A 47387-nucleotide genomic window follows, 5' to 3' on the forward strand; every position below is an offset into this window, starting at 1 on the left:
GCAGGTTCGGGCTGGCCTGCTCGAGATGCTCCGCGTGCAGCCATTCCTCACTGACACACTTCGTGCCCCGGCCCGAACCGCCGACCTTCGCGAGCCGCGAGTGTCAGGTCCCGAGACCACGACCAGAGGCGCCGACGGGAGGAACTGTCTTTCCTGTACTTCTGTCTTTCCTGTACTTCTGTCTTTCCTGTACTTCTGTCTTTCCTGTACTTCTGTCTTTCCTGTACTTCTGTCTTTCCTGTACTTCTGGGGTCAGTCGTCGTCCTCTGCGCGGCGGGCGGCCTCGATGCGCGACGTCATCTTGCTGGCGCGGGACTCGATGGTGGTGGCCAGGCGGTCGCGGGCGGCGCGGAGGACGAAGAGGGAGAGGATGGAGGTGATGAGCAGGGCGACCAGGGCGATCGGCCAGACTGTCAGCCAGGTGCGCAGGGCGACCCAGAGGATGCCGAAGCTGACCACGAACAGGCCGGCCCGCAGGCCGGTGTAGATCGCGAACTCCTTCATCCGTCAGACCCCGGCGTACGAGTGCAGACCTGAGACGAGCAGGTTCACGCCGACGAAGTTGAAGATGAAGACGAACCAGCCGACGATCGCGATCGTCGCGGCCCGGCGGCCCCGCCAGCCGGCCGTCGCCCGCGCGTGCAGGTACGCCGCGTAGACGACCCACGTGACCAGTGACCAGACCTCCTTGGGGTCCCAGCCCCAGTAGCGGCCCCACGCGTACTCCGCCCAGATCGGCCCCGCCACTAGTACCCCGAACGTCCACAGGGGAAAGGCGAACGCCAGCACCTTGTACGCCGTACCGTCCATCGCCTCGGCGCTCGGCAGCCGCTTCAGCGATGCCGACATCGTCCCGCCGGCCAGCACTCGCCGCTCGGCGCGCGCCTTGACCAGGTACAGGATCGACACCAGCCCACCGATCGTGAACGCGCCACCGGAGATCGCCGCGGCGGCCACGTGGATCACCAGCCAGTAGGAGTGCAGTGCCGGCACCAGCGGTCCAGCCGGCGTGTAAAGCGCCAGTGTCGCCAGCCCGAGCACAGCGGCGACAACCAGCGTGACGCCAAGACCCAGCCACTGCAGCTTGTAGCGGTGCACGAAGAGCAGGTAGACGATCGCCACCGCCAGCGAAGCGGTGATTGAGAACTCGTACATGTTGCCCCACGGCACCCGCTCGGCCGCGAGGCCACGGGTCACCACACCGCCCAGGTGCAGCACGAAGCCCAGCCAGGTCAGCAACAACCCGATCCGGCTGGCCGCCTCGACCCGCCCCGACCGAGCCGCGGCCGCGGCCGTAGTACCGGTGGCTGGTGCAGCCGGTACTGCGAGGTCGCCGCCGCTGGAAGAAGCCACCAGTACGTCGGCCTTGGCCTCGGCGGTGACCACGACAGCGCGGCCCATCGCCCACTCGAGCGCGTGCGACATCATCGCGATCGCGTAGATGACGGTCGCCGTCGGAATGACCAGGTTGGAGATCTCCGCGTACGTCTCCGGGCTCATGGCTGCTCCTGCTTCGGTTTCTCTGGCTGCTCTGCTGGTTTCAGGGCGTCAGCGATGGCCTGGATCTCGTCCCCGAGGCCACGCTCGGGTCCCCGGTCCAGCCCGGCGACCTCGACCACGGTACGCCCGTCCTGAGTCCGGACCCGCACCCAGGTACGCCGTGGGTGGATGAACAGCGAACCCATCAGCCCGAGAATGGCGAGCGAGATCCCCACCAGCGCGAGGTTGAGCCCCGGTGTGTGGCTGACCTGCAGCTTCACCCAGCGGTCGTAGGAGTCGAAGGTGATGGAGCCGCGACCGTCCGGCAGCGTGTAACTCTGCGAGGGTCCGAGCTGGAACCGCAGCTTGTCGCCCTTGCCGTCGCCGAACTGGGTCAGCTTGGTCTTGTCCAGCTGGTAGACCGACTGCGGCTTACCGGTTTCGACCGCCGGACGGCCGTAGTACGCCGTCATCGCCAGCACCGGGTTGACGGCGTCGGGGAAGACCGAGATCGGGCCGCGCTCGTCGATCACCGCGGTGGGCAGGAAGAAGCCTTCGAAACCGAGCTGTTCGGGTCGCGCGTCGGGAGCCTTGATCACGCCGAACGACGAGAAGTTGCCGTCCTGCGGCAGGAACGGCACCGGCCCGGAGAACGCGACCTCGCCCTTGCCGTCGCGAACCGTCACGCGCGGCGCGTAGCCGTGGCCGAGCAGGTGCACGTTGGTGCCGTCGACCTTGAGCGGGTGGTTCACGCGCAGGTCGTACGACTTCTCCGGCGAGTCCGGCGTCTCCTGGTACGTGATCGGCGCGTTGAACTCGCGCGCCGCGCCGCGCTGGGGACCGTCGGTCTGGAACTTGACCGTGAAGCTCTTCACCGTCAGCGCGAACGGCGGCAGGTCGTCCGGCGTGAACACCCGGCCCGGGCTGAAGTCGTCGTACTGCGCCACCGAGTTCGAAAACCCGTTGCCCACGACAACCAACACGGTGCCGCGGTAGCCGAACAGCGCACCCCAGGCCGCGCCGACCAGCGCCAGGATCAAGGAGAAGTGGAAGAGCAGGTTGCCCGCCTCGCGCAGGTACCCGCGCTCGGCGGCCACCGCGCCGTCGTACAGCTCGACCCGGAACCGCCGCCGGCGCAGCTCGCGCGCGGCCAGGTCCAGCACGTCGCCGTCGGCGGCGGGCTCGAACGACTGGTACCCCGGCAGCCGGTTGAGATTGCGCGGCGGTTTCGGCGGCCGGGCCCGTAGCGCCTTCAGGTAGACCTGCAGCCGCGGCACCACGCAACCGATCAGCGAGATGAACAGCAGCAGGTAGATCGCCGAGAACCACGGGGACTTGTAGACGTCGAACAGCCCGAGCTTGTCGTAGAAAGGCCCGAGCTTGGGGTGAGCCTCGAAGAAGTCCGAGACCTTGACCGGATCGATCCCGGTCTGCGGGATCAGCGATCCCGGCACCGCGCCGAGCGCGAGCAGGAAGAGCAGCACCAGCGCCGTCTTCATCGAGGTCAGCTGCCGCCAGGTCCAGCGCAGCCAGCCGAGCAGACCGAGCTTCGGCAGCTCCGGCGGCGGGGTGGGCGCCTCGACGCGCTCCTTCACATCGGACACGTCACACCGCCGATCCGAAGTTGGCGACCCATTGCCTGAGATCGGCGGTCATCGAATCCCACACCCCTGTCAGCAGCAGTAGCCCCACGGCGATCATCAGTACGCCGCCGATCCGGATCACGAGCAACTGGTGCTTGCGCACCCAGGCGACCGCGCCGAGCATCCGGCGGAAGGCGAGCGCGGCGACGATGAACGGGATGCCCAGCCCGAGGCTGAACACCAGCGCCAGGGTCGCACCTCGCCCGCTGCTGCCCTCGGTCGCCGCCAGGTTCATCACAGTACCGAGCGTCGGCCCGATACACGGAGTCCAGCCGAACCCGAACAGTACGCCGAGCAACGGCGCCGCCGCGATCCCGACGGCCGGCACCCGGTGCACCCGGACGTCGCGTTGCAGGAAACCGAAGCCACCAAGGAAAACCAGGCCGAGTACTACGGTCACGCCGCCCAGCACCTTGGTGATCACCGACTGGTGCTCGATCAAAGCGTTGCCGGCGGCACCGAACAGCACGCCGGTCAGGATGAAGACGGCGGAGAAGCCGGCCACGAACAGGCTGGTCCCGGCCAGCATCCGGCCGCGCCGCGCGGACCCGAGCTCGGCGGCGGACAGGCCGGTCACATAAGACAGATAGCCCGGTAGCAGCGGAACCACGCAGGGTGAGAAGAACGAGATCGCACCGGCCAGCACCGCGATCGGCAGCGCTACCAGCATCGAGCCCGTCATCGACTGGGCGAACCACTCACCCACAGTGCTGAATTCCTTGGTCAACCCGCGGCAGCATCTTTCACCATTCCGAGCAAGGTCTGCTTAGTGACCTCACCGATCACCCGCGAAGCCACCCTGCCCTGCTTGTCGATCACGATCGTCGCCGGGATCGAGACCGCCGAGATCTTCTGGCCGCGGAACAGCAGCAACTGCCGGCCGTCCGGGTCGTAGATGCTCGGGAACGGCACCTCGAACGCCTCGACGAACTTCTTCGCCGGCGCCGGGTCGAGGTCGCGGGTGTTGAGGCCGATGAACTGCACGCCCGACCCGAGCTCCCTCGAGGCCGCGGCCAGATCCGGAGCCTCCTTGCGGCACGGCGGACACCACGATCCCCATACGTTCAGTACTACGACCTTGCCGGCCTGGTCCGCGAAGTTCCACTGCTTGCCGTCGAGCGTGGTGCCCTTGAAGTCGGGCGCCTTCACCCGGTCGGCCGGCGCGAAACTGGAGACCCGGCCGCTCCCGCTGACGAAACCCGTCTGGCCCTGACGGCTCTCGTTCGCGTCCTGGCCCGACGTACAGGCCGTCGCGGCGATCAGCACGGCGGCAGTGACGAACGCAGTACGGGCAGTGCGATGCATCAGGCGCCGCCCACGAACTTCTTGGGGTTCTTGATCGGCAGCAGATCCTTGGCCGGTTCCGCGTAACCGACCGAGACGATCGAGTCGCCGTGGAAGGTGAACGAGGTCAGGCTGGCCAGGCTGCACTGCCGCTTGCGCGGGTCGTGCATCATCCGGCGGCCCTCGATCGCCGACCGGACGATCCAGATCGGTAACTGGTGGGACACGATCAGCGCCTCGTGCCCGGCGGCCTTCTGCCGGGCGGTCTCGATCGCGTCCCGCATCCGCCGGACGAGCTGCTGGTACGGCTCACCCCAGGACGGTTTGAGCGGGTTGCGCAGCAGCCACCAGGCGCTCGGGTTGCGCAGCGCGCCGTCGCCCACGCCGAACTTCTTGCCCTCGAACAGGTTCGCCGCCTCGATCACCCGCTCGTCGATGTCCGGCGTCAGCCCGAGCGTCCGGGCGATCGGCTCCATCGTCTCCTGGGCCCGCTCCAGCGGCGAGCTGACCAGGTGCACGATGTCCCGGCCGGCCACGTGCTCGGCGACCCGGTCGGCCATCTTGCGGCCGAGCTCGGACAGATGGAAGTCGGGAATCCGGCCGTAGAGCACGCCGGTCGGGTTGTCCACCTCGCCGTGACGCATCAGGTGCACGACCGTCGTTTCGGTCACCGTCGTTCCCTTCAGTTCTCTACAGCCGCGGCGGCGCGGGCAGCCGACGCCAGTGCGGTCTCAAGCTGAGCCAGTGCGTCGTCGTCGATGGCGGCGCTGACGAACCAGGCCTCGAAGGCGCTCGGCGGCAGGTAGACGCCGGCGTCCAGCATGGCATGGAAGAAAGCGGCGAACCGTGGCAGCACCTGGGCTCCGGCCCCGGCGAAGTCGCGGATCGGCCCGCTTGCCTCCTCCGATTCCACGAAGAAGACGCTGAAGAGGTTCCCGGCGTTCTGGATGACGTAGGGCACACCCTCCTTGTCCAGCGCCGTCGCGACCAGCCGCCGGAGGGTGGCCGACGTCTCGTCGAGCCGGGCATAGACCTCGTCGGTCGCGAGCCGCAACGTGGTCAGGCCGGCCGCGGTGGCGACCGGGTTCCCCGACAGCGTGCCGGCCTGGTAGACCGAGCCCTCCGGCGCGAGGTGCGCCATCACGTCGGTCCGGCCGCCGAACGCCGCCGCCGGGAAGCCGCCACCCATCACCTTGCCGAACGTCATCAGGTCGGGCTGGACGCCGTCCACGCCGTACCAGCCGGAGCGGGTGATCCGGAAGCCGGTCATCACCTCGTCGGAGACGAACAGTGCCCCGTTTGCCTTGCAGATGCGGGCCAGGAACGCGTTGAAGTTGTCCTGCGGCGGGACGACGCCCATGTTGCCGGGCGAGGCCTCGGTGATCACGGCCGCGATCTGGTCGCCGTACTGGCTGAAGGCCGCGCTGACCGCGTCCTGGTCGTTGTAGGGAAGAACGATCGTGTCGGCCGTCGTCGCCTCGGTGACACCCGGCGTACCGGGGATGCCGAGGGTGATGACGCCCGAGCCCGCCTGGGCCAGCAGCGCGTCGACGTGACCGTGATAGCAGCCGGCGAACTTGATGATCTTGTCCCGGCCGGTGAACCCACGGGCCAGCCGCAGCGCCGACATCGTCGCCTCGGTACCGGACGAGACCAGCCGGACCTTGTCGACCGGTGTGCGGCCGACGATCTCCTCGGCCAGCAGCACCTCGTTCTCCGTCGGCGTCCCGTACGACGTACCGCGGCTGACCGCGGCCTGGACGGCCGCCGTCACCTCCGGGTGCGCGTGACCGAGCAGCATCGGTCCCCAGGAGCAGACCAGGTCGACATAGGTATTGCCGTCGACGTCGGTGATGTGACATCCGTCACCGGAGGCCATGAAGCGCGGAACGCCGCCGACGGCGCGGAAGGCGCGGACGGGAGAGTTCACCCCGCCCGGTGTGACGGCGGAGGCTCGGTCGAACAGGCTGGCGGAAAGCTTGGTGTGGTCGGGCACGGCGGCCATTCTCCCCGACAGACCAGCGCATCGGGTGGGCGGGGACCGCGCTCTCATCGGGTGGTTCTGGCGGTACACACCTTTTGGGGGCTTCACTTGTGCGTTGTTACGCGCCAGTATGGGTACCCAGTGACCGGTCGTGCACTGTCTGCGTCTGCCTCGTAACCCCCACACGGAACGGGCGTTAGACCATTAACGGACGGTGGCCGGGACAGTAATCAGAAGATTTGCCCGCAGTGTGGGGCGGGGCAGGTCGATGAGTCACGGAGGGGATCATCGATGGCGAAGGGCAAGCGTCGCGCCCTGGGCGGAAGCGGGTGGCGTCAGGTGGCGCCGCTGATACCGCTGGCGTTGTTCGCGAGCGCATTCACCGTCAGTGCCACCGACGATCCAGCCGTCGCGACAGCGGCGCTGGAGCAGGGCACGTCGAGGAACAATCCGGTCGTCGTGCCGAAGCAGCCGATCGGAGACCCGGCCAACGTCGCGGTGCCCGGTGTGGTCGGCAACGGCGTCGACCCCGGTGAGCAGCCGACTCAGGTGGTCTCCGGCCTGTCCCGCAACGGCATCCCCAGCGCGGCACTGAAGGCCTACTCGCGAGCCCAGCAAGTGATGGCGCAGGCCGATCCGTCGTGCCAGCTGCCGTGGACGCTGGTGGCCGCGATCGGACGCGTCGAGTCGAACCACGGCCGCTTCGGTGGCAACTCGCTGATGACCAACGGCGTCGTCACGCCAGGCATTCTCGGCCCCCGGCTGGACGGCGCGAGCACGGCCCGGATCACCGACTCCGACGGCGGCAAGCTCGACGGTGACGCCGCCTACGACCGGGCCGTCGGGCCGATGCAGTTCATCCCGCAGACCTGGCAACTGATGGGCGTCGACGGCGACGGTGACGGCGTGAAGAACCCGCAGGACATCGACGACGCGGCGATGTCGACCGCCGTCTACCTGTGCTCGGGCTCCGGCAACCTGTCCAAGGCCTCGGACCTGAACGCCGCCGTCCTGCGCTACAACCACTCCCAGCAGTACGTCGATCTGGTGATCAGCATCGCGAAGGCCTACGCCGGTGGCAGCTGGATCGCCGTCGACAACGGGACCGAGAGCGACGACCAGGGAGTCGACCGGGCCGGCGACCAGATCGGCGACCCCGAGATCGACGCCCCGGCGGACGAGAACCTGCCGCAGGCGGTCGACCAACAGCAGTACCCGAGCGCGACGAAGCCGACGCCGACGATGGTCCAGGAGGGCGACGGCAAGCCGACGACGACCCCGACCCAGCGACCGCCGGCAAAGCCGTCCGACCCACCAGGCACGACCAAGCCGCCGACGAGCAAGCCCAGTACGCCGCCGAGCAGTAAGCCGCCGACATCCAAACCCCCGGCGCCGCCCGTGCTGGCGAAGCTGCAGACCGCGGCCGGCCTGATCGTCGGCACGGTCGGCAGCACGGTGACGGAGCTGAAGACCGCCACCACCTACTGCCAGGCGGAAATGGCGAAGGTGACGATCACCCGCCCGACCCAGGATCAGCTGCAGAAGTGCGTGACCGCGTACCAGACCGGCGGCACCAGAGCCGTCGATCAGGTGATCCGCAATCTGCTGTCCCTGCTGGGTCTGCTCGGAGTTCTCGGGGGAGGCGTGCTCGGGAGCTGAGCACCCACCGACCGGCGCGCCTGCCCCCACCCCTCCCTAGGCGCGCCCCCGGCGACGCCACGGAGCCCTCCCCCCGGCCTTCGTGGCGTCGCCCTTTTCTGGTCAGGCGCTTAGTTGCAAACCCTTCACTTTGCCACCCAGGCCTTCTCGATCGTCTGGCTGACGCTGTTGCCGAGCAGGTCCCGCGCGGTGACCCGGAGCGTGACCTCGCCCTTGGTGCTCGGGAGTTGGACCGTGCCGCGGTCGAGTCCATGCGGTACGACGGTCAGCCGGCGCCAGGTCTTGCCTGCGTCGTACGAGACCTCGGCCGTCGTGCGGAACCAGCCGATGCCGGCGCGTACGCCGGGCTGGTAGCCGGCCTTCAGGTTGAGCGTGTTGCCTGTCCGCTGGTAGTCGACCTGGACCAAGGGCAGTACTGCACGCGACTTCGTTGGGCCGGAGAGGAAGTGCCAGGTGGTGTGGGATGCGGTCGAGGTCTTGGCCCAGCTGTCCTCGGCCCGGCGTACGTCGAGGCTGAGGTCGTACCAGGCTGTTTTCGCCGGGACCGGGAACTGCGCGACCGACCAGTCTTTGCGACCTAGCTCCTTGCCGTTGCTGCTGAGCTTGAGGAGGGTGCTGTCGCCCCAGCTGTCCACCCAGCCGTAGACGCTGCGGTCGCCGTTCACGTACTGCGGAATCGCCACCCGCAAGGCGTTCTCGAAGCGAGCGGCCGGGAGCCCGTCGGCCTCGCTGCCTTCGGCGACCGGGATCGCCGGGCGGGCGATCGACGACCACCACTCGCGCGTGACCTTCTCGTTCGGCCGGTAGCTCCTTGCCAGGCTGTACTCGAAGCCGGACTCGTTCCACTCCCCCGCCGACGTCTTCTCGTCCCAGGTGATGCCCGGAACGTCACTGGCCAGGTAGTCGGTCCTGGTGACCGGTCCGGTGACCAGGCGCGTGGACGACAGTGCGGTGGCGAGGCCGGGGAGGTGGGCCATCCGCTGATCCCGGTGCAGGTGCCAGGCGTCGTTCCGCTGGTAGTTGGTGGTTACCGCGGCCGGCCGCAGCTTCGCGAAGTCGTAGGTGAGCGGACCGTTGACCACCTCGGGACCTACGGCCAGGTCGTAGCGATAGGTGCTGTCGAGCAGACCGTTCAGTTGTAGAACAACTTCGCGTTGTTTCAGCAGATCGATCAACTTGCGACCTTCCGGCTGACGCAGCAGATAGACCGGTACGCCGGCCTCGGCCGCGTCCCGCCAGATGCCGGGCTGCTCGTTGTACAGGAAGACCGCCTTGGCGCCCGCGTCCTTGGCCGCCTGGACCTGCCCGCTCGTCTGGTCGTAGTCGCGCCAGCGAATCAGCGCCACCTTGCCCTTCGCCCCGGCCAGCTCGGCCGGACTGCCGTCGCCCGCGTTGACGAGCGGAAGTTTCTCGTTGCCCACATAGACGGTCTCAAAGGCCCCGTCCTCGGGTGTCGGCAGCCGGAAGCCTCCTGAACCGGTGACATCGACGGTCAGCTTGGGCTGGGCGAGATCCCACCGCTGCACCACCTGGAAGGTGCCGTCGGCCACCTTGCCGAAGTTCTGCACATAGATGCCGTTGGCAACTTCTCCGCTGAAACCCCATCCGGAGACGGCATCGCGGCTGCCCACCTTGCGTCGCCAGGCGATGCCGACACTCTGCGCGTCGGCACGCTGGGGCGTCTTCACAGTGACTTTGTTGGCCTTGCGTGCATCGAAGACAAAGGTCCGGTCGGCCGTGATCCGGGCGTCCGGATCGCCGAGCAGGATCACCGAGTCGGTCCAACCGCTCTCGTCACCGCCCATTACAAAGGTCATCACGCTGTACCGGCCGGTCGGCACCTCAAGCGTGCGGCTGCCGGTCTCGTCGAAGATGATCGCGTTGACGTCGCCGGTGTCGAGGTTCCACAGCTGGACACCGCTCGCCCCGAATGGCGACGGCACAGCGGGCTTGCCGTCGCGTCCGAGCGCCTTCACAGTCACCTGGTTGAGCCGCCCACCGGCCGCGAAGCCAAGCCCGGTCGCGTACGCCGTACCACCGCTGCGGGCGACGAGTCGGCCGGAGTACTTCGCCGGCTGGGTCTTCGCCAGGTCGATCGTCACGGTCGCCGACGCCGTCGCGCCCGGCGCGATCGCGAGCCGGGCCGGGCTGACCTTGACCGCTGCATGGACGCCACCCGGGGAGGTCGCGTCGACCCCGAGCTCGAGAGTGACCGGCTGCTTCGAGTTGTTGCTATAGGCAATCTTCCGGGAGACCGGAGCCGGCGCTTTGCCGGTCCAGGACAGGTCGCCGAAGTAGAGGTTGGCGGAATCCGGCAGGATCTTCGGGTCGAGCGCCTTCGGGATGTCGACCCGGCCGAGCCCTTGCTGCACAGGCGTCGCGGCCTTGCTCGGCACCGCGGTGGTAGCGAGGGCCGCCTTCAGTTGCTCGCCAGTCCACTCGGGATGCCGCTGGGCCAGGATCGCGGCAGCACCTGCCACGTGCGGAGTCGCCATCGACGTACCGCTCATCGTCGTGTAGTACTCGCTGAGCTCGTGGCCCTGTTCGGTGCCGGCTGCCCGGGCGGCGGCGATCTCCACACCAGGGCCGGTCACCTCGGGCTTCATCGCGCCATCGCCGAGCCGCGGGCCGCGACTGGAGAAGGAGGCGAGGTTGTCGTCGCTGTCCACCGCACCGACGGTGAGCGCGGCCGCGGCAGCGCCCGGCGTACCGACTGTTTCCTCGGCGCCGGAGTTGCCGGCCGCGACGACGAAGAGCGCGCCGCTGGTGGCGGACAGGCGGTCAACGGCTTCGCTCATCGGGTCGGTGCCGTCGGAGGGCAGGCCGCCGAGGCTCATGCTGACCACCTTGGCGCCTTGCTGGACGGCCCACTCCATCCCGGCGATCGCCTCGGAGTCGAGTCCGCTGCCGGAATCGTCGAGCACCTTGCCGATCAGTAGTTGCGCGCCTGGCGCGACACCTTTGCGCTTGCCGCCGGACGCCGTACCGAGGCCGGCGACGATCGAGGCGGTGTGGGTGCCGTGGCCGTGGCCATCCTGGACCTCCTGCTCGGGGATGAAGCTCTGCGAGCCGATGACCTGCTTGCTCAGGTCCGGGTGCTGAGCGTCGTACCCGGTGTCGAGGACGGCGACCTTGACGCCCTTACCGTCGTACCCGGATTTCCAGGCGGTCTGGGCACCGATCTGTTTCGTCGATCGGTCGAGGGTGGCGTGGGTGCGGCCGTCCAGCCAGATCTTGCCGACGCTGCTGCGAAGATTGTTGCCCTTGACGCCGTTCCAGAAGTCCTTGGCTTGCTTCTTCTGCACGGTGACGGCGGTGGTGCCGACGCTTGCCAGGGTGAGCCGTTTGGTGGCGGCCGCGGGAGCCTCCGGCGCCTTCACGGAGGTGGGTGCTGTCAGCAACAGCGGGAGGTTCGGCGTGGTTCCGTCATCGTAGCCCTGGGCAACCAATGCGGTGAGGTTGAAGAGCCGCTTGTCCAGTCGCCCTTCGGTCAGCAGCGGGTACGCCGCGACCGGTACCAATGTGAGTTCGTTCTTGAAGTCGCCCAAGTAATAGTTGCCGCCGTCCACCAGCCGCGCGGATCGCTGCCCGCCCTGCGTGATGGTCAGCTCGGCCACATCGCCGGTGACCAAGGTGATCCGGTGCGTGCTCGCGCCCGGAGTCGGCCGCCCGGCTGAGCTGGTGGTGCCGGATCCCGCACCGGCACCACCAGCCGAGGTGTCCGCCGGGAGGGGAACAGCGGACGGGAACGCCGCCTGCGCGGTCGGGACCACCGCGCCGGCCGGGGCGACGGTCGACGCCAGCAAGGCGCCCACCGTCACGGCGGAGGACAAGATGACAGCAAGGCGTGACGAACTCACAGCGAGGCACCTCCCGATGCCCCGACCCTCGCGGGGCCATCCCCGCGAGCCTTCCAGTTGCCTCCAGCCACGGTCTATCGATCGCGCTGGCCTACACCCGCCATGACCGATACCGGCCAGACTGAGCCCACTGCGCCAGCGTGCCGAGCCCACCTCTGGTGGGCTCGGACACCAAGTGGAGACCTTGAACAAGGTAGACCTTGTTCAAGCCCGCCGTTTCCTGTTCGAGCCCTCCACTGGTGGGCTCGGACAGGTCAGGACCCGGCCAGGTCTGGCTCAGGCGAAGCGCTTGGCGATCTGTTCCATCCGGGTGACCAGGTCGAGGTCGTAGGCGACGCCGGGCACGTAGAAGATCACGTAGTCGGCGCCGGCCTCAAGCACGGCCTCGACCTTGTCCGCGATCTCGTCCTCGGTGCCGATCAGGTTGTCCCGGTCGAACTTCTCCCGGTTCATCGGGCCGAGCGCCTTCTCCGTCGCCCTGGCCGGGTCGTCACCCTTGTCGATCGGGAACGCGTTGATCCCGGTCGACTTGATGATCTCGTCGTAGTCGCGGCCGATCGCCTCGCAGTGGCCCTTGAGGATGGCCGCCTTCTCCCTGATCACCTCGGGGTTGCCGCCACCGATGTTGGCCGCGTTGGCGTACTTGGCGACCAGTTTCAGCGTGACGTTCGGGCCGCCGCCACCGATCCACAGGCTCGGGTGCGGCTTGCGCACACCCTTCGGCTCGTTGATCGGCCTGTCGATCGAGTAGTACTTGCCGTTGAAGACCGGCTCGTCCTCGGTCCACATCTTGTAGATGATCTCGGTGGCCTCGCGGAACGCGCCCATCCGGTCCTTGAGCTCCGGCCACTCGTAGCCGTAAGCCTTCCACTCGTGCTCGTACCAGCCCGCGCCCAGCCCGGCGTACAGGCGGCCGTGGCTGGCGACGTCGACGGACGAGGCGATCTTGGCGTACAGCGCCGGGTTGCGGTAGCCGTTGCAGCCGACCATCTGGCCGATGTTCACCCGCTTGGTGTCGCGGGCCAGCGCGGCGGTGGCGGTCCAGCACTCGAAGGTGCTCTCGGTGCTCGGCTCAGGCACCGTGTGGAAGTGGTCGAACAGCCAGATCGAGTCCCACGACCCCTCGTCGGCCCGCTGCGCGACGGCGGTCATCGCCTCCCACTGCTCGATGGGGTCACTGAACCCCGCGAGATCCATCTTCCACCCCTGCGGAACGAACAACCCAAACCTTGTAGTCATACGCCCCATCCAACCGGCCAGCCCGTGACCTGGTCCAGCAATCTGTCTACTGAATCCGTTCTCAATTCCCCAACTTCAGCTTCTGAATGAGCGTCATACCCCCTCGAATGCCGCCCATCGAAGGACCCCGATGACCAAGTTCGACCAGCTCTTCGAATCCGCCAGCCCGCTCATCTCCAGCCGGAACCATCAGCGCGACACACCTCCGACCGAAGGCGGCCGCTGGCCGGTCAGCGTCGTACTCCGCCCGCCCGCGGACAGCTTGCTCAGCCACCGCCTCGACGACGTCACGCAAGAAGCCGCCGCGCTCGCCGGGCCCGGCCACTGGCAGACCGGCCAAACCGGTTCCGCCCATCTCACCGTCCGCGCACTGGAGACCTACCGTCACTTGGTCGACCCGGCCGAGCCGACCATTCAGCGCTACCGGTCGGCCATGGAGCGTGCTGCCGCCGCGGCTGGTCCGGCGCGCATCAAGGTCACCGGGCTGACCCTCACGGCCGGGAGCGTGATGGCCAGCGCTCCGCGGACATCCCCTCACCCGAGTCGCTGATCACCTGGGTGAAGGCACACCGTTCGGTTTCCCTCGGTGAGGTGACCATCGAGACAGCTGAGCTGGTCCGCTTTCACCACACCCCCACCGCACGGCCGTACATGCGCCCCGAAGTGTTCGCCTCAGCAACCCTCGCGGCGGCGTCCAGAGACGTGGTGCCCCCGGTACGCCGATAGCCACGCACCGGCGTACCGGCGCCGCACACGGCAGGTTGGCGTCCAGCAGAGGGGTGCCGTACGAGAGGTGGCTAGCTCTGACCTTCACCATGCCTACGGTTCCGCGCCAACCCGCTTGTGATCATTCGCCCCCTTTTCACCCGCGCTCCGAGCCATGGCGGGTGGGATCGGCTGCCTGGAAGGCAAAGGGCTCGTCTGACCCGCCCCTGCTGGTTGGCGAGAGGCGGGCGTGCTGACGCTGGCCACCATCACCACTTGGGGAGGATTTTCGCTGGACCCGGGGCGGATTCTGTGCCGGTTCGGGGACATCTTCCTCCCCGCCCGGCGAGGGGTGATCGACTAGTGGGTATGGGCAGGCGTCGGTGGGCGGGTTGGGTGCCTGGCCGGTGCACAAGGTGGCCGGGGGTGGTCAAAAGGGGGCGAATGATCAGGTGCTGTTGGCCTGGCGAGGACCCGGGATGGCGGGCAGTGGCTATCGGCGCACCGGCGGCGGCTCGGGGTGGTTAGTACGGGTCGTTGGGCAGGGTTGTGGTGAGGCTGGTTGCCCAGTTGGCGATGGTGGTGGGGGTGAAGAGGTCGGTGGAGTATTCGATGTCGAGGGTGAAGGATTCGTCGGTGAGGCTGAAGACGACGTAGAGCTCGGTTCGGGCCTGGCCGGGGACGGGGACACCGCGAGCTGGGAACTCGCCGGTTGGCAGCGTCAAGGTCGGCGGTGAGTTGGTGATGACGGTGAAGAGCACTGCCGGATAGGGCTGGCCGATCTGGTCCGGCAGCGCGGTGCGGACCACCTCCGCCAAGGGCAGAGCCTCGTGGTCCAGCGCGGAGTACAGGGCTCTCGCTGTCTCGGCGAGCAGGTCCGCGGTGTCGAGCTGGACGCGGACGAGGACCGCTTCGCCGAGGTAGCCGATCACGCCATCGTGGTCCGGGTGGCTCCGTCGCGCGCTGGACACCGGCAGTACCACCTCGTCCTGGCCGCAGAGCTCCCCCAGCCAGCGGGCAAAGCCTGCGGCGATCACCACGTACGGCGTAGTGCCGGCGGCGGCCGCGACCGTTTTGAGTCGCGTGGCTGCTTCGAGTGGCAGGTCGACGTGATGGCTGGATCCGCGGCCGGACAGGACTTCCGGGCGCGAGTGGTCGAGGGGCAGCTCCGGCCGAAGCGACGCCCCGGCCAGCTCAGCACGCCAGAAGGCCTCCAGTCCGGACCTGGTCTCGCCGGTGAGGTTGGCCTGCTCCCAGCGGGCATAGTCAGTGAACTGGACTGGCTGAGCGAGTTCGTCGCCGCGATACACAGCGGACAGCTCCTCCCAGAACAGTCGGGCCGACCAGCCGTCGTAGATCAGGTGATGGACGACCATGACCAGCACCCAGCGCTCACCCGGCACGCGGCCGAGGCGGATCCGCCAGAGCGGTGCCTGCGCAGGGTCCAGCGCCGGGAAGGCGGCTTCGACACACCACTCGTGGATCCGCGACTCGTCATCGGGCAGATCCTCCACCGTCAACGCGATCGGGACAGCGGCCTGCACTTCCTGGCGATCATCGAAAACCCTTGTACGCAAGGCCGAATGACGATCAGCCATCACCTGCAGGGCCGCCCGCAGAGCATCCGGTTCTAGCTCTCCGGTCACGTCCACCCGAGTGATGCCGTTGTAGATCGCCGCGTCCTCGCGGGCTTGATGGCGACCAAGTGCACGACGTTGCGCGTACGTCGCCGGCGCGGTGTCCACGATCCCGGCCGTCTTCTCCGCGAGGGCGCGGATGGTCGGAGTACGGAAGAAGTCCGTCAGCGTGAGCTCCACCCCGGTCAGCTCGCGGATCTTGTTGAGCAGCCGCACCGCGAGCAGGGAGTGGCCGCCGAGTGCGAAGAACGAGTCGTCGATTCCGGCCTCGGTCAGCCCCAGGACCTCACACCACACCGCCTGCAAGGCCCGCTGCCGCTCGGTCGTCGGAGCGGCGTCGCCGCGCGGAGCCTCCGGTACCGGCAGCGCAGTACGATCCAGCTTGCCGGTACTTGTCAAAGGCAACCGATCCAGCCGGACCCAGCGGCGCGGCACCAGGTACTGCGGCAGTCGCGTCCCCAGCTTGTCGGCCAACTCGGCGAAGTCCACGGCGCCGACCAGGTAACCGACGAGCTCGCCGTCGATCACCACCACCGCGGCGTCGGTCACGTCCGGATGATCGAGCACTGCGGCACGGATCTCTCCTGGTTCGATCCGGACGCCGCGGATCTTCGCCTGCTCGTCACGCCGGCCGTGGAACTCGAGCGCACCGTCGGCCCGCCAGCGGCCGAGATCGCCCGTGGCGTACCAGCCCGGCGCGAAGAACGCCGCCGCCGTCTCCTCCGCTCGGTTCAGGTAGCCATCGGTCACACACTGGCCTTCGGCGCAGATCTCGCCGACGGCGCCGACCGGGACCGGGCGGCGGTCCGGGTCGAGCAAACGGAGCCGTACGCCGGGGAACGGCCGGCCGATGGGCGGCGCCGTCTCCCTCGGCCTGACCAGGTGCTCGGTGACCCCGATGGAGGCTTCGGTCGGCCCATAACCGTTGTAGAGAACGCAGTCCGGATGAGCGGCGAAGAACTCGTGGTCCACAGCGGTCGGTGTCGTCGTCTCGCCCGCGGTGTAGATCTCCCGCAACGTCGGCAAGGACGGCCTGGTCGCCAGCAGTTGATGAACCGCGCTGAACGGCATGACGATCCGCTGCACCTCGTAGCTACGAATCGTGTCGGCCAGCAGAGCCAGGTCGTAGCGAGTCGCTTCGTCAATCAGTACGAGGGTCTGACCCGCGGCGAGCGTCGTGAAGATCTCGTGCACGCTGCTGTCGAACATCGGCGACGCCCAGTGCAGCGCGATCGTCGCCGGGTGGGCGGCGACGTATTGGAGTACGTGGTTGACGGTGCCGCGGTGCGGGACGAGCACGCCTTTCGGTGTACCGGTCGAGCCGGAGGTGTAGATGCTGTAGGCAAGGTCGTCCGGCGAGACCTTCACTCCTGGTCGGCGCGCCGGCCCGGCGCCGAGTCGATCGATCCGCAGCTCTGGCCCATTCAGCTCGGGCATGCTCTCGTCGTTGATCACCAGTACTGCGCCCGAGTCGGCCAGGAGGGCCTGCAATCGGTCTACTGGTACGGCCGGATCCAGCGGCAGATAGCCGGCACCGGACTTGAGCACGCCAAGCAGCGCTGCGATCTGCTGCGGACCGCGGGGAAGACAGATCGCGACGAGGTCACCTCTGCCCGTACCACGGTCGAGCAACTCGGCGGCGATCCGGTTGGCCTGCTGGTCGAGCTCGGCGTACGTCAGGTCGCCAGCCTTGCCGGTGAGCGCGAGTGCGTCTGGGCTCAGGTCGACCTGCTGCTCGAACAGTTCGTGCAGGCAGAGTGGCGAGCCTTCGGTCGACTCACCTTCCAGCTCGGACAGCAGCCTGGTGTCCTCGGCGGTGAGCACGAAAAGCTCCGGTAGGTCCACGCCGGCTGTGGCGAGGTCCAGCGTCTGCTCCAGATAGGCGAGCAGCCGCCTGATCGTGCTTTCCTCGAACAACGCGCTGTCGTACTCCGCTACGCACTGCACGCCTTCGACCCGATGAGTCAGGTACAGCACGAGGTCGAGCGGAGCTCGCTCGCTGGGCAGATCGAGCTGCGTGGCGTCGAGCGACGGCGGCGCGAACGAGATCTCGTCGGTGCCGTTCTCGAACTCGACGGCGATGCTGAACAGCGGGTTGCGACCGGCCGTCCGGGTCGGATTGAGAGCGGCGACGATTCCGTCGAACGGCAAGGTGCGGTGATCGACCGCGTCCATCATCGACAGTCCGAGCTCTCGGGCGAGCTCGGCGAAACTCGCGCCGTCCGGGAGCTGGATGCGCAACGGGAGGGTGTCCACGAACATGCCGACCGAGCCCTCGGCCTGCTTGCTGCGCCCGGAGACGCCGGTGCCGAGGACGAAGTCGCGCTGCCCGCTGAACCTCGAGAGGACGACGCCGAGCCCGGCGAGCAACGTACTGAAGACCGTGACGCCGGCCTGTCCGGCGAAGGCCGTGATCCGCTGGGCCAGCTGACCGTCGAGGTCGTGGCTGACTGACCGGCCGGCACCGCTGCGTACCGGCGGACGTGGGTGGTCGGTGGGCAACTCCAGCTCGGGGGCATCCGAGAGTTGGCTGAGCCAGAAGTCCGAATCGGCGGCCGTGCTTGGCTCGGTGGGACTGATGCCGTCAACGGCTGCGGGCAGGCCGGGGTCTTCCGGCCAGGCGCGGTAGTAGGTGGCGAGATCTCGAACCAGTACTGGAGTCGAGGCCGAATCGAAGATGATGTGGTGCGCGACGAGCAGCAGTACGTGCTGCTCGTCGGACAGCCTGACCAGCTGTGCTCGGAGGAGTGGGCCGTTGCCGAGGTCGAGTTCGCCTAGCCGGACGTCGTGCAGGACGGCGTCGAGGTTGCCGTCTGGTGCGTCGACCACTGGACAGTCGAGCTGTTGGTAGGAGCGGACGAAGGCTCGTGGCTCGTTGTCGACCTCGCGGTACTGCGTCCGCAGGGCTGGGTGTCTGTCGGCCACCCGTTGCAGGGAACCCTGCAGGGCAACGAGATCCAGCGCTCCGCGCAACTCGATCGCTTTCGGCTCGTGGTACGCGTTGGTACCGGGAGTCAGTTGCTCGAGAAACCAGATCCGCCGCTCGGCCGCCGTCAACGGACGGCCAGTGTTCGGCTCGCTTTTGTGTGGCTTGTCGGATGTGTACTGCCCGCGCAGGGTGTCGACGGCTGCGAGGCTTTGCATCACCTGGTCGGGGGCCAGGCCGAAGTCCACGAAGCAGGCGATCTCGTCGGCGCCGGCTGCGAGGAGTGACTCGACGATCGGGGCGCAGGTGTCCGCGGTACCGATGAGGGCTCGGGATTCGCAGTAGCGCTGGTAGGCCTGGCCGAGCAGGAAGTCGACGTCGTCGGGTGGGGTGTTCTCCAGGTCGATCTGGAAGCCGAGGCTGTTGGTCACTTGGCCGAAGAGGGACAGCGATGAGCGGAGGTAGTCGCAGAACGGTTTGTACGCCTCTGCGCGGATCGACTCCAGGTCGTCGCCGACGTAGGTGTGTAGCAGCACCACCACTCGGCCGGCGTCGGGGTCGAGACCGTGTTCGGCGCGGGTCGCGCGGTACAGGGCGATGTTGGTGGCGAGGTCCTCTACGGACTGTGCCATCAGGTTGGTGACGATGCCGATGTCGTTGCGTGCGGCAAGTTTGTAGGATTGGGGGTTGCCTACCACTGCGGCGAACAGCGGTGGTTTGCCTTGCAGGGGTTGAGGATGCAGCCGTACTTCGGTTGGCTGGCCGTCGCCGGCGGTGGCGGCGAGTTCTTCGCCGGCCCACAGTCTGCGGACGGTGTCGAGTTTGTCGTACAGCTCTTCGCGGTGCTTTCCGTAGCTGCCGGGGGCGAGCACAAAGTCGCGTGCGTGCCAGCCGCTTGCGATGCAGATGCCGGCTCGGCCGCCGGACAGGTTGTCCACTACGGACCATTCCTCGGCTACGCGGATCGGGTGGTGCAGGGGGAGGACTACTGAGCCGGCGTGGAGTCTGATCTGCTTGGTTCTCGTTGCTAGGGCGGCTGCTAGAACTGATGGGTTTGGGAAGAGCGCGCCGAAGGAGTGGAAGTGGCGCTCGGGGAGCCAGACGGTGTGGAATCCGCGCTGGTCGGCGAACTCGGTTGCCTGGAGGATTAGTCCGTACTTGTCTTGTGCGGCTGAGTCGGGATAGTCGCCGAAGAAGTACAGGCTGAAGTCACATGCTGTCCGCCGTGCTATGGATGCCGGGAGCGCGATAGTTGCTGAAGGCACACTGTTTGGCGGAGGGGCATTGGTTGTTGCAGGTGCGCTGTTGGCCGACGGGGTGTTGGTTGCCGAGGGCACGTTGTTGGCGGCGCGGGCGTTGGTTGCTGCAGGTGTGCTGGTTGGCGGAGGGGCGTTGGGTGCTGGGGGTGCGCTGTTGAGGAGGGCGAGTTGTTCTGACATCAGGTTGGAGACTCGGTCGACCATGCGTTCGGCCAGCAGTAGTTGGCGATCGATGACAGCCTGCAGGCTGTTCTCCGGTGGCACAGCCGCCTGCAGCTCTGCCGCGGGCTGCTGGACCTGCGGTAGTTGCTGAGCCTGCGTTGGTTGCTCCGCCTGCGTGGGCTGGGCCAGCGGTTGCTGTGGCTGGATCAGCTGTTCAGGTTGTTGGGCGATGGTGGCCCCCGAGTGGCTGAGTAGGTCGGCTAGTTTGGCTGGGGTGTCGGTGTCTTCGAAGAGGCGGCGGACTCCGACGGTGACGCCGAAGACCTCCCGAAGCTCACCGACCAATCTCATCAGGGACAGCGAATCCGCGCCGAGGCTGAGGAATGAGACATCAGCCTCGATCTCAGCGGGCGCCATCCCCAAGGACGGCGCCACCAACTCCCGCACCCGGTCCAGCAGCGCGCCGTTCGCCACCGTCCCGGCAACCGCCGCCACAGCAACCGCAGGCCTGGCAACCGTCAGCTCGGCAACCGCCGGCCGGGCAATCGCAGGCTCGGCAGCTGCTGGCGTCGCCGCGTGGACGGGCGGTCTTGCGAGGGGATGCCCTGGCAGCGGGATGCGTCGGCCAGTGGAGAGCGGTGACCAGTCGATGTCTGCCCCGGCCCGGTACATCATCGCCAGCGCGGCAGCGAACTGGTCCTCAGATCCCCTGCGCTGACTCGCAATCCACTCACTACCGGGAAGCGCTCGTCGGCCAAGAGCCGTCAGCACCGCATCCGGACCCACCTCGAGGAACCGCCTGCCACCCCGCTCCGCAACAGCGGAGACAGCCAAGTCGAACCGCACCGGCCGACGCGCGTGCTGCAGCAGATACCGTCCATCAACACCAGACATAACAGCGCCATCAACAGCACTGAACAGAGGCGTCCGCAACGCGCCGAAGGACAGCTTCTCGGCGTACTCGGCAAGTGGTTCGAGCACCGGGCCCACCAGCCAGGAGTGGAACGCCCGATCCACCGGCATCCGCCGCCACACGACACCTTCACGATCCAGTACTGCGACCGCCCGCGCCATCGCGTCCACCGACCCCGACAACACTTGCCGATCAGGCCCGTTGACCGCCGCGACTTCCACGCCGCACTCGGCCGCGATCCGTTCCGCCACGGACAGCTCCGCGCTCACCGCAACCATCACCCCCGGCTCCAGAGCCGCCATCAGCTCCCCGCGGCGAGCAGTGAGCAGCGCACCATCCGCCACGGACAACGCCCCGGCTGCATGCATCGCCGCAAACTCCCCGACGCTGTGCCCGAGCACGAAGTCCGGGACCACACCGACCGACCGCCAAACCTCCGTCCAGGCGACCTGGTACGCGAACAGCCCCACCTGCGCCGCCTCAGCTCTGCCCGAGACGACCGGCTCCCCCACCGCTTGCTCGACCTCGTCGAAGACAGCCTTGGCCGCGTCGAACGTGCGATACAACCAGTCGGACATCCTCGGATAGGCACTGCCCTGACCGGAGTAGGCGAACGTGAGCGGACCGGCGGCAACCGGCCGCGGTGCCGAGGCGAGCGCCGCCGCCAACTCGTCCGCGTCGGAGCCCGTCACAGCCCAGCGATGCGGATACTGACGTCGCCCCACGGCCATCGAGGTCGCGACATCAGCCGCTGCCAACTCCGGATGCGCGGTCAGATGCGCCCGCAGCGAAGCCGTCAACTCCTCCAGGGCAGCCTCCGACTTAGCCGAGACAGGCAGTACTACGGCCCCTGTACGCCGCTCGCTGCTCGCCCTCACCGGCGGTTGCTCCAACACCACATGCGCATTGGTCCCTCCAACTCCGAAAGCACTGACACCGGCCCGGCGCGGAAGCTCGCCAGACGGCCACGCACGCACTGCCGTGGTGAGTTCGAACGGACTGTCCTCGATCCGCAGCTCAGGATTCGGCTGGTTCAGGTTGATCGTCGGCACCAACTGCCCGTGCTGGAGCATCAGCACAGCCTTGATCAGCCCGGCCATCCCGGCACAGGAATCCAGGTGGCCGACATTCGCCTTGACCGAGCCGAGCGCGCACTTCGCAGTACGCGAGGTGCCTTCGCGGAACACGCGTGACAGCGCCTCGAACTCGACCGGATCGCCCAGCGCAGTACCGGTGCCGTGCGCCTCGACGTACGAGATCGTCTCCGGTCCGACGCCTGCCCGCTGCAACGCGCGGCGTACGACGTCGACCTGGCCCGCCACGCTCGGTGCGGTGAAGCCAACCTTGCCGGTGCCGTCGTTGTTGACCGCGCTGCCGAGGATGACGGCGTGCACGGTGTCGCCGTCGGCGATGGCCCGGTCCAGCCGCTTCAGCAAGACCGCGGCCACCCCGTTGCCACCGACGGTGCCGTCAGCGCCCGCGTCGAACGGACGGCAGCGCCCGGTCGGCGAGAGGATCGAACCGGCGACGTACTGATACCCGGCCTCCTGCGGCAGCCGGACCGCAGCAGCACCGGCGATCGCGAGGTCGGCGTCGGAGTCGAGCAGCGCCTGGACCGCGAGGTGCACCGCGACGAGTGACGTCGAACAAGCCGTCTGTACGCCGATAGCCGGGCCGGTCAGCCCGAGCCGGTACGCCACTCGGGTGGCGAGGAAGTCCGCGGTGTCGCCGATGGTGGCCTGCATCGCCGTCGGAACGTCGGCGATCGTGCGCGGCAGCTCGGCGACGCTGTCACTGGTCAAGCGATCCTGATGCCCGTACAGGTTCATCCCTGTCCCGGCGTAGACGCCGATCCTGAGGTCCGCCGGGTTGGCCGCATAGCCGCCGCTTTCGAGCACTTCATGCGCGACTTCGAGGAACTGTCGATGGGCCGGATCGGTCAGCGCCGCCTCCTTCCGCGACAGGCCGAAGAACTCCGCATCGAAGGCGTCCGCATCCTCGAGCACACCTCCGGCCAGGACCTGATCCGGCGCACCGTCGCCCGCGAAGCTGGAGACGCTGTCCACGCCGGCCAGCAGATTGCTCCAGTACTCATCGACCGTCCGGGCGCCAGGGAACCGAGCCGCCACGCCGATGATCGCCACCCGCCGATCGACCGCAACCTCGTTCACCACACCGCCGGCGGAGACCGAGACCGACGGTGCAGCGCCGATGATCCAATAACTCAACGCCTGCACAGTCGGATGCTCGAACGGCACAGTCACCGGTACGTCGATGCCGAATCGCCCGGCCAGTACCGCCCGCAACCGGGCGACCTTGATCGAGGTCAGCCCGAGCTCGTAGAACGGCACGTCGTCACGCACCGGACCCTCGACGAGTTCCTGCAGCAGCCGACGAACCTCCCCCGCCACCTCACCCGGCGACGGCGCGATCACCGGCGCCGCCGCAGGCGGTTCGGCGTACCGGCCGGCCTGGTAGCGCTCGCGGAGTTCCGTACGGCGTACTTTGCCGCTCGCCGTTCTCGGGAACTCACCGGCAGGCACCCTGACGACCTCCGTCGCCGTCAGCCGTAGCCGCCGGAACAGCGCGGCCCGGATCGCCGACGCCACATCGTCCGGCGCTCCCTCGTCTTCGAAGAACACCACCAGATCCTCGGTACCGGTGCGCGCGTTCGGCACGCCACAAGCACCGACTCCGCGCAGGCTCAGCCCGTCGACCCCGCTGGCGACCTCCTCGATCTCGTGGCAGAACAGGGTGTTCCCGTTCAGTACGACGCGGTCGCCCTCGCGGCCGGTGATCACCACCTGGCCGCCCGAGACGAAAGCCTGGTCACCGGTCCGGAACCACTCGCCGTCCGGGAGCGCGGCCAGCGTTGCCTGCTCGTTGTTCACGTACCCGGCGGTGATCCGGGCGGACTTGACCTCCAGCCGCCCGATCCGCAGTTCTGGCAGGACCTCGCCGTTGTCGTCCATCACTCGAACCGAGGCCCCGTGCGCCGGCGGGCCGACCGCGACGAACGTCGTACAGTCCTCGTCGGGTACCTCCGGCCCGGCCGGCACCAGGTCACCGGCGAGGGACGACTTGAGCACCCGGACCACACCACCGTCGGAGGTCAGCCGGCCGAGCGTGATCGCGGTGACGGTCTCCGCCATTCCCCAGCACGGCCGGAAGGTGTCACGGCCGAGCCCCATGCTCGCGGTCGCGGCGAAGAACCGGTCGACCACCGGCAGGACGATCTGCTCGCCACCACTCACCAGCGACCGGATGCTGCTCAGCTCGAGCGCGAGCTCCGGTTGCGTCGCTAGTTCCTCGGCCGCGAGCTGCAGTCCGAACGTCGGCGACCAGGCGTGCGCGACGCCGTACTGAGCCGCTTTCTTCAACCAGAGCAAGGGGTCCGCGAGTACGTCGGCAGTCGGCAGGTGCACGCTGGTCGCGCCGGTGAACACCGGCAGGACGTGGTAGAGCAGGAGCGCGCCACTGTGGTCCACGGGCAGCCAGTTGAGCATCGACTCGTCTGGCCGGAGGTCTAGTAAGCGTCGCGATCCGGCGGCGAACTCCATCAGTCCGCGATGTGTGAGAGCCGCGGCCTTGGGCGCGCCGGTACTTCCGGACGAGAGCATCAGGAGCGCTACCTCAGCAGGCTCCGGCTGGTGGAGGTCCTCAGCGGGCGGCAGCAGCGTGGACTCCTCGACCAACTGGAGTCCGAACGTCTCGCTCGCCAGCACAGCGGCATTCGCTCGATCGGTGAGAACCGGTGGCCTGTCCAACAGTTGCCAGGTGTGCCGGAGCCGCTCAAGCACCGGGGAGCCCACAGCCACCGGCTCGCTGATCACGGCCGGCCGGATCCCGCCGAGCAGACACCCCCAGAACGCCGGGAAGAAGTCGTCGAGCGAAAGCCCCTGCACGATCACCGAGTCCCCACTGGACAGTCCCGCGGCGCGCAAACCGGTCAGGGTCCGCCGGGCGCGGTCGAGCAGCTCCGGATAGGTGAGCAGACCGGCCGGCGTTCGAACACCTGCTGCCGGAAAATCGGCGGCTGCCCTGACCAGGGCCTGGACCACGTCGGCCGGGTCATCCTGGGTCGGCACCAGCCGTGGGCCGTGGCTGATCGACGCGTTCACCATCGTGTGTTCTCCTCACTGAGAGCAACAGAAAGACCAGTACGCCTAGCAGGGCGATCCCGTGGAACCCGCCGACCACCGGGAGGGCCGGCCAGGCCGCCAGCAATCCGCCGGCGACCACCATGCCGCCGCCGAAGGCGAAGTTCTCCACGCTCGCGGACAGCCCGAAGATCCGGGTCCGCTCCTGACCGGGCAGGGTCTGAAGAGTGGACACGTAGCCGATCTCGGTGACGCCGTCGGCGATCCCAGCCAGTAGGCAGACGGCGATCAGCCAGCCCGCCGGCAAACCGGTGAAGGCGAGCACGAAGCAGATCGACATCACGCAGGTCGCCGCCGCGAAGACCCGATGGTCGATCGCCTTCACTAGCCTGCTGACCAGTTGGTGGGCACAGACGCTGCCGATCGCCCAGGCAGTCATGAACTGGGCCATCAGACCCGCCGGGTTGGCCGGCGCGCTGGCACTCGCGAAGATCGGCAATGCAACGTTGTGCCCGGCTGACGCGAGCGCGTCCAGGCCACGCACCACGACCATGCCGGCGATCAGCGGCGGAAGCATCCGCCAGGTGGCGCGACGCCCACCTCCACCGGCAGCCACCGGCTCAGCGGCCGCGGTCGAATCAGGCCAGGTCACGAAGGCCAGCGCCAGCGCGGAGACCAGGAACGACCCGCCGTTCAGCAGGAAGGCCGCGCTGTAACCACCGAGGTCGATGATCAACCCAGCCGACCCGAACCCCAGGACGGTGGCCAGCGACCGGGCGGTCACCAGCCGGCCATTCGCCCTGGCCCGATCGTCCGGGCCGACGAAATCCGGTACGCCGCTGCGCAACGCGACGACGAGCGTGGTGTTGCCCACACCCAGGATCACCGCGACGAGCAGCAACACCGGCAGACTCGCCGCCACGACAAGCGCGACCATGGCCGCTGCCTGCAACAGATCCATCCCGATCAGCAGAGACCGCCGGCTGACCCTGCCCAGCACCTTGCCGACCATCAGTCCGGTGACGAAGCCGGCGCCGAGCCGGATCGCCATCACCACGCCCGTGGCCCAGGCACTCCCGGTCAAGTGGTAGCTGAACAACCCCAACGCGATCAGGTTCAGGTAGTTGCCGTACGACGAAACCGCATATCCACACACCAGCAACCAGAATCCGCGCGGTTCCCGGGGTCCACCCATCGACGAACCCCTCCTCTTCGGTCCTGGCGGGCGAATCCCGGCAGCTTAAAGACCAAGAGGGCCGAAGACGACCGTTTTGATCAAGGCTTTGTTCACCAGTCCATCGAATGGACGCGAAGCCCGGAGGGTGGACCATTCGTGTCCGATGATGGGGGGCACGGGAGGTTCGGGATGCGCTTTGAGGTGCTGGGACCGGTACGAGTGGTCCGGGACGGGCAGGTGGTTGGGCCGATCTCGGAACTGCGGCGCAAACTGCTGGCCGTCCTACTAGTGCGAGCGGGTCGCCCTGTGCCGACCGAGGTACTGGCTGAGGCACTGTGGGGCGCATCGGCACCGCAACGTCCGGGGAACAGCATGCAGGTCCACGTGCATCGACTGCGCCAGGTCCTCGACAGCCCGGACCGGCTGGTCAGCGTCTCCGGCGGCTACCAACTGTGCGTCCAGCCGGATGAGCTCGATGCCGAGGTGTTCTGCCGGCTGCACGACGAGGGACGTCGTACGGCGGAGTCGGGTGATCTCGATGGGGCTGTTGCCCTCTTTCGCGAGGGCTTGGAGTTGTGGCGGGGTGTGCCGTACGCCGACATCGACGAGACCGAGGTGGTCGCGCCGGCGGCTCAGCGGCTCTCGGAAACTCGGCTGGTCGCGTACGAGGAACTGTTCGACGCCGAACTGGCCCGCGGCCGGGCACGCGAGATCGTGCCCGAGCTGACTGAACTGGTCTCGGAGTACCCGCTGCGGGAACGGCTCATCGGTCAGCAGATGCTCGCGCTGTACCGATCCGGCCGACGCACCCGAGCCGAGGTCGCCTACCGCGCGGCGCGACAGCGGCTGGCCCGCGAGCTCAGGGCCGAACCGGGACGGGAACTCCGCGAACTGGGCGAAGCGATCCAGAGCGAGGACCCGAAGCTCGATCTGGTCGCGGTGGCGCGAGAGCCGGCGTCAGCAAGACCAGCCTCAGCAGCGCAGACCTCGGGAGCGCAGAGCCGGGTAGGGAAGGTTCCGGGAGGGCAGGCCGTGCGGCCGGGGCAGTTGCCGCCGCCTCCCGGCGCGTTCTTCGGGCGGGAGGACGAGCTCGATGAGCTCGACGGGGCCGACGGTCTGGTGCTGCTGACCGGAATGGCCGGGATCGGCAAGACCGGTCTGGCGTTGCAATACGCCCACCAGGTCGCCGACCGGTACGGCGACGGCCAGCTCTACATCGACCTGTGCGGACACGCATCCGGACCCGCCCTCGATCCATTGACCGCGCTCGGACAGCTGCTTCGCGGACTCGGCGTAGACACCAAGCAGGCCTGGGAATCCGTGGCCGACGCGACCGCGGAGTACCGCTCCGTCCTGAACGGACGCAAACTCCTCGTACTACTCGACAATGCCGCATCGGCCGAGCAAGTCCGTCCGTTGCTTCCGGCAACATCTGGCTGCCTCACCGTCGTCACCAGCCGGAACAAGCTGTCCGGGCTGATCGCTCGCGAAGGCGCTCACCGGATCGGCATCGGCGAACTCCCGTCCGACACCGCCCGCGACCTGCTCACCCGACTGCTCGGCGGCGACCGACTGGCCGCCGAGCCCGACCAGGCAACCGCCCTCATCAAAGCCTGCGCCGGCCTCCCCCTGGCACTACGGATCGCCGCCGCCCAACTAGCCGACGAACCCCACCGCAGCCTCGCCGACTACCTGACCGAACTCCAAGAAAGGGGCCCGACCGCGCTTGCGCTCCCCGACGACGAACACTCGGCCGTCAGCGCAGCATTCGACCTGTCCTACCAGCGCCTGGACCCCGAGACCCGGCAACTCTTCCGCCGCCTGGGCCTCGTACCGGGCCTCGACTTCACCGTCGACGCCGTCGCCGCCTTGAGCCGTACGACGCCGTTCGAGGCTCGCAAAGCGGTGCGAAAACTCACCAGCGCGCACCTACTCGAGGAACACTCCCCCGGCCGCTACCGCTTCCACGACCTCCTCCGCGACGACACCTTCCGCCGAGCCGAAGCCGAAGATTCCACCGAGACCCGCGATGACGCGCTGGAACGCCTCTACGCCTGGTACCACCAAGGCAAGGTGGCGGCTGTATCGCTGGTTGCCTCGATCCGGCGCCATCCGCAGGCTCCTTCCTTGCCCGACGCCATCCCAGAGATCGCGTTCGACGACCCACGGGATGCGATGGCCTGGGTGCGGGCCGAGGTTCCCAACATCGCTGCCGCTGTCAAAGCGGCCGGGGACCGTCAGAAACACGCGCAGTGGACGTGGCACCTCACGGCCGGTCTGCTGAACCGGATGGCGGATCACGGGTACCTCGTCGACCTCCACACGATGGCGGACAGCGGGATAGCGGCCGCCAGAGTCGCGGGTGACCAGCACGCACTCGCGAACCTGCTCGCCGAGCTCAATACGATGCGGTACCGGTTCGATCTTCCCGTGGACAATGATCTCCAGGAGGAAGCGCTACGGCATGCCGAGCAGGTGGATCACCATCCCCTGCTCGCCTTCTGCCTCAACGCCGCCGCGATCGTGTGCCAGGGTAGGGGTGATCTCGATGACGCCGAGCAGTACCTCGCCCGCGCACTCGACCTCCCGGACAATGACGACGCGGCCATCAGGACGTCATTGGCCAACCTCGGGCTGATCGCCACCCTGCGCGGCGACCTGGGCGGGGCTGCGCAGCGGTACGAGCAGATCGTCGGCCTCGCGGGCCATGACGACTACCGGTGCACCGCGCTCGGGCTGCCCGAACTGATCCGGGTCCGCGTCATGCTCGGTCGCCTTGACGGCATCGACGAACTGATCGAACGAGCCGACGCCGCGATCATCCGCTCCGGCAATCAGCACTATGCGCACAAGTTCCGCATCTGCCGCAGTATCTGGTACCGCGACACCGGACGCCACCGCGAAGCATTCGACCAGGCGTCGGCGGCCGTCCGTTCTGCCCAGGACCTGGGTCAGCCGTGGATCTGCAGCGATGCTCACTACCACCTCGGCCTCAGCTATCTCACCCGCGGAGAAATCGACCTGGCCCGCGACGAGTTCGAGCGGGCCGCCGAGTTCGCCGATCTGGGACGCGTGCTGCAGCAGCGCATTCCGGCGGTCCGTGGACTGGCCGAAGCCGAACTGGCCGCAGGCAAGCCAGGAGACGCGGAAGCCCACGCCGCCACGGCGGTCGAGCTGGCCAGAAGCTGGCGGTGGGGTTTGGTCCAACGTGCTGAGGCGGTTGGCACGCTGGGGCGGGTTGAGTTGGCTCTGGGCCGGGCGGAGGATGCGATCGGGCGTGGGGAGGAAGCTTTGTCGATCCACCAGCGCACAGGGTACTTTCTCGGGCTCGCGCGGGCGCATCAGTTGCTGGGTGAGGCTGGCTCAAGCCCGGAGCATCTCCGCGAGGCGCTGAACATGTTCGATGCCTACGGGTCGCCCGAGGCAGCTCCGGTGCGACAGTTGCTGAGGGCAAGGGAGGTTCGGGATGCGCTTTGAGGTGTTGGGACCAGTACGAGTGGTCCAGAACGGGCAGGTGGTCGGGCCGATCTCAGAACTGCGACGCAAACTGCTGGCCGTCCTGCTGGTGCGAGCGGGTCGTCCCGTGCCGACGGAGGTGCTGAGTGAGGCCCTGTGGGGTGCTTCGGCGCCGCAGCGTCCGGGCAACAGCATGCAGGTCCACGTGCATCGACTACGTCAGGTCCTCGACAGCCCGGACCGGCTGATCAGCGTCTCCGGCGGCGGCTACCAGTTGAGCGTCCGCCCCGATGAACTCGATGCCGACGTGTTCAGCCGCCTGCACGACGACGCACGTCGTACGGCGGAGTCGGGCGACCTCGACCAGACGGTGGCCACCCTTCGCGAGGCCCTGGAGTTGTGGCGGGGTACGCCGTACGCCGACATCGACGAAACCGAGGTCGTCGCGCCGGCGGCTCAGCGATTGGCGGAGACGCGTCTGGTCGCCTACGAGGAACTGTTCGACGCAGAACTGGCCCGCGGCCGGGCACGGGAGATCGTGCCCGAGCTGAGCGAGCTGGTCTCGGAGTACCCATTGCGGGAACGGCTCATCGGTCAACAGATGCTGGCGCTTTATCGATCTGGGCGGCGGACGCGGGCCGAAGTCACCTACCGCGCGGCACGGCAGCGGCTGGCTCGCGAGCTGCGGGCCGAACCGGGACGGGAGCTCCGCGAGCTGGGCGAAGCGATCCAGAGCGAAGATGCGCTGCTCGATCACGTCGCGGTAGCGACAACGCAGACGCCGGCCGTGCAGACGCCGGCCGTTCGGCCGGGCCAGTTGCCACCGCCGCCCGGCGCGTTCTTCGGCCGGGAGGACGAGCTTGATGAGCTCGGCGGAGGCGACGGCCTCGTCCTGCTGACCGGAATGGCCGGGATCGGCAAGACCGGTCTGGCATTGCAATACGCCCACCAGGTCGCCGACCGGTACGGCGACGGCCAGCTCTACATCGACCTATGCGGACACGCATCCGGACCCGCCCTCGATCCACTGACCGCGCTCGGACAGCTGCTCCGCGGGCTCGGCGCCGACACGAACCGGGCCTGGGAATCCGTCGCGGACGCGACCGCGGAGTACCGCTCCGTCCTGAACGGACGCAAACTCCTCGTACTGCTCGACAACGCCGCGTCTGCCGAGCAAGTCCGTCCGTTGCTTCCGGCAACATCTGGCTGCCTCACCGTCGTCACCAGCCGGAACAAACTGTCCGGCCTGATTGCCCGCGAAGGCGCCCACCGGATCGGCGTCGGCGAACTCCCGTCCGACGCGGCCCGCGACCTGCTCACCCGACTGCTCGGCGGCGACCGACTGGCAGCCGAGCCCGACCAGGCAACCGCGCTGATCAAAGCCTGCGCCGGCCTCCCGCTGGCTTTGCGGATCGCCGCCGCTCAACTGGCCGACGAACCCCACCGCAGCCTGACCGACTACCTGACCGAACTCCAGGAACACGGCTCGACCGCGCTGGCATTGCACGACGACGAACACTCGGCCGTCAGCGCCGCGTTCGACTTGTCCTATCAGCGCCTGGACCCAGAGACCCGGCAACTCTTCCGCCGCCTGGGTCTGGTCCCCGGCCTCGACTTCACCGTCGACGCCGTCGCCGCCTTGAGCGGTATGACGCCCGCCGTGGCCCGAGATGCCCTGCGCAGACTGACCGCGGCGCATCTGCTCGACGAGCACTCGCGCGGCCGGTACCGCTTCCACGACCTGCTTCGCGACGACGCGCGTCGCCGGGCCGAGACCGAGGACTCCGAGCAAGCGCGCGACGCCGTACTGGAACGCCTCTTCGCCTGGTACTACCAAGGCAAGACGGCTTCCGTCGCCCTGCGTGCGTCGATCCGCCGGCAACCGCCTTCTCCTCGGCTGCCCGCCGGGATTCCCGAGGTCAGCTTCTCCGATCTGCGAGCAGCGATGACCTGGGTGCGGGCCGAGTTTCCCAACCTCGTCGCCGCGGTCAAAGCCGCCGGCGAGCGCCAGGAACACGCCCACTGGACTTGGCACCTGGCGATCGGCCTCATGCTCCCGATGGCCGAGCGCGGGTACATCACCGACGTCAGCGCGATGGCGGACCTTGGAACCGCCGCGGCCAGGGCAGCCGGCGACCGGCACGCGCTCGCGAACATGCTGGCGGAGTCCGCGGCGGCCAGGCATCGAGTCGACCTGGCGTCGGACGGAAGCGTCCTGTCCGAAGCGCTCCATCATGCCGAACAGCTCGGTGACCAGTCGCTGCTGTCCTACTGCATCAACGTCGCCGCTGTCGTCTCGATGTCCACCGGAGATCTCCAGATCGCCGAGCGGCATCTCACTCGATCTCTCGACCTCGCCCGGGCGGAAGGCGACGAGGCCGGACAGGCCCGCGCGCTGAGCAATCTCGGCACGATCGCCTGCCAGCGCGGTGAACTCCTCAGCTACGAGCAGAAGTCCGAAGAGCTCCTCCTGCTGGCCGGCGAGCACAATGACCGGCTGGCCGCCCTCGCGTTGCCCGAACTGGTCCGGGCCCGCACGATGCTCGGCCGTCTGGACGGTATCGACGAGCTGATCACCCGGGCGGAGGACGCGCTCACGCGATTCGACAGCCGGATCAAGGCGCACCTGCTCTACCTGTACCGCGCGATCTGGTACCGCGACACCGGACGCCTCGCCGAGGCCTTCGAGCAGGCGACGGCGGCAGGCCGGTCCGCGCACCAACTGGACCAGGCGCAGGCCCACAGCGACGCGTACTACCAACTGGGCCAGTGTCACCTCGCGAACGGCGATCTCGCCGCGGCCCGGACGAACTTCACGGCGGCCGCCAAGTGGGCCACCGAGCGTCAGAGCACGGTGGACCCGTCGGCGTGCCACACCCCGGCCCTGCGCGGACTGGCCGAAACGGAACTCGCGGCGGGCCGGCAACCGGTCGCGGAGTCCCATGCGATCCAGGCGGTCGAGCTGGCCCGGACCTCCCCCTGGAACCAGGTCCAGCGAGCCGGGGCGATCGTCACGCTCGGGCGGGTCGAGTTGGCGTTGGGCAGACCGCATGACGCGGTCGGTCGCGGCGAGGAAGCTTTGACGATCCACCAGGAAACCGGACACTTCCTTGGGCGGGCGCGGGCACATCGGCTGCTGGGCGAGGCTGGCGCCGGCGCTGAGCACCTCCGGGAAGCCCTGCGGAGGTTCGAGGCCTATGGTTCCCCCGAGGCGGTTCCGGTACGGCGGTTGCTGGGCATGTGATCAGCATGTGAGAGGCCGCTTTCTGCCTGCTTTCTGGTCGCTTGCAGGTCGGTGGATACACCTACCGGCTGGCCACTGCCCGGCGGTTCACTTCCGTGTGTGTCCTCCATGCAACCGCCCCCTCCACCCGGTCCGTACGGGCCACCGCCCGGCCAGTACGGACCACCGCCCGGCGTGCACGGGCCACCACCCGGCCAGTACGGGCCGCCGCCGGGGCAGTGGCCTCAGCACCCTGCTCCTGGTCACCAGCCGCCGCGGCCGCAGCAGCCCGGGGCCGGCCATCGGAAGCCGAAGAAGAATGGCGGCCTCGTCGCGGTTGTGCTGGTGCTGGTCGTCGCCCTGATCGGCGCCGCCGGAGGCGGGGTGTACTACTTCCGGAACGAGCTCGGGCTGTTCGGCGACTCGAGACTCGACGTCGACCGCGAACTCCAGTACGTCCTGCAGGAGCGGTTCGCGTCGAACTACGTCCCGAAGGAACGCGGCGATCGCCTGACGGCGCGGTGGTGGACCGACAAGTACCTGGTCCGTTCCATGCCGAACCAGTTGATCGGCTACGACCTCGCCACCGGCAAGACGGCGTACAAGGTGGACGTGCCGGACAATCACTTCTGCAGGACGTCGACGCAGCAGTCCAGCAAGGGGTACGTCGCCGTACTGCAAGGGACACGGCGGGACGGCTGCCGACGGGTCACGGTCGTCGACCTCGTCAACGGCAAGGTGGTGTGGTCGAAGGCGCTCGCTCCGGCCGGGGAGCCGCGGTCGAAGCCGAACCTGACGGACTTCCCGCAGTACGACCATCGCCCGGCGATTCTCGGCGACCGGCTCTACATCCCCACCGACAAGGGTGGGCACATCCTCAACCTGGCCAACGGCGTGGTGATCCAGCACCCGCCCCCGAAGGTCGAGTGCTTCAGCACCCACTACGACGCGATCGGGACCATCGGGCTGGCGTACCGCAACTGCTCACGGTCGGGCGACAAGGGCCGTCACCTGCTCGGGTTCGATGCCGCGGGCAAGACCTTGTGGCAGTTCAACCTGCCCGTGCAGGGCAGTCGCCCGACCTTGCTCGTCGGCGTGCTCTCCGTGAATCCGCTGCTCGTCCGCGTCCTGGCCGGCATCAACCGCAAGGAGGTCTGGCGACTCGATCCCCGCACCGGAAGACACCAGGTCGTCGTCGATCTGAGGACCCGGGCCAGCTCCGATCCCTGCGAGCCGTCCGGCGGTGACGGGCTCTACGACTGCTCGAAGCAGGTCGTGGCCGATGGCACCTTGTACCTCCAGGACGGCAATGGCATCGCCGCCCACGACATCGGCGCCGGCACCGCCGCCGGCACCGAACGGTGGCGATCCGTCTGGGACCTCACGCACAAGGTCACCGCGCCGATCGGGCTGGACGAGCAAGGCCATCCGATCGTCTATCTGCTGCCGGCCAAGGACGACCCGGGTGCGCTGGTGCGGGTGGACCGCAGAACCGGCGCGATGACCGCGACCGCGATCTTGCCGCCGCCGGACAAGTCCCTGACCCGGCCCGGCACCGGCGGTCTCACCCAGTTTCCCGAGCCCGGTGGCATCGACTGGCACAACGGCCACCTCGCCTTCTTCCGAACCCAGTCCGGCTCCAGAGACGCCGGCTACGCGGCGACGATCGTCGCCGGCTGAAGCAGCACAGAAGTACTCCGCACGGTCCGCCTACCGAACAAGGAGTTGTGATGACATCCGAAGGAAACCTGTCCCGCCGGAAACTGCTGATCGCGGGATCGGCCGGCGCGGCCGGACTGATTCTGCCGGGCCGGGCCCTGGCCGCCGAACCTCCCGAGATCACGCCGCTGGCGATGGTCTCGAGAAACTACCTGGGGACGACCGGCTGCGCGCTGTACTACGAGCCGAGCGGAAACCAGACCAGCTTCACGTTCGACTCGACCTTCTACAACCAGCTGGTCGAGTGGAAGCAGTTCATCGACACCAACGCGGCGGATTCGTGGGGCTCGCCGTGGCGGATCCACTCCTACGGCGCCTACACCAACAAGCCAGGTACGCACGGTCAGGGCCGCGCCTTCGACATCGGCAAGATCATCTACCGCACCAGCAGCGGATCGACCAACACGATCAGCATGCGGTACGACGTCTGGAAGAACTACAGCAACGCGGCGACGTACCAGCGAAGGTACTGGGGTGCGGCAGCCAGCTACATGCGCTCGTTCCGTCACGTCCTCACTTACAAGGACAACAGCGAGCACCACAACCACATCCACGTCGACAACGCCCTCTACGGCCGGCCCGGCGACGCGACCTTCACTACCAGCTCCTCCTCGCAGACCTACATCGTCCAAGGCGCCTGCCGCTACGTCTGGGGTCACTCCACCGGAGTCGACGGCGACTGGGGCCCGGAGACCCAGTCACACTCCACCGCCGTACTCCGCCGGATCGGCCGCACGAGCGGCACCATCACCAACGCGGGCAACTTCGCGGCCTTCTGTACGGCGTCCTTCCGCAAGGCCACCGGCAAGCAGGCCTATTGACCTGCCGACTTGCCGGCCTGCTCACCTGCGGCGTAGGAATTCCTCTACACTAGAGCTGGTGATGTTGAGGATTTCCTACGCAGGAGGTGACACTATGGCGCCGACGAGCGACGAGTTGCTCGCCGAACTGCCCGACACCTTTCGCTACTCCGAAGCACTGGAGCGGATCAGCGAGCGTCAGCTTCGCAGACTCCTCTCGGAGGGGCAGATCACGGCCCTAGCGCGTGGTCTCTACCGCAAGAGCGACTGGCTGGGCGACGATGACCTAGTTGAGATCGCCTCCAGGTCCGCGCAGGCCACGATCTGCATGCGCTCGGCGTTGGCGAGGCATGAACTGATCGACGACATCCCTGCCGAGTTCGATATCGCGATTCCCCGCGGGGCCTGGGCGCCGGAGACAAGCGCCCCAGTCAGGTGGCGAAGCTTCGACCCGGACACATTCGAGATAGGTCGGGAACTGCTAGACATCGGGGGCGATCGACAGATCGGGATCTACTCCGCCGAGCGGAGCATCATCGATGCCTTTCGGATGCGCCACCTCGATGGCGCCGACCTGGCCAACGAAGCACTCAAGCAATGGCTGCGAGGGGGCGGCCAGCCATCAGAACTGCTGCGGATGGCGAAGTCGTTTCCCGGAACAATCACCCCGCTACGCAAGACGATGGAGATCCTTCTGTGAACCGCATCTCGCGGGGCACGCCCGCTGGCGACGCCTACCTCGACCTCAAAAACCAGGCCAAGCAGGCGGGCCGGGCCACCCAGGAACTGCTTCAGCTCTACGTTCTCGAGGGATTCCTCGCCCGGCTCGCTGTCAGCAACGTGAGCGACGGATTCGTCCTCAAAGGCGGGGTGCTGCTTGCCGCGTTCGAAACGCGTCGCCCGACCAAGGACGTCGACCTTGCCGCGGTCAATCTGGCCAACTCCACCGAGGCGGTGCTCGCAGCCATTCAGACCGTGCTCGAGACACGGCCTGCTGAAGACGACGGCATCGAGTTCTTCCCTGACACTGCTACCGCGGATGTCATCCGTGAAGAGGATCAGTACTCCGGCGTTCGCGTTCACGTCGACGCTCGGCTGGCGAGCGCGAAACTGCCATTCCACGTGGACGTCAACGTCGGCGATCCGATCTGGCCCGCACCGATGACAGTCGCCGTCCCGCGGCTCCTCGGCGGTACCCCGATCCGGCTGTCCGGTTATCCCGTACACATGATCCACGCCGAGAAGATCGTCACTGCTGTACAGCGGGGCACAGCCAACACCCGGTGGCGTGACTTCGGGGACGTCTGGACGCTCTCCCGCCGGCATCCGATCGAGGGCACGAACCTGCAGCGCGCAATCCGGGAAGTCGCCCAGGGACGCAGCGCGGTTCTCGCTCCGTTGACAGAGGTCTTGGATGGATATGCCGGGCTTGCGCAGACCAGGTGGGCGGCCTGGCGACGTCGTGGTGGGTCAGATCATTTGCCTGAACAGTTCAGCGATGTCCTCGACGGAGTCGTCCGCTTCGCCGAACCGCCGGTGCTCGGCCAGGTGAGCAACCTGATGTGGGCTCCAGACAGCGGGCTTTGGGAGTAGGAACGCGCGACTCGACTCGAGACCCGGACCGCCATCACATGCCAAGTGGCGCAGAGATGGGTGGCCGCGCTCGGCGGAGCGTGGCGACGGCGCGGATCTGCAGGTTGGTGGGTGGTGGCGGTCCGGGTGTTGCGGAGTGAGAGCGCTCTAGTTCCGGAACCGGTGGGGTCTTGACCGCGGGGCGGGGAGGGCTGAGAGTCGGGCGCGACGCGTGCGTGAGGCTCGCGCCCGACCTTGAGGAGTCGCCCATGCCCAGGTGGCCTGGTTTCCGCCCGCCCAGACGACGTACGGCTCTGATCACGGTGGCTGCGCTGGTGACCGGGCTCTTGCCGCTCGGCGTCGCCGCGCAGGCGGCTGCCGACGACCCGGCCCCGACGCTGCTCGCCGCGTTCGAGGGGGCCGAGGCGTTCGCTTCGCCGCCGAACCCCGGCATCTTCGGCTGGGGCAGCGACGCCGACGACCCGCCGACGATGGAGTTCCAGGCCCGCGCCGACGCTCCCGTCGGCGAGAAGGTGCTGCACGGGACCTACAACATCAGCGGCTGGGGTGGCTTCAGTCACGACGTGACCTTCGACCAGAACCCCGGCAACTGGTCGATCCACAAGGGCATCCGGTTCTGGTGGTACGGCCAGAACACCGCGCCGCTGCCGCCCGGCTCCGGCAAGCGGATCTTCTTCGAGATCAAGGACGGCGGCGCGAACGCCGAGGCGTCGGAGCTGTGGAACACCAGCTTCACCGACGACTGGCAGGGCTGGCACCTGGTCGAGATCCCGTTCAGCGACCTCGTCTACCGCGGTGACTACCAGCCCGTCGGCGGCATCGACCAGATCCTGAACCTGACCCAGATGTGGGGCTACGCCTTCACCATGCCCGGCGGCGCTCCTGGTGAGTTCGCCATCGACCAGGTCGAGGTCTACGGCAAGGCCGACCCGGCGCTGAAGGCGAGTGTCGTCACCGACGCGGGGGTCTACCCGGTCAAGGAGGGCAGCACCGCTCAGGTCAAGCTCATCGTCGCCACCACCGGCGCCGTGCCGCTGGAGGAGCCTGTCACGGTCGAGTACCGCACTGGTACCGGTACGGCCGGCTCCAGCGACTACCTGCCGGTGTCCGGCACCTTCACCTTCCCAGCCGGTACTGCGTCTGGCGCGACCCAGGTCGTCCAGGTGGCCACCAAGAAGGACAAGACGGCCGAGGTCGCCGAGACCATTCCGGTGGAACTCACCGTGACCGGCGCGAAGGCGCCGACCGTCACGCCACATGTGGTCATCAACGCGCACGACCTCCCGTACCTGAACAGCAAGCTCCCGGTGAAGCTCCGGGTGAAGGACCTGCTCGCCCGGATGACGCTGGCCGAGAAGGTCGGCCAGATGACCCAGGCCGAGCGGAACGCGCTGCGGTCGAAGAGCGACATCGCGACGTACGCGCTCGGCTCGCTGCTGTCCGGTGGCGGCTCGGTGCCGACGCCGAACACGCCGGCCGGGTGGGCCGCGATGATCGACAGCTTCCAGCTGAACGCGCAGGCGACCCGGCTGCAGGTGCCGCTGATCTACGGTGTCGACGCGGTGCACGGGCACAACAACGTGATCGGTGCGACGATCCTGCCACACAACATCGGGATGGGCGCGACGCACGACCCGGAGCTGTCCCGCAGGTCCGGTGAAGTGACCGCGACCGAGGTCCGCGCCACCGGCGTCCCGTGGGACTTCGCGCCCTGCGTCTGCGTGGTCCGCGACGACCGCTGGGGCCGCTCGTACGAGGGCTTCAGCGAGGATCCCGCGCTGGTGAAGGTGATGGCCAGTGTGATCACCGGCATGCAGGGCAAGGCCGACGGCAGTCAGCTTGCCCAGAGCAACCATGTGCTCGCCAGCGCCAAGCACTACGTCGGCGACGGCGGTACGACGTACGGGTCGTCGACGACGGGTAGCTACAAGATCGACCAGGGCGTGACCGAGGTGACGCAGCAACAGCTCGAGGCGATCCACCTCGACCCGTTCAAGACGTCGGTCGACCTGGGCGTCGGCACCGTGATGCCGTCGTACTCGAGTGTCGACATCATCGGCGACGACCAGGGTCCGGTGAAGATGCACGGCAACGCGGCGCTCATCAACGGAGTGCTGAAGGAGCGGATGGGCTTCAAGGGGTTCGTGATCAGCGACTGGCAGGCGATCGACCAGCTGCCCGGCGACTACCCGAGTGACATCCGTACGTCGATCAACGCCGGCCTCGACATGATCATGGTGCCGACCAACTACCAGGGCTTCACGCAAGGCCTGACCGACGAGGTCACCGCCGGTCGCGTGACCCAGGCCCGGGTGGACGACGCTGTCAGCCGGATCCTCGCCGAGAAGTTCAAGCTCGGCCTGTTCGAGCGCCCGTACGCCGATCCGAGCAAGCTGGGCAGTGTCGGTTCGGCAGCTCACCGGGCGGTCGGGCGAGAGGCCGCGGCCAAGTCGCAGGTGCTGCTGAAGAACGACGGCAACCTGTTGCCTCTGGCACCGACTGCGAAGGTCTACGTTGCCGGTAGCAACGCCAATGACCTGGGCAACCAGATGGGCGGCTGGAGCATCACCTGGCAAGGTGCCTCCGGCAACACCACCACCGGTACGACGATCCTCGACGGGATCAAGCAGGTCGCACCAACGGCGACCTACAGCCAGGATGCCTCGGCCCCGCTCGATGGCCACGAGGTCGGTGTCGTCGTGGTCGGCGAGAAGCCGTACGCCGAAGGAATCGGTGACGTCGGCAACAACGGTCACACGCTCGGTTTGACCGCCGCCGACAAGGCAGCAGTGGACAAGGTGTGCGCGGCGATGAAGTGTGTCGTCCTGGTCGTCTCGGGCCGGCCGCAGGTCATCGCCGATCAACTCGGGAAGATCAACGCGCTGGTCGCGTCGTGGCTGCCCGGGACCGAGGGCGCCGGCGTCGCCGACGTACTGTTCGGCAAGCGGCCCTTCACCGGCCGACTCCCGGTCACTTGGCCGAAGTCGGTTGAGCAGCAGCCGATCAACGTCGGCGATGCGGCCTACGACCCGCAGTACCCGTTCGGCTGGGGTCTGACCACCCAGGCGGCGGCTCGTAAGGCTTTGGTAGATGCCAAGACCGCCTTGCTGCGCAAGGGCTTCCTGGACCCGAATGTGCTTGCCTCGGTCATCTACATCGACCTGGCGCTGCACGTGAAGGACTGGTCAGGGCCGCAGGCAACCACTGCCCTGACGGCACTCGGTCAAGCTGGCAAGTACTTGCAGCGGTCGAAGCTCGACTCGTTCAACGACGCCGATGCTGTCGTCGCCGGAGCCCGCTGGATCGCCCAGGACCAGATCGGCCAGAACCTCGATGAAGCTACGTCGAAGCTCACGTCGGACGCTGAGCACCTGGCACTCGGCGGCGAGCTCGCCAACGCGATCGCCAAGCTGACCGCTGCCTACAAACAAAAGTGATCGGCAAACTGAAGTAAAGAATCAGGGGCCGGCGAGTTGCAACCACCTGATCATTCGCCCCCTTTTCACCCTCGCCACTGCGTGCGGCGACCAGATCGGCGGTCTGGAGGGTGAAAAGGGGGCGAATGATCAGGTGGTTGGCCCTGAGTTCAGACGGTCACTAGTTCTCGCTCACCAGCCGGCGCCGGCTGAGCGGCGGACAGCTTGTTCGGCCACCAGGCCTTGCGACCCAGCAGGACCATGATCGACGGCAGGATCACGATCCTGACCAGGGTGGCGTCGATCAGTACGGCGACCGCCAGGCCGACGCCCATCTGCTTCATCTCGATCATGCCGAGCGAAGCGAAGACAGCGAAGACCGACACCATCACGGCTGCCGCGCTGGTCACCACGCCGGCCGACTCGACGATCCCCTTGCGGACCGCCTCCTGGGCCGTCAGCCCTGCCTCGACCCCTTCCCGGATCCGGCCGAGGACGAACACGTGGTAGTCCATCGACAACCCGACCAGGATCACGAACAGGAAGACAGGGATCCACGACACCACGAACCCTGGTGAGGTGAAGTCCAGTAGCCCTTCGGCCCAGGTGTGCTGGAAGACCAGCGCCAGTACGCCGAAGCACGCTCCTACCGACGCCAGGTTCAGCAGCGTCGTGACGAGTGCGATCGCGAGGCTGCGGAAGGTGAACGCCATCATCAGCAGCGTCAGGATGAGCACGAAGGCAATCACATAAGGCAACTGATCACGCTGGTGCTGCCCATAGTCGACCGATTGCGCTGTCTCTCCCCCGACGGCCCAAGTTGCCCCAGGCAACGCCTTCGGAACCAGGTCGTTCCGCAGCCGCTCCAGCGCCGCCCGGGCATCCTGACTCGTGTCCGGCCGAACCGACACGACCGTCAGTACTGCGGTCCCGCCCGACTCCCGGATCTCGCTGCCCGGCGTCACCACGAACTCCTTGCTGTCCACCGCGGCCTGCCGCAACCTCGTCAGCCCGGCGATCGCGTCGTCGCCCTTCGCGACCACGTCGTACGCCATGCCCTGCGACGGGAAGTTCTGCTGCAGCGCGGTCATCGTGCGGACCTCGGGAATGCTCTGCGGCAATGTGCTCAGGCCACCCGGCTCGGTCTTCATCCCGAGCGCCGGTACTACGAGCGCGACCACCACGACGGCCGAGCCGACCAGCGCGACCTTCGGGAAGCGCAGTACGGGAGCCAAGATGCGGCGGCTGATGCCACCCGGGCCGATCCGCCGGTTCAAGCGCCACAGCAGCGGTACGCGCGGACGGTCGACCCGATGACCCAGCTTGGCCAGCAAGGCCGGCAGAACGGTGAGCGAGCCAAGGACCGCCACCGCGACCACCACGATCGTTGCCGTCGCCATCGACGAGAAGACTGGGTCCTGCGCGATGTACAGCCCTGCCATCGACACGATCACCGCGAGGCCGGAGACAACCACCGAGTGCCCCGACGTGGCCGCGGCGATCTCGACGGCGTCCACCGTGCCATGACCGCGTCGCCGTTCCTCTCGTTCACGCTTCAGATAGAACAACGAGTAGTCGACGCCGACCGCCATACCGATCAGCAGTACGACGTTCGCCACCGAGCCGCCGTCGGGGAAGATGTACGACAGCGGAGCATAGAAGCCGAGGGCCGCGCCGACCGCCGAGAACGCCAGCAGGACCGGGATGCCGGCCGCGATCAGCGCACCGAAGGCGAGCAGCATCAACGCGAACGTCAGCGGCAGGCTGATCTTCTCGGCCCTGGCCAGGTCGGACCCGACCTGCTTCCAGATCCCGGCGTCGATCGAGGCACTGCCGGCCTGCTCGATCGTCATCGACGGATTGGCCTGCTGCACCTCCTTGGTTGCCGCTAGCAACTTATCGACATTGTCGGCGGCGTCGTCCTCGCCACCCTTCATCGTGATCGGCAGCAGGGCGGCCTTGCCGTTGGCCGCCCAGACCGGCTGACCCACCGCCGCGACGGCGTCGATCGCGGTCATCTTCTGCTGGAGCTGGCTGAACGCCGTGGTGGCGGCCGCCTTGTCCAGCTGGCCGTCGGGATCGGTCAGCAGGACCGTCTCGGACGGCTTGTTCTCCAGCCCTGCCTCGCGGATCAGTTCGGACGCCGTACCGGACTGGCCGATCCAGGTGTCTTCCGCCTTGGTCTGTTGTTTGGGAAACGCGATCATCAGTCCGACCGCGACGACGACGAGCATCAGCCAGAGGCCGATCGCCCGCCATGGATGGGTAGCACTCCAGCGCGCGACGCGCACCGTCACCGATCCCCTGCTCATCTTGTTACCCCTCGCCGTCCCCGAACGGGCGCTTTACCCGCTCGACACGAGCCTGGGCCCCAGCCGCCGAGATCTCAGGAGTGCAAAGTCCCGTGGGATGGGGGTGCTAGGTCTACCCCGCTGTCGTGCGGGGCGTCAGCTCGCGATGGCGCGGGCGCGGAGACGGCGGAGCATCCGGGCATCCTCGAAGCCGACCGCGCGGGCCGCGGACTCGACGGTCGCGCCGTGGCCGATCAGGTGCTCGGCCCGCTCAAGCCGGAGCAGCTGCTGATACCGCAGCGGCGTCAGACCCGTTGCCTGGTTGAAGATTCGGGTCAGTGTCCGTTCACTGACGCCCGCACTCGCGGCCAGATCGGCCAGCCGCAGCTGGTCGGCGTACCGGCTGTCGATGACGTCCTGAACCCGATGCGCGAGGTCATTGAGATGACCGCGATGCCGGAGCATCGCACTCTCCTGCAGCTCGTCACCGTTGCGGCGCGCGTAGACGACCATCTCGCGCGCCACCCGCGCCGCCGCCTCGGCTCCCCGGGCGGCGGCCACCAGGTGCAGCGCCAGATCGATTCCGCTGGCGATCCCGGCCGACGTGATCACCCGGTCGTCGACGACGTACAGGACGTCGCGGACGATGTTCGCCTTCGGGTAGCGCGCCGCCAGTTCGTCGGTCAGGTCGTGGTGCGTCGTGTAGCGCCGCCCGTCCAGCAGACCAGCGGCGCCGAGCGCGTCGGCACCCGAACACACGCTCGCGACCGAACCACCGGCCGCATGGTGAGTCCGCAGCCGCAGTATGCTCGCCGCCGCGATGTCCGGTCGCGGCGCCAACCGCGGCGACCGCCAGCCCGGTACGACGATCAGGTCGGCCGGCCCGAGGTCCGGCCAGTCAAGCTCCGGCTTGAGCGGCACCCCCTGCGCGGTACGGATCTCCGCGGTCTCCGCCACGTACGTCAGGTCATAGCCGTAGCCGAGGTCGTTCGCCGTCGAAAACACCTGGGCCGGACCGGCCAGGTCCAGCAGGTGCACTTTCGGCAGCAGAAAGAAGACGACCCGGGTAGGCATGATCCGGTCAGGATGCCATGACCAGCGGCGCAATCTCGTCGAGTGTCCGGATGGTGGCGAACCGGCCGGCCAGCGCGTACTCGGTCCGTTCGGCGATCGCGTCCGCGCCGAGCGTGCGCGGATCAGCCAGTACGTCGGCCAGCGGGGCGTCGGCGGGCATCGTCCAGTGCGGCACCGGCATGGTCGCGGTCGCGTCGGTCACGAAGACGACGTCGTACCCGAGATCGGACGCGACCCGTGCCGTCGTCTCGCAGCACTGTTCGGTCCGGATCCCGCAGACGACGATCTCGCGGATGCCGTGCTGGGTGAGCTGTTGCTGCAGATTGGTCGTGGTGAAAGCGTTGTGCGCCGTCTTGGCCAGAACCGGTTCACCTTCGGCCGGCTCGAGTCCCTCGATCAGGCGGACGTGGCCGCTGGCCGGGTCGAAGGCGCCGCCGGTACCGGGCTCGGTGTGCAGCACCCAGACGACCAGGTCGCCCTTGTCGCGGGCTGCGCTGACCAGCCGATTCGCCCGGTCGGCGATGTCGGGATGGTTCACCACACTCCAGCTCTCCCGTACCCGAAAGGATTCCTGAACGTCGATCACCAGCAGAGCTGTCTGAGTCATGCATCCATCGTCGATCGCCGGTCCGGTCCCGGGTAAGACCGCATCAGGCCCAGAACCGGACCGATCTGGTCAGCGATCTTGGCGCACCTTCGGGCATTGGGCAGTCATCGGACGAATTCGAACCGTTACCAACTATTCCAAACACCGGACAACCCTGCCTACAGTGCGACGGTCGGCCATGTGCGCGCTCTCTCGGCCGGCATCCGCCCAGCACAAGTGAGGGGATTCCATGTCAGACAATCTGCCCCGCCGACAAGTACTCCGCACCGCCGGCGCGCTCGGGCTCGGCGTCGCCGCGGCTGGTGGACTGCAGACCGAGGCCGTCGGTACGCCGGATAGGGTCGCCGCCATGGGTTCACAGCACGGTCACGGCGATGGCCATGGTCATGGTCGGCTCGAGATTCGCAAGGATCCGTTCGGCAGCACCCCTGATGGCGTGCCGGTGGACGTCTACACGTTCACCAACGGCCGGGTCACCCTCTCGATGCTGACCTGGGGTGCCACGATCCAGCGGGTCGAGACGCCCGACCGCCGCGGCCGCGCCGAGAACATCAGCCTCGGCTTCGACAACCTGCCCGACTACGCGGCGCTCAGCCCGTACTTCGGATCCACCATCGGCCGGTTCGGCAACCGGATCGCCAAGGGCAAGTTCACCCTCGACGGCCAGAGCTACCAGATCCCGGTCAACAACGGCGAGAACGCCCTGCACGGCGGCACGATCGGCTTCGACAAGAAGGTCTGGAAGGCGAAGACGGTCAAGACGTCCTCGGCGGTCGGCGTGGCATTCACCTACGTGAGCCCGGACGGCGAGATGGGCTTCCCGGGTGAGCTGACCAGTACGGTCACCTACACGCTCGACAAGCAAGACAACCTGCGAATCGACTACCTGGCGACCGTCACGGGCAAGCCGACCGTGCTCAACCTGACGAACCACGTCTACTTCAACCTGGCCGGCGAAGGCTCGCGCTCGATCGACGGACACGTCCTGCAACTGAACGCAGCGGAGTACACGCCGGTCGACGCCGGCCTGATCCCGACCGGCGAGCTCGCCCCGGTCGCCGGTACGCCGTTCGACTTCAACAAGCCGACCGCTATCGGCAAACGGATCCGTGACGACCACCCCCAACTGGTGATCGGGCGTGGCTACGACCACAACTTCGTCCTCGGCAAGGCAGGCGACGACGGCCTGCGCTTCGCCGCCCGCTTCTGGGAACCCGAGGAGGGCCGCACAGTCACCGTCCACACCAGCGAGCCGGGCGCACAGTTCTACAGCGGCAACTTCCTCGACGGCACCTTCCAGGGCATCGGCAACAAAACCTACCGCCAGGGCGACGCCTTCGCCTTCGAAACCCAGCACTTCCCCGACTCCCCGAACCACCCCGACTTCCCCTCCACAGTCCTCCGCCCCGGCGAGACCTTCACCTCCACCACCATCTACACCTTCGGCACCAAGTAGGCACGGCTCGGAGTTGCGTGGGAAACCTCCCCCGCAGCTCCTTCGTCGCCCGCTCCCACAGGTAGTGGCGGCGGCCCGGTCGTCCTCCGTGGTCGGCCGTTCGGCGAGTGGGCTTACCCGTACTCCGGAGGGGTTCGCCCCTCGGCGAGGGGTTAGCCCCCTGCTCTACCAGTGGGTGAAGCCCGCCAGGCGGGGCGGAGCACACCGATTGGTCGCTGGAAACCGGCGGCTGTCGCGCAGGGCGGGCGGGTCGAGCGAGTCGGTAGCCGAGCCCGGTAGCCGAGCCCGGTAGCCGAGCCGGTAGCCGAGCCGACGGCCGGCCGACGTGCTGGAGCCGTCATCCGCGCCTGGAACGTGGTTCGGAAGTTGCCTAGGGCAACCTCAGCGTCTCCAGACGGTGCCCTGGCGGTCTCGGCCGGTCCATTGCTCGAGGGCGACGATCTCCTGGCTGGTGCCGAGTTCGCGTTCCAAGAGCCAGTAGGCGAGGTCGATTCCGGCGAGCCAGCCGCTTCCGCAGGTGACGAGGTCGCCGTCGTCCACGATGCGGGCGTCGATGACCTCAGCCCATTGGGCGAGGCGTTCATAGTCAGCTCGATGGGTGGTCGCCGGGCGGCCGTCGATCAGGCCGGCGGCGCCAAGGAGCAGATAGCCGGAGTCGATGCCGGCCAGCACGAGCCCGGCACCACCGGCTGCCTTCGCCTCGGCCAGTTGCTTCGGGATGACCCCGCGTTCGATCTCCTCCAGGATCCATCCACCCGACACCGCGAGGACGCGCGCCGACGCCGGGTCCCAGCGCTTGAGGTCCGCGAACTTCGTTCCGTAGCAACCCGTCACCTCACTCGCCCCGTCGGCTGTCACCAGGCCTGGTTCCACCGGCAGCCCGCGGCTTCGGGCGTTCGCGAACACCGCATAGGTCGCCAGGGCGTCGACCTCGGCGACTCCGTCGAACATCAGTACGTCGATCCGCATGATCGAGAGCCTGCGCCCTGCGGACCGGGGTACGGGAGTGGCTTGATGGACGAGGTTGGCTAGATTCGAGCCATGCGGATCGTGACCACTAGCGCCTTATCGCGCCGCTAGCGCGCCACAGGGCGCTATTGGTCACATAAGGCGCTTGTGTCCCCGATCAACCCGCTCCGCACCGTCGAGACAGCGCCGTTCCTGACGCATGCACCTGTCGCGCCGACCGTCGGAGCCACTTCCCGGAGCGCCACGCACGCGCCACTCATCGCGGCCGCGCCGACACGCCGAGGTAACCGCTTGCCCGTCGAGCTGTGCATGCATGGCGCTTCGTTGCCCCCAGCAACCACGCGGGGCGCTCGGGGCAACTCGCCCAAGACCTACCTGCCACCTGACCAACTTCGCCTCGCAACCCGACCCACCTGACTCAAGGCGCCCCCGGCTCACATCTCTCCGCGGGATCCGCTTAGCTGCGCCCTGCGGACCGAGGAGGTTGTCCCGGTCTTCGTGGAACTTGAGGTGGCGGTCCCCCACCTGAGGCCTGCCTGGTGGTAGGTCTCGGGTGAACGACCAAGAACACCCGAAGGAAGGGGACCGCCATGAAGACCGTACCTACTCTGCACGCGGCCGCGCAGGCCGACACCATGAATTTCTCCGATCTGCCTGACGAGGTGTGTGTCGCGCTGGCCGATGTCGCCGGCGCGGCCCGTGAGGGCCTGCTGGCGATGAGTGTGGCCGCTGGGCTGGCGGTGATGCAGGCCATGT

The 47387-nt window shown here is 67.8% G+C and carries 26 protein-coding genes; 11 read left to right on the forward strand and 15 right to left on the reverse strand.

From position 1 onward, the window contains the following. Window positions 1-252: 252 nt before the first annotated feature. Genes A3ES_RS0139015 through hemL form a run of 7 tightly spaced genes read right to left on the reverse strand, consistent with a single transcriptional unit; the run spans window position 253 to window position 6411 of the window. Complete coding sequence (locus A3ES_RS0139015; RefSeq protein WP_020392275.1) at window positions 253-504, reverse strand: DUF4229 domain-containing protein; 252 nt, start codon at window positions 502-504, stop codon at window positions 253-255. A 3-nt stretch (window positions 505-507) separates the two neighbouring features. Further along, entirely contained in the window at window positions 508-1500 is a 993-nt protein-coding gene (gene ccsB / locus A3ES_RS0139020) for a c-type cytochrome biogenesis protein CcsB (protein WP_020392276.1), read from the reverse strand. Next, window positions 1497-3083 carry a cytochrome c biogenesis protein ResB gene (gene resB, locus A3ES_RS0139025; RefSeq protein ID WP_020392277.1) on the reverse strand — a complete coding sequence of 529 codons (1587 nt, stop codon included), beginning with the start codon at window positions 3081-3083 and terminating at the stop codon, window positions 1497-1499. Before resB ends, ccsB begins: the two co-directional genes overlap by 4 nt. 1 nt (window position 3084) lies before the next feature. Continuing rightward, window positions 3085-3804 (reverse strand): cytochrome c biogenesis CcdA family protein, encoded by a 720-nt coding sequence (locus tag A3ES_RS0139030; RefSeq protein ID WP_202806688.1) that lies wholly within the window; start codon window positions 3802-3804, stop codon window positions 3085-3087. A 41-nt stretch (window positions 3805-3845) separates the two neighbouring features. Continuing rightward, complete coding sequence (locus A3ES_RS0139035) at window positions 3846-4427, reverse strand: TlpA family protein disulfide reductase (RefSeq protein ID WP_020392279.1); 582 nt, start codon at window positions 4425-4427, stop codon at window positions 3846-3848. Then, window positions 4427-5050 carry a histidine phosphatase family protein gene (locus A3ES_RS0139040; protein ID WP_237745178.1) on the reverse strand — a complete coding sequence of 208 codons (624 nt, stop codon included), beginning with the start codon at window positions 5048-5050 and terminating at the stop codon, window positions 4427-4429. Before A3ES_RS0139040 ends, A3ES_RS0139035 begins: the two co-directional genes overlap by 1 nt. 38 nt (window positions 5051-5088) lie before the next feature. Next, a complete protein-coding gene (gene hemL, locus A3ES_RS0139045; protein WP_020392281.1) occupies window positions 5089-6411 on the reverse strand; it encodes a glutamate-1-semialdehyde 2,1-aminomutase in 1323 nt (440 codons plus the stop codon). Between the two features lie 270 nt (window positions 6412-6681). Here hemL and A3ES_RS0139050 point away from each other — a divergent pair, with 270 nt between their 5' ends. Continuing rightward, the gene (locus A3ES_RS0139050) at window positions 6682-8049 is read left to right on the forward strand and encodes a lytic transglycosylase domain-containing protein (RefSeq protein WP_020392282.1); all 1368 of its coding nucleotides are present in this window, start codon (window positions 6682-6684) and stop codon (window positions 8047-8049) included. A 125-nt stretch (window positions 8050-8174) separates the two neighbouring features. Here the strand turns inward: A3ES_RS0139050 and A3ES_RS0139055 are convergent, their stop codons facing one another. Beyond that, window positions 8175-11909 (reverse strand): S8 family serine peptidase, encoded by a 3735-nt coding sequence (locus A3ES_RS0139055; RefSeq protein ID WP_020392283.1) that lies wholly within the window; start codon window positions 11907-11909, stop codon window positions 8175-8177. 276 nt (window positions 11910-12185) lie between these two features. Next, a complete protein-coding gene (locus A3ES_RS0139060; RefSeq protein WP_026163605.1) occupies window positions 12186-13148 on the reverse strand; it encodes an LLM class F420-dependent oxidoreductase in 963 nt (320 codons plus the stop codon). 130 nt (window positions 13149-13278) lie between these two features. On the opposite strand from A3ES_RS0139060, the gene A3ES_RS0139065 reads away from it, so the two are divergent. Further along, on the forward strand, window positions 13279-13698 hold the full coding sequence (locus tag A3ES_RS0139065; RefSeq protein ID WP_020392285.1) for a hypothetical protein: 420 nt from the start codon (window positions 13279-13281) through the stop codon (window positions 13696-13698). Between the two features lie 41 nt (window positions 13699-13739). Beyond that, window positions 13740-13874: a hypothetical protein gene (locus A3ES_RS56860; RefSeq protein WP_272944662.1), complete on the forward strand. Its 135-nt coding sequence runs from the start codon at window positions 13740-13742 to the stop codon at window positions 13872-13874. A 503-nt stretch (window positions 13875-14377) separates the two neighbouring features. Here A3ES_RS56860 and A3ES_RS0139070 read toward each other — a convergent pair. Beyond that, the gene (locus tag A3ES_RS0139070) at window positions 14378-24874 is read right to left on the reverse strand and encodes a hybrid non-ribosomal peptide synthetase/type I polyketide synthase (RefSeq protein ID WP_020392286.1); all 10497 of its coding nucleotides are present in this window, start codon (window positions 24872-24874) and stop codon (window positions 14378-14380) included. After that, entirely contained in the window at window positions 24822-26045 is a 1224-nt protein-coding gene (locus tag A3ES_RS0139075) for an MFS transporter (protein WP_020392287.1), read from the reverse strand. Before A3ES_RS0139075 ends, A3ES_RS0139070 begins: the two co-directional genes overlap by 53 nt. Window positions 26046-26216: 171 nt before the next feature. Between A3ES_RS0139075 and A3ES_RS50010 the strand changes: the two genes are divergently transcribed. From A3ES_RS50010 to A3ES_RS0139110, 7 genes are all read left to right on the forward strand, one after another. Then, the gene (locus A3ES_RS50010) at window positions 26217-29504 is read left to right on the forward strand and encodes an AfsR/SARP family transcriptional regulator (protein ID WP_020392288.1); all 3288 of its coding nucleotides are present in this window, start codon (window positions 26217-26219) and stop codon (window positions 29502-29504) included. Continuing rightward, a complete protein-coding gene (locus A3ES_RS0139085; protein WP_157630986.1) occupies window positions 29494-32727 on the forward strand; it encodes an AfsR/SARP family transcriptional regulator in 3234 nt (1077 codons plus the stop codon). Before A3ES_RS50010 ends, A3ES_RS0139085 begins: the two co-directional genes overlap by 11 nt. Before the next feature lie 108 nt (window positions 32728-32835). Continuing rightward, complete coding sequence (locus A3ES_RS0139090) at window positions 32836-34386, forward strand: outer membrane protein assembly factor BamB family protein (RefSeq protein ID WP_157630987.1); 1551 nt, start codon at window positions 32836-32838, stop codon at window positions 34384-34386. A gap of 50 nt (window positions 34387-34436) precedes the next feature. Then, the gene (locus A3ES_RS0139095) at window positions 34437-35246 is read left to right on the forward strand and encodes an extensin family protein (RefSeq protein WP_020392291.1); all 810 of its coding nucleotides are present in this window, start codon (window positions 34437-34439) and stop codon (window positions 35244-35246) included. 94 nt (window positions 35247-35340) lie between these two features. Further along, window positions 35341-35925, forward strand: a complete 585-nt coding sequence (locus tag A3ES_RS0139100) for a type IV toxin-antitoxin system AbiEi family antitoxin domain-containing protein (RefSeq protein ID WP_020392292.1) — start codon at window positions 35341-35343, stop codon at window positions 35923-35925. Continuing rightward, window positions 35922-36818: a nucleotidyl transferase AbiEii/AbiGii toxin family protein gene (locus A3ES_RS0139105; RefSeq protein WP_020392293.1), complete on the forward strand. Its 897-nt coding sequence runs from the start codon at window positions 35922-35924 to the stop codon at window positions 36816-36818. The genes A3ES_RS0139100 and A3ES_RS0139105 overlap by 4 nt, the downstream gene beginning before the upstream one ends. 248 nt (window positions 36819-37066) lie before the next feature. Continuing rightward, complete coding sequence (locus A3ES_RS0139110) at window positions 37067-40255, forward strand: glycoside hydrolase family 3 N-terminal domain-containing protein (RefSeq protein ID WP_026163607.1); 3189 nt, start codon at window positions 37067-37069, stop codon at window positions 40253-40255. A gap of 149 nt (window positions 40256-40404) precedes the next feature. Here A3ES_RS0139110 and A3ES_RS0139115 read toward each other — a convergent pair whose 3' ends face one another. The 3 genes from A3ES_RS0139115 to A3ES_RS0139125 all read right to left on the reverse strand — a co-directional run bounded on the left by A3ES_RS0139115 (window position 40405) and on the right by A3ES_RS0139125 (window position 44206). Beyond that, complete coding sequence (locus A3ES_RS0139115) at window positions 40405-42546, reverse strand: MMPL family transporter (protein WP_040456628.1); 2142 nt, start codon at window positions 42544-42546, stop codon at window positions 40405-40407. Window positions 42547-42681: 135 nt separating this feature from the next. Continuing rightward, window positions 42682-43599, reverse strand: a complete 918-nt coding sequence (locus tag A3ES_RS0139120) for a GlxA family transcriptional regulator (protein ID WP_020392296.1) — start codon at window positions 43597-43599, stop codon at window positions 42682-42684. Between the two features lie 7 nt (window positions 43600-43606). Next, window positions 43607-44206, reverse strand: a complete 600-nt coding sequence (locus A3ES_RS0139125) for a cysteine hydrolase family protein (RefSeq protein WP_020392297.1) — start codon at window positions 44204-44206, stop codon at window positions 43607-43609. Between the two features lie 229 nt (window positions 44207-44435). On the opposite strand from A3ES_RS0139125, the gene A3ES_RS0139130 reads away from it, so the two are divergent. Continuing rightward, complete coding sequence (locus tag A3ES_RS0139130; protein WP_020392298.1) at window positions 44436-45662, forward strand: aldose epimerase family protein; 1227 nt, start codon at window positions 44436-44438, stop codon at window positions 45660-45662. Window positions 45663-46043: 381 nt separating this feature from the next. Here A3ES_RS0139130 and A3ES_RS0139140 read toward each other — a convergent pair whose 3' ends face one another. Continuing rightward, complete coding sequence (locus A3ES_RS0139140; RefSeq protein WP_020392299.1) at window positions 46044-46631, reverse strand: DJ-1/PfpI family protein; 588 nt, start codon at window positions 46629-46631, stop codon at window positions 46044-46046. Between the last annotated feature and the right edge of the window lie 756 nt (window positions 46632-47387).

It is taken from the genome of Kribbella catacumbae DSM 19601, from assembly GCF_000372465.1.
Classification (GTDB): domain Bacteria; phylum Actinomycetota; class Actinomycetes; order Propionibacteriales; family Kribbellaceae; genus Kribbella; species Kribbella catacumbae.

Bases quoted from the DNA above. Each gene is read 5' to 3' on its own strand.
- A3ES_RS0139040 (WP_237745178.1), bottom strand. From the start codon at position 5,050: ATGCGTCACGGCGAGGTGGACAACCCGACCGGCGTGCTCTACGGCCGG.
- A3ES_RS0139030 (WP_202806688.1), bottom strand. From the start codon at position 3,804: ATGACGGGCTCGATGCTGGTAGCGCTGCCGATCGCGGTGCTGGCCGGT.
- A3ES_RS0139015 (WP_020392275.1), bottom strand. From the start codon at position 504: ATGAAGGAGTTCGCGATCTACACCGGCCTGCGGGCCGGCCTGTTCGTG.
- A3ES_RS0139120 (WP_020392296.1), bottom strand. From the start codon at position 43,599: ATGCCTACCCGGGTCGTCTTCTTTCTGCTGCCGAAAGTGCACCTGCTG.
- A3ES_RS0139115 (WP_040456628.1), bottom strand. From the start codon at position 42,546: ATGAGCAGGGGATCGGTGACGGTGCGCGTCGCGCGCTGGAGTGCTACC.
- A3ES_RS0139050 (WP_020392282.1), top strand. From the start codon at position 6,682: ATGGCGAAGGGCAAGCGTCGCGCCCTGGGCGGAAGCGGGTGGCGTCAG.
- A3ES_RS0139070 (WP_020392286.1), bottom strand. From the start codon at position 24,874: ATGGTGAACGCGTCGATCAGCCACGGCCCACGGCTGGTGCCGACCCAG.
- A3ES_RS0139100 (WP_020392292.1), top strand. From the start codon at position 35,341: ATGGCGCCGACGAGCGACGAGTTGCTCGCCGAACTGCCCGACACCTTT.
- A3ES_RS0139140 (WP_020392299.1), bottom strand. From the start codon at position 46,631: ATGCGGATCGACGTACTGATGTTCGACGGAGTCGCCGAGGTCGACGCC.
- A3ES_RS50010 (WP_020392288.1), top strand. From the start codon at position 26,217: ATGCGCTTTGAGGTGCTGGGACCGGTACGAGTGGTCCGGGACGGGCAG.
- A3ES_RS0139110 (WP_026163607.1), top strand. From the start codon at position 37,067: ATGCCCAGGTGGCCTGGTTTCCGCCCGCCCAGACGACGTACGGCTCTG.
- hemL (WP_020392281.1), bottom strand. From the start codon at position 6,411: ATGGCCGCCGTGCCCGACCACACCAAGCTTTCCGCCAGCCTGTTCGAC.
- A3ES_RS0139095 (WP_020392291.1), top strand. From the start codon at position 34,437: ATGACATCCGAAGGAAACCTGTCCCGCCGGAAACTGCTGATCGCGGGA.
- A3ES_RS0139090 (WP_157630987.1), top strand. From the start codon at position 32,836: ATGCAACCGCCCCCTCCACCCGGTCCGTACGGGCCACCGCCCGGCCAG.
- ccsB (WP_020392276.1), bottom strand. From the start codon at position 1,500: ATGAGCCCGGAGACGTACGCGGAGATCTCCAACCTGGTCATTCCGACG.
- A3ES_RS0139085 (WP_157630986.1), top strand. From the start codon at position 29,494: ATGCGCTTTGAGGTGTTGGGACCAGTACGAGTGGTCCAGAACGGGCAG.
- A3ES_RS0139035 (WP_020392279.1), bottom strand. From the start codon at position 4,427: ATGCATCGCACTGCCCGTACTGCGTTCGTCACTGCCGCCGTGCTGATC.
- A3ES_RS0139060 (WP_026163605.1), bottom strand. From the start codon at position 13,148: ATGACTACAAGGTTTGGGTTGTTCGTTCCGCAGGGGTGGAAGATGGAT.
- A3ES_RS0139125 (WP_020392297.1), bottom strand. From the start codon at position 44,206: ATGACTCAGACAGCTCTGCTGGTGATCGACGTTCAGGAATCCTTTCGG.
- A3ES_RS0139065 (WP_020392285.1), top strand. From the start codon at position 13,279: ATGACCAAGTTCGACCAGCTCTTCGAATCCGCCAGCCCGCTCATCTCC.
- A3ES_RS0139075 (WP_020392287.1), bottom strand. From the start codon at position 26,045: ATGGGTGGACCCCGGGAACCGCGCGGATTCTGGTTGCTGGTGTGTGGA.
- A3ES_RS0139130 (WP_020392298.1), top strand. From the start codon at position 44,436: ATGTCAGACAATCTGCCCCGCCGACAAGTACTCCGCACCGCCGGCGCG.